The 57,671-nt window shown below is 72.7% G+C and carries 35 protein-coding genes (1 of these 35 only partly in view); 19 read left to right on the top strand and 16 right to left on the bottom strand.

Going from position 1 to position 57,671, the window contains the following annotated elements; translation table 11 throughout:
- The 6 genes from QHG49_RS00930 to QHG49_RS00905 form a co-directional block, all read left to right on the top strand.
- Window positions 1-6,174, top strand: the 3' portion of a protein-coding gene (locus QHG49_RS00930) for a type I polyketide synthase (protein ID WP_301486854.1). The gene continues 12,450 nt to the left of window position 1, outside the view; 6,174 of the gene's 18,624 nt are visible here — the last part of the coding sequence; the start codon falls outside the window, past its left edge; the stop codon is at window positions 6,172-6,174.
- 46 nt (window positions 6,175-6,220) lie between these two features.
- Window positions 6,221-16,318: a type I polyketide synthase gene (locus QHG49_RS00925; protein ID WP_301486852.1), complete on the top strand. Its 10,098-nt coding sequence runs from the start codon at window positions 6,221-6,223 to the stop codon at window positions 16,316-16,318.
- Between the two features lie 59 nt (window positions 16,319-16,377).
- Window positions 16,378-17,634, top strand: a complete 1,257-nt coding sequence (ccrA, locus tag QHG49_RS00920; protein ID WP_145489298.1) for a crotonyl-CoA carboxylase/reductase — start codon at window positions 16,378-16,380, stop codon at window positions 17,632-17,634.
- 46 nt (window positions 17,635-17,680) lie between these two features.
- Window positions 17,681-18,880, top strand: a complete 1,200-nt coding sequence (locus tag QHG49_RS00915; protein WP_145489300.1) for a cytochrome P450 — start codon at window positions 17,681-17,683, stop codon at window positions 18,878-18,880.
- A gap of 85 nt (window positions 18,881-18,965) precedes the next feature.
- Window positions 18,966-20,180, top strand: a complete 1,215-nt coding sequence (locus tag QHG49_RS00910) for a cytochrome P450 (protein ID WP_301486848.1) — start codon at window positions 18,966-18,968, stop codon at window positions 20,178-20,180.
- A gap of 44 nt (window positions 20,181-20,224) precedes the next feature.
- Window positions 20,225-20,419, top strand: a complete 195-nt coding sequence (locus QHG49_RS00905) for a ferredoxin (protein WP_145489303.1) — start codon at window positions 20,225-20,227, stop codon at window positions 20,417-20,419.
- Between the two features lie 21 nt (window positions 20,420-20,440).
- Here the strand turns inward: QHG49_RS00905 and QHG49_RS00900 are convergent, their stop codons facing one another.
- Window positions 20,441-23,959, bottom strand: a complete 3,519-nt coding sequence (locus tag QHG49_RS00900) for an AfsR/SARP family transcriptional regulator (protein WP_301486845.1) — start codon at window positions 23,957-23,959, stop codon at window positions 20,441-20,443.
- 399 nt (window positions 23,960-24,358) lie between these two features.
- Between QHG49_RS00900 and QHG49_RS00895 the strand changes: the two genes are divergently transcribed.
- The 6 genes from QHG49_RS00895 to QHG49_RS00870 all read left to right on the top strand — a co-directional run bounded on the left by QHG49_RS00895 (window position 24,359) and on the right by QHG49_RS00870 (window position 31,049).
- Entirely contained in the window at window positions 24,359-24,937 is a 579-nt protein-coding gene (locus QHG49_RS00895) for a LuxR C-terminal-related transcriptional regulator (RefSeq protein WP_145489444.1), read from the top strand.
- 285 nt (window positions 24,938-25,222) lie between these two features.
- Window positions 25,223-26,833, top strand: a complete 1,611-nt coding sequence (locus QHG49_RS00890) for a GMC oxidoreductase (RefSeq protein WP_145489446.1) — start codon at window positions 25,223-25,225, stop codon at window positions 26,831-26,833.
- 188 nt (window positions 26,834-27,021) lie between these two features.
- Window positions 27,022-27,789, top strand: coding sequence for a thioesterase II family protein (locus QHG49_RS00885; protein ID WP_301486840.1), 768 nt, complete (start codon window positions 27,022-27,024; stop codon window positions 27,787-27,789).
- A 92-nt stretch (window positions 27,790-27,881) separates the two neighbouring features.
- Complete coding sequence (locus QHG49_RS00880; RefSeq protein ID WP_301486838.1) at window positions 27,882-28,445, top strand: PadR family transcriptional regulator; 564 nt, start codon at window positions 27,882-27,884, stop codon at window positions 28,443-28,445.
- Window positions 28,446-28,522: 77 nt separating this feature from the next.
- Window positions 28,523-30,247, top strand: a complete 1,725-nt coding sequence (locus QHG49_RS00875) for an acyl-CoA dehydrogenase family protein (protein WP_145489310.1) — start codon at window positions 28,523-28,525, stop codon at window positions 30,245-30,247.
- A 136-nt stretch (window positions 30,248-30,383) separates the two neighbouring features.
- Window positions 30,384-31,049, top strand: coding sequence for a bifunctional 2-polyprenyl-6-hydroxyphenol methylase/3-demethylubiquinol 3-O-methyltransferase UbiG (locus tag QHG49_RS00870; RefSeq protein WP_301486834.1), 666 nt, complete (start codon window positions 30,384-30,386; stop codon window positions 31,047-31,049).
- Here the strand turns inward: QHG49_RS00870 and QHG49_RS00865 are convergent, their stop codons facing one another.
- Window positions 31,050-31,655, bottom strand: a complete 606-nt coding sequence (locus tag QHG49_RS00865) for a TetR/AcrR family transcriptional regulator (protein WP_301486832.1) — start codon at window positions 31,653-31,655, stop codon at window positions 31,050-31,052. It lies immediately after the preceding gene.
- A gap of 69 nt (window positions 31,656-31,724) precedes the next feature.
- Here QHG49_RS00865 and QHG49_RS00860 point away from each other — a divergent pair, with 69 nt between their 5' ends.
- Entirely contained in the window at window positions 31,725-32,618 is an 894-nt protein-coding gene (locus tag QHG49_RS00860) for an NADP-dependent oxidoreductase (protein WP_145489316.1), read from the top strand.
- A gap of 70 nt (window positions 32,619-32,688) precedes the next feature.
- On the opposite strand, the gene QHG49_RS00855 is transcribed toward QHG49_RS00860, so the two are convergent.
- From QHG49_RS00855 to QHG49_RS00815, 9 genes are all read right to left on the bottom strand, one after another.
- Window positions 32,689-33,720 (bottom strand): hypothetical protein, encoded by a 1,032-nt coding sequence (locus tag QHG49_RS00855; protein WP_301486829.1) that lies wholly within the window; start codon window positions 33,718-33,720, stop codon window positions 32,689-32,691.
- Window positions 33,717-35,183, bottom strand: a complete 1,467-nt coding sequence (locus QHG49_RS00850; protein ID WP_301486827.1) for a phenylacetate--CoA ligase family protein — start codon at window positions 35,181-35,183, stop codon at window positions 33,717-33,719. Before QHG49_RS00850 ends, QHG49_RS00855 begins: the two co-directional genes overlap by 4 nt.
- 59 nt (window positions 35,184-35,242) lie before the next feature.
- The gene (locus QHG49_RS00845; protein ID WP_268982557.1) at window positions 35,243-35,368 is read right to left on the bottom strand and encodes a hypothetical protein; all 126 of its coding nucleotides are present in this window, start codon (window positions 35,366-35,368) and stop codon (window positions 35,243-35,245) included.
- 141 nt (window positions 35,369-35,509) lie between these two features.
- Window positions 35,510-38,533, bottom strand: a complete 3,024-nt coding sequence (locus QHG49_RS00840; RefSeq protein ID WP_301486822.1) for a glycoside hydrolase family 38 C-terminal domain-containing protein — start codon at window positions 38,531-38,533, stop codon at window positions 35,510-35,512.
- Window positions 38,534-38,599: 66 nt separating this feature from the next.
- Window positions 38,600-40,618: an endo-beta-N-acetylglucosaminidase gene (locus QHG49_RS00835; protein WP_301486819.1), complete on the bottom strand. Its 2,019-nt coding sequence runs from the start codon at window positions 40,616-40,618 to the stop codon at window positions 38,600-38,602.
- Window positions 40,615-41,871: a glycosyl hydrolase gene (locus QHG49_RS00830; protein WP_301486817.1), complete on the bottom strand. Its 1,257-nt coding sequence runs from the start codon at window positions 41,869-41,871 to the stop codon at window positions 40,615-40,617. Before QHG49_RS00830 ends, QHG49_RS00835 begins: the two co-directional genes overlap by 4 nt.
- A gap of 42 nt (window positions 41,872-41,913) precedes the next feature.
- Window positions 41,914-42,822 (bottom strand): carbohydrate ABC transporter permease, encoded by a 909-nt coding sequence (locus QHG49_RS00825; RefSeq protein ID WP_301486815.1) that lies wholly within the window; start codon window positions 42,820-42,822, stop codon window positions 41,914-41,916.
- Window positions 42,819-43,763, bottom strand: a complete 945-nt coding sequence (locus QHG49_RS00820; RefSeq protein WP_301486813.1) for a carbohydrate ABC transporter permease — start codon at window positions 43,761-43,763, stop codon at window positions 42,819-42,821. The genes QHG49_RS00825 and QHG49_RS00820 overlap by 4 nt, the downstream gene beginning before the upstream one ends.
- A 6-nt stretch (window positions 43,764-43,769) precedes the next feature.
- Window positions 43,770-45,059: a sugar ABC transporter substrate-binding protein gene (locus tag QHG49_RS00815; RefSeq protein WP_301486811.1), complete on the bottom strand. Its 1,290-nt coding sequence runs from the start codon at window positions 45,057-45,059 to the stop codon at window positions 43,770-43,772.
- Between the two features lie 227 nt (window positions 45,060-45,286).
- Here QHG49_RS00815 and QHG49_RS00810 point away from each other — a divergent pair, with 227 nt between their 5' ends.
- The 3 genes from QHG49_RS00810 (at window position 45,287) to QHG49_RS00800 (ending at window position 47,451) form a co-directional block, all read left to right on the top strand.
- Window positions 45,287-46,333, top strand: a complete 1,047-nt coding sequence (locus tag QHG49_RS00810) for a LacI family DNA-binding transcriptional regulator (RefSeq protein ID WP_301486809.1) — start codon at window positions 45,287-45,289, stop codon at window positions 46,331-46,333.
- Between the two features lie 161 nt (window positions 46,334-46,494).
- Window positions 46,495-46,992, top strand: coding sequence for a hemerythrin domain-containing protein (locus QHG49_RS00805; protein ID WP_301486807.1), 498 nt, complete (start codon window positions 46,495-46,497; stop codon window positions 46,990-46,992).
- Window positions 46,993-47,058: 66 nt separating this feature from the next.
- Entirely contained in the window at window positions 47,059-47,451 is a 393-nt protein-coding gene (locus QHG49_RS00800) for a DUF2267 domain-containing protein (protein ID WP_159697668.1), read from the top strand.
- Between the two features lie 52 nt (window positions 47,452-47,503).
- Here QHG49_RS00800 and QHG49_RS00795 read toward each other — a convergent pair whose 3' ends face one another.
- Both QHG49_RS00795 and QHG49_RS00790 read right to left on the bottom strand, forming a co-directional pair.
- On the bottom strand, window positions 47,504-47,929 hold the full coding sequence (locus tag QHG49_RS00795; RefSeq protein WP_159697666.1) for a DUF6003 family protein: 426 nt from the start codon (window positions 47,927-47,929) through the stop codon (window positions 47,504-47,506).
- A gap of 175 nt (window positions 47,930-48,104) precedes the next feature.
- Window positions 48,105-49,853, bottom strand: coding sequence for a SpoIIE family protein phosphatase (locus QHG49_RS00790; protein ID WP_370530403.1), 1,749 nt, complete (start codon window positions 49,851-49,853; stop codon window positions 48,105-48,107).
- Between the two features lie 369 nt (window positions 49,854-50,222).
- Here QHG49_RS00790 and QHG49_RS00785 point away from each other — a divergent pair, with 369 nt between their 5' ends.
- On the top strand, window positions 50,223-51,092 hold the full coding sequence (locus tag QHG49_RS00785; protein WP_301486803.1) for an alpha/beta fold hydrolase: 870 nt from the start codon (window positions 50,223-50,225) through the stop codon (window positions 51,090-51,092).
- A 69-nt stretch (window positions 51,093-51,161) separates the two neighbouring features.
- On the opposite strand, the gene QHG49_RS00780 is transcribed toward QHG49_RS00785, so the two are convergent.
- Entirely contained in the window at window positions 51,162-51,425 is a 264-nt protein-coding gene (locus QHG49_RS00780) for a GlsB/YeaQ/YmgE family stress response membrane protein (protein ID WP_145489344.1), read from the bottom strand.
- Between the two features lie 199 nt (window positions 51,426-51,624).
- Here QHG49_RS00780 and QHG49_RS00775 point away from each other — a divergent pair, with 199 nt between their 5' ends.
- Complete coding sequence (locus QHG49_RS00775) at window positions 51,625-52,719, top strand: YihY/virulence factor BrkB family protein (RefSeq protein ID WP_301486800.1); 1,095 nt, start codon at window positions 51,625-51,627, stop codon at window positions 52,717-52,719.
- 62 nt (window positions 52,720-52,781) lie between these two features.
- Here QHG49_RS00775 and QHG49_RS00770 read toward each other — a convergent pair whose 3' ends face one another.
- Window positions 52,782-53,273 (bottom strand): hemerythrin domain-containing protein, encoded by a 492-nt coding sequence (locus QHG49_RS00770; protein ID WP_159697660.1) that lies wholly within the window; start codon window positions 53,271-53,273, stop codon window positions 52,782-52,784.
- Window positions 53,274-53,380: 107 nt separating this feature from the next.
- Window positions 53,381-54,310 (bottom strand): CapA family protein, encoded by a 930-nt coding sequence (locus QHG49_RS00765; protein WP_301486797.1) that lies wholly within the window; start codon window positions 54,308-54,310, stop codon window positions 53,381-53,383.
- A gap of 1,717 nt (window positions 54,311-56,027) precedes the next feature.
- Here QHG49_RS00765 and QHG49_RS00760 point away from each other — a divergent pair.
- Window positions 56,028-57,659, top strand: coding sequence for a molybdopterin-dependent oxidoreductase (locus QHG49_RS00760; RefSeq protein WP_301486795.1), 1,632 nt, complete (start codon window positions 56,028-56,030; stop codon window positions 57,657-57,659).
- Window positions 57,660-57,671 lie beyond the last annotated feature (12 nt).

Raw genomic sequence — 57,671 nt, 5'->3', positions numbered from 1 at the left:
GCCGGGATCGGCGCCCCGCTGTGGGCGCTGACCAGGTCCGCCATGTCCACCGGCCGCGCCGACCCGGTGCCGAGCGCATCCCAGCACGCCGTCTGGGGGCTGGGCCGGGTCGCCGCGCTGGAGCACGCGCGGCGCTGGGGCGGCCTGATCGACCTCCCGGACACGATCGACGACCGGGTCACCGGCCGTCTCGCCGCGACCCTCACCCAGTCCGCCGAGGACCAGGTCGCCATCCGCGCCCGAGGCGTCTTCGGCCGCAGGCTCACCCAGAGCCGCAGGCTCCCCCAGGCCACCGCCCGCCGCGACACCGGCGCCGCCCACGGGTGGTCGCCGCGCGGCACCGTGCTGATCACGGGCGGTACGGGTGCGCTGGGCGGGCATGTGGCCCGGTGGCTCGCCGGTGCGGGTGCGGAACACCTGGTGCTGACCAGCCGTCGTGGTCTCGGCGCGCCCGGTGCCGCCGCCCTGCAAGCGGAGTTGGCGGAGTCGGGCGTACGGGTGACGGTCGCCGCGTGTGACGTCGCCGACCGCGAGGCGCTGGCCGCGCTGCTCGCCGAGCACCCGGTGAACGCCGTCGTCCACACGGCGGGCGTGGATCACCTGGACCCGCTGGAGACCATGACGCCGGACGCCTTCGCCGACGTACTCTCCGCGAAGGCGGCGGGCGCCCTGCACCTCGACGCGCTCCTCGACGGCCGGCCGCTGGACGCCTTCGTCCTCTTCTCCTCCATCGCCGGTGTGTGGGGCAGCGGCCACCAGGCCGCCTACGCGGCGGCCAACGCCCTGCTCGACGGACTCGCCGAACACCGCCGTGCCCGGGGACTGCCGGCGACCGCCGTGGCCTGGGGCCCGTGGGCGGGCGGCGGCATGGCCGAGGGCGACGGCGCGGACGAACGGCTGCGCAGGCGCGGCCTGCTCCCGATGCCCGCCCCGCTCGCCGTGGCCGCACTCGGACGGGCACTGGAATCCGGCGCGGCGACCACCACGGTGGCCGACATCGACTGGGACCGGTTCCTGCCCCCGTTCACCATGAGCCGCCCGAGCGCCCTGCTCGGCGACCTCCCGCAGGCCGAGCGCATCCGCACCGCGGACAACACCCCGGACGAGCCCGGCGCGGCCACCGCCTCGCCCCTGGCCGACCGCCTCACCAAGGTGCCCGAGGCCGAACAGCACACCCTGCTGGTCGACCTCGTCCGCACCCACGCGGCTGCCGTCCTCGGCCACAGCGGCATCGGTGAGGTGGAGGCCGACCGGGCCTTCAAGGATCTCGGCTTCGACTCCCTGACCGCCGTCGAACTGCGCAACAGGCTCAACGCCGAGACCGGCCTCAACCTGCCCGCCACACTGGTCTTCGACCACCCCAACGCCCAAGCGCTCGCACGCCAGTTGCGCACCGAGATCACCGGCCGCACCCCATCGGCCGTAGACGAAGCGACCCTCGCGACCGCCCCCGACGACGAACCCATCGCGATCGTCGGCATGGCCTGCCGCTACCCGGGCGGGGTGCGTTCGCCCGAGGACCTGTGGCGGCTGGTGGCCTCCGGTGGTGACGCGGTCGGCGAGTTCCCCGGGGACCGTGGCTGGGACGTCGACGGTATATACGACCCGGACCCGCAGGCGGCCGGGAAGACGTACGCGCGCCACGGTGGATTCCTGTACGACGCGGGGGAGTTCGACCCCGGGTTCTTCGGGATCTCTCCGCGTGAGGCGGTGGCGATGGATCCGCAGCAGCGGCTGCTGCTGGAGACGACGTGGGAGACGTTCGAGCGGGCCGGTATCGACGCGGAGTCGGTGCGCGGCAGCCGTACCGGAGTGTTCGTCGGCTCCGGTTACCAGGACTACGCCGCCACGGCCTTCCACGCGATCGACGACTCCGAGGGCTTCTTCGGCACGGGCAACTCGGCCAGCATCATGTCCGGCCGTATCGCCTACACCCTCGGCCTGGAAGGGCCGGCCGTCACCGTCGACACGGCCTGCTCCTCCTCGCTGGTCGCCCTGCACTGGGCGGTCCAGGCGCTGCGCGGCGGCGAGTGCTCCATGGCACTGGCCGGCGGTGTGATGGTCATGTCCACCCCGCGCGCCTTCGTGGAGTTCAGCCGGCAGCGCGGGCTGTCACCCGACGGCCGCTGCAAGGCGTTCGGGGCCGGGGCGGACGGCACCGGCTGGGCCGAGGGCGTCGGGATGCTGCTGGTGGAGCGGCTGTCCGACGCCCGCCGCAACGGGCACCAGGTGCTGGCCGTCGTCCGGGGGAGCGCGGTCAACCAGGACGGCGCCTCCAACGGCCTGACCGCGCCCAACGGCCCCGCGCAGCAGCGTGTCATCCGCCAGGCGCTCACCTCCGCCGGGCTCACCTCCGCCGACATCGACGCGGTCGAGGCGCACGGTACGGGCACCACGCTCGGCGACCCGATCGAGGCGCAGGCGCTCCTCGCCACCTACGGCCGCGAGCGCCCGGAGGGCCGGCCGCTGTGGCTGGGCTCGCTGAAGTCCAACATCGGCCACGCGCAGGCCGCCGCGGGTGTCGGCGGCATCATCAAGATGGTCATGGCGATGCGCCACGGTGTCCTGCCCCGGACCCTGCACGCCGACGAGCCGACGCCGCATGTGGACTGGTCGGCGGGTGCGGTACGGCTGTTGACGGAGCCCGTGGACTGGCCGGAGGCGGACCGCCCGCGCCGGGCCGCGATCTCGTCCTTCGGCGTCAGCGGCACCAACGCCCACACCATCATCGAACAGGCCCCGCCCGCCGAGGCCGAGGAGTCGATTTCCGCCTCGGGCCTCCTGCCCTGGGTGCTCTCCGCCAAGAGCGCCGCCGCGCTGCGCGACCAGGCGCGACGGCTGCTGGCCCAGGTACGGGACGACACCTCACCGGCCGACGTCGGCTTCTCCCTGGCCACCACCCGCACCGCCCTGCGCCACCGGGCGGCCGTCATCGGCGAGACCGGCGCCGAACTCCGCCACGAACTGGGCCTTTTGGCCGCCGGTACGCCGTCCCCGGGAGTCGTCCAGGGCCGGCCGGGAGGCAAGGTCGGCTTCCTGTTCTCGGGCCAGGGCTCGCAACGCCTCGGTATGGGGCGCGAGTTGTACGAGGCGTTCCCCGTGTTCGCCGATGCGTACGACGCGGTGTGCGCGCGTCTGGAGACGCCGTTCGACATCGACGCCGAGTCCCTGCACCAGACGGGATGCACACAACCGGCATTGTTCGCGGTCGAGGTGGCGTTGTTCCGCCTGCTGGAGTCGTGGGGTGTGCGCCCGGACTACGTCGCCGGTCACTCGGTCGGCGAGATCGCTGCCGCGCATGTGGCCGGGGTGCTGTCGCTGGACGACGCGGTGAAGCTGGTGTCGGCGCGTGCCGCGCTGATGCAGGCGTTGCCGGGTGGCGGCGCGATGGTCGCCGTACAGGCCACCGAGGACGAGGTGCTGCCGCATCTGACCGATGGCGTCGGCATCGCGGCGATCAACGGACCTCGGTCGGTCGTGGTTTCCGGTACCGAGGACGCGGTCCTCACGGTCGCCGAGGCGTTCGCCGCTCAGGGCCGTAAGACCTCCCGGCTGAAGGTCAGCCACGCGTTCCACTCGCCACTGATGGAGCCGATGCTGGACGAGTTCGCGCAGGCCGTCCACGGCCTGACCTTCAACGAGCCGCGCGTCCCGGTGGTTTCGAACCTGACCGGACGACTGGCCGAGCCCTACACCGCGGAGTACTGGGTACGACACGTCCGTGAGGCGGTGCGCTTCGCCGACGGTGTCCGGACACTCCACGACCTGGGTGTCACCACGTTCGTGGAGGTCGGTCCGGGCGGTGTCCTGAGCGGTATGGCGCAGGGCTGCCTGGACGAGGCCGTGACCGTGCCGGTGCTGCGCGGCGAGCGTTCCGAGCGGCGGGCGCTCGTGACCGCGCTGGCCCAACTGCACACGTACGGCGTGGCGGTGGACTGGAGTGTGTTCTTCGCGGGTGCGCGGAAGATTGATCTGCCGACGTACGCGTTCCAGCACGAGCGGTACTGGGTCGAAGCACCGGAAGCCGTGGCCGATGCGGTGGTGGACCCGGTGGACGCCGAGTTCTGGGACACGGTGGAACGCGAGGATCTGCGAGCCCTCGCCGACACCCTGGACATCGACGCGGCCGACACCTTCGGGGACGTACTGCCGAGGCTGTCGTCATGGCGGCGGCAGCGCAAGGAACAGTCCGCCGTGGACAGTTGGCGCTACGGCATCACCTGGAAGGCGATACCGGACCCCGCCCCGCAAAGCCCTGCCCACAACGGCGGTGTATGGCTGGTTCCGGTGAGCGCCGCGCACCTCGGCGACGACTGGGTCACCGCCTGCCTGCGCGGGCTGGCCGAACGGGGCCTGACCACGCTGCCGGTCCCGGTCGAGCCGGCCACGGACCGGGCGGCCCTGACCGCTCAACTCGCTGCGGTCGTCGGCGAGGAGACCGTGGCGGGCGTCCTGTCGCTGCTCGCCGTCGACGGCGAGGCCGCCCCGGTGGCCGCCGCCCTGACCGTCGGTGTCGCGCTGTCCGTCCTGCTCGTCCAGGCCCTGGGCGACGCCGGGATCGGTGCCCCGCTGTGGTGCGTGACCCGCAACGCGGTGGGCGTGAGCCCCGCCGAGACGGTGGCGGACCCCCACCAGTCCCAGATCTGGGGGCTCGGCCGGGTGGCGGCGCTGGAGCACGCGGAGCGCTGGGGCGGTCTCGTGGACCTTCCCGGCACGGTCGACGACCGGATCGCGGGCCGACTCGTCGCGGTCCTCGGACAGTCGGCCGAGGACCAGGTCGCGATCCGTGAGCGTGGGGTGTTCGCACGGCGCCTGTCGCGGCTGCCCGCGGCGCGGAGCGAGCGTTCGTGGTCGCCGCGCGGCACGGTGCTGATCACGGGCGGTACGGGTGCGCTGGGCGGGCATGTGGCCCGGTGGCTCGCCGGTGCGGGTGCGGAACACCTGGTGCTGACCAGCCGTCGTGGTCTCGACGCGCCCGGTGCCGCCGCCCTGCAAGCGGAGTTGGCGGAGTCGGGCGTACGGGTGACGGTCGCCGCGTGTGACGTCGCCGACCGCGAGGCGCTGGCCGCGCTGCTCGCCGAGCACCCCGTCGACGCCGTGGTCCACGCGGCCGGCACCGCCGAGGCGGGCATGCTCGCCGAGACGAGCCTCGACGACTTCGCGGCGACGGTCGCCGCGAAGGCCCTCGGCGCCCTGCACCTCCACGAGCTGCTCGGCGAACGGGAGCTGGACGCCTTCGTGCTCTTCTCCTCCATCTCCGGCGTGTGGGGAGGCGGCGGCCAGGCCGCGTACTCGGCCGCCAACGCCTTCCTCGACGGCCTGGCGCAGCACCGGCGGTCCCTGGGCCGCACCGCGACCGCCATCGCCTGGGGCCCCTGGGCCGAGGGCGGCATGGTCGCCGACGCCGGGGACGAGGAACGGCTGCGCCGGCGCGGCCTGACCACCCTGCGGCCGGACCGGGCGATCGCCGCGCTGCACGGCGCGCTGAGCGGCACGGACGGCACGGTCACCGTGGCCGACGTGGACTGGGCGCGGTTCGTCGTCCCGTTCACCGTCAGCAGGCCCAGCGCGCTCCTGGGCGACCTGCCCGAGGTCCGAAACGCCCTCGCGGAGCGGCGTCCGCCCACCGGGCAGGGCGCGGAGCCGTCCGCGCTGCGGGAGAAGCTGGCCACTCTGTCCGAGGACGAGCGGCGACGCCTGCTCGTGGACACGGTGTGCGCGCACGCGGCGGCCGTACTCGGCCACAGCGGCGCCACGGCGGTGGAACCGGACCTGGCCTTCCGGGACCTCGGCTTCGACTCCCTGACCGCGGTGGAGCTGCGCAACCTGCTCACCGCCGACACCGGTCTCACCCTCCCCGCGACCCTGGTCTTCGACCACCCGACCCCCGAGGCGATCGCCCGCCACCTGGATGGCGAACTCACCGGCGGGACAAGCCCGGACGAGGTCTCGGTCTTCGGCGAACTCGACCGGCTGGAGTCGGTGATCGGAACGGCCGCCACCGCGGAGGAGACGGTCCGCTCGGGGGTGCGCAGGCGGCTCCAGGAGCTGCTGGCCCTGGTGAACTCCGCCGGCGAACAGCACACCGGATCGGCCGACGCACAGCGGCAGCTCCAGGACGCGACGGTCGACGACATCTTCGATCTGATCGATCAAGATCTAGAAAATTCCTAGTTCTTGGCGCCCTACCTTTGACGACAGCCGAGGACGGATGAGGCGGATGAGCAGCAACGAAGACAGGCTTCTCGAATATCTCAAGCGCGTCACCGCAGACCTTCGCCAGGTCCGGGAGCGTCTGCGCGAGGTCGAGGAGAAGAACCAGGAACCCATCGCGATCGTCGGCATGGCCTGCCGCTACCCGGGCGGGGTGCGTTCGCCCGAGGACCTGTGGCGGCTGGTGGCCTCCGGTGGTGACGCGGTCGGCGAGTTCCCCGGGGACCGTGGCTGGGACGTCGACGGTATATACGACCCGGACCCGCAGGCGGCCGGGAAGACGTACGCGCGCCACGGTGGATTCCTGTACGACGCGGGGGAGTTCGACCCCGGGTTCTTCGGGATCTCTCCGCGTGAGGCGGTGGCGATGGATCCGCAGCAGCGGCTGCTGCTGGAGACGACGTGGGAGACGTTCGAGCGGGCCGGTATCGACGCGGAGTCGGTGCGTGGCAGCCGTACCGGGGTCTTCGTCGGCTCCGGTTACCAGGACTACGTCAACCTCCTCGTCGGAGTGGGCGGCGAGTCCGACGGCCACCTCGGGACCGGCAACTCCGCCAGCGTGATGTCCGGCCGCATCTCCTACACCTTCGGCCTGGAGGGCCCGGCGGTCACCGTCGACACGGCGTGCTCGTCGTCGCTGGTCGCCCTGCACTGGGCGATCCAGGCACTGCGGGGCGGCGAGTGCTCCATGGCGCTGGCCGGCGGTGTGCAGGTCATGACCACCCCCACTCCGTTCGTGGAGTTCAGCCGTCAGCGCGGACTGTCCCCCGACGGCCGCTGCAAGGCGTTCGGCGCCGGGGCGGACGGCACCGGGTGGGCCGAGGGCGTCGGGATGCTGCTGGTGGAGCGGCTGTCCGACGCCCGCCGCAACGGGCACCAGGTGCTGGCCGTCGTCCGGGGGAGCGCGGTCAACCAGGACGGCGCCTCCAACGGCCTGACCGCGCCCAACGGCCCCGCGCAGCAGCGTGTCATCCGCCAGGCCCTGGCGTCGGCCGGACTGTCTCCCGCCCAGATCGACGCCGTGGAGGCGCACGGTACGGGGACCACGCTCGGCGACCCGATCGAGGCGCAGGCGCTCCTCGCCACCTACGGCCGCGAGCGCCCGGAGGACCGGCCGCTGTGGCTGGGCTCGCTGAAGTCCAACATCGGCCACGCGCAGGCCGCCGCGGGTGTCGGCGGCATCATCAAGATGGTCATGGCGATGCGCCACGGTGTCCTGCCCCGGACCCTGCACGTGGACGAGCCGACACCGCACGTGGACTGGTCGGCCGGTGACGTCCGGCTGCTGACCGAATCCGTCGACTGGCCCCGGACCGATCACCCGCGCCGGGCCGCCGTGTCCTCCTTCGGCGTCAGCGGCACCAACGCCCACACCATCATCGAACAGGCACCGGCCGAGGACGCGGAGCCCACCGCCGAACCCTCCGCCGACGGCCCCCTGGCATGGGTGCTCTCGGCCAAGAGCGACGCGGCTCTGCGGGACCAGGCCGCCCGGCTGCTTCCCCTCGTACGCGAGGAGGCCCGGCCCCACGACATCGGGCTCTCGCTGGCCACCACCCGCACGGCCATGCGCCACCGGGCCGCCGTCGTGGGGGAGAACCACGCCGAACTCCTCCTCGCACTGGCGGATTTGGCGTCCGGGACCCCTTCGTCCCGGGTCCTGCTGGGCCGCCCGGCCGGCGGCAGAACCGGCTTCCTCTTCTCCGGCCAGGGTTCCCAACGCCTGGGTATGGGACGCGAGTTGTACGAGGCGTTCCCCGTGTTCGCCGTCGCCTACGACGAGGTGTGCGCACGCCTTGACGCGCCGTTGGACGTCGACTCCGAGTCCCTGCACCGGACCGGGTGCACACAGCCCGCGCTCTTCGCGGTCGAGGTGGCGCTGTTCCGGCTCCTCGAATCCCTGGGAGTGCGGCCCGACTTCGTGATGGGGCACTCCGTGGGCGAGATCGCCGCCGCGCACGTGGCCGGCGCGCTCTCCCTGGACGACGCGGCGAAACTGGTCTCCGCCCGCGCCGCACTGATGCAGGCCCTGCCCACGGGCGGCGCGATGGTCGCCGTACAGGCCACCGAAGAGGAAGTCCTGCCCCACCTCACCGACGCCGTGAGCATCGCCGCCGTCAACGGCCCCTCCTCGGTGGTCGTCTCCGGTGACGAGCAGGCGGCCCTGGCGATCGCCGCCGCCTTCGCCGAACAGGGCCGCAAGACGTCCCGCCTCAAGGTCAGCCACGCCTTCCACTCGCCGCTGATGGAGCCGATGCTGGAGGAGTTCGCCCGCGTCGTCCGCGGCCTGACCTTCGAGCAGCCCCGACTCCCCGTCGTCTCCAACCTCACGGGCCAACCCGTGGAGACCTACACCGCGGAGTACTGGGTACGACACGTCCGTGAGGCGGTGCGCTTCGCCGACGGTGTCCGGACACTCCACGACCTGGGTGTCACCACGTTCGTGGAGGTCGGTCCGGGCGGTGTCCTGAGCGGTATGGCGCAGGGCTGTCTGGACGAGGCTGTCACCGTGCCGGTGCTGCGCGGCGAGCGTTCCGAGCGGCGGGCGCTCGTGACCGCGCTGGCCCAACTGCACACGTACGGCGTGGCGGTGGACTGGAGTGTGTTCTTCGCGGGTGCGCGGAAGATTGATCTGCCGACGTACGCGTTCCAGCACGAGCGGTACTGGGTCGAAGTACCGGAGGCCGTGGCCGATGCGGCGGTGGACCCGGTGGACGCCGAGTTCTGGGACACGGTGGAACGCGAGGATCTGCGAGCCCTCGCCGACACCCTGGACATCGACGCGGGCGACACCTTCGGGGATGTACTGCCGAGGCTGTCGTCATGGCGGCGGCAGCGCAAGGAACAGTCCGCCGCGGACAGTCGGTGCTATCGCGAGTCCTGGCAGCGCCTGAGCGAACCCGCCCCGGCCGGAACCGGCGGCACCTGGCTGCTGGCCGTCCCCGAGGAGGAGGACGAGCGGGCCGAGGCGATCCGTGCCGCGCTCGCCGCCCGTGGGGCCACGCTGAGGACGCTGGTCGTCGGCTCGGCGGACGACCGGGCCGCGCTGGCCGGGGAACTGGCCGGGACCGGGCCGGTCGACGGCGTGCTCTCCCTGCTCCTCACCGGCGACCCGGTGCTCCCCACCCTGCGGCTCCTCCAAGCCCTGGGCGACGCGGGCCTCGACGCCCCGCTGTGGTGCCTCACCTCGGGCGCGGTGGCCGCGACCGGTTCCGACGCCGTACGCGACCCCCGGCACGCCCGGGTCTGGGGGCTCGGCCGCACCGCCGCCCTCGAACTGTCCCGGCGCTGGGGCGGCCTGATCGACCTGCCGGAGACCCTCGACGACCGGACCGCCGCCCGCCTGGCCGACGTGCTGGGGCAGGCGCTCACGGGCCGGTCGGCGGAGGACCAGCTCGCGGTCCGCGCTTCCGGCGTCTTCGCCCGGCGGCTCGTCCACGCACCGGCACGCCCCGCCACCCGCCACTGGCAGCCGCGCGGCACCGTCCTCGTCACCGGCGGGACCGGCGCCCTCGGCGGTCACGTCGCCCGCTGGCTGGCCCGAGGCGGCGCCGAACACCTCGTCCTGACCAGCCGCCGGGGCGCCGACGCGCCGGGCGCCGCCGCACTGCGGGACGAACTGGTGGAACTCGGCGCCCGCGTCACGCTCGCCGCCTGCGACATCGCCGACCGGGACGCCGTCGCGGCCCTGCTCGCCGAGCACACCTTCACCGCCGTCGTACACGCCGCCGGGGTCGCCGACCCCGGCATGCTGGACGCCACCACCCCGGACGCCTTCGCCGCCGCGCTCGCCGCCAAGGCCGACGGCGCGGCACACCTGGACGAACTGCTCGGCGACCAGGAACTGGACGCCTTCGTCCTGTTCTCCTCCATCTCCGGCGTCTGGGGCAGCGGCGGCCAGGCCGCCTACGCCGCCGGCAACGCCTCCCTCGACGCCCTCGCACAGCACCGGAGGGCCCGGGGCCGCACCGCGACCGCCGTGTCCTGGGGCCCGTGGGCCGACGGCGGCATGGTGGAGGACGGTGACGACGAGGAGCGGCTGCGCCGCCGCGGCCTGTGCGCGATGCCTCCCGCCTCGGCGATCGGCGCCCTCCAGCGCGCGCTCGACCGGGACGAGACCCTGGTGACCGTGGCCGACGTGGACTGGGCGCGCTTCATCGTGCCGTTCACCCTCGGCCGCCCCAGCCCGCTGCTCGGCGACCTCCCCGAGGTCCGCGCGGCACTCACCGAGGAGGCCCCCGAGGCGGCTTCCGGCACCGGCGCGCTCGCCCAGAGCCTCGCCGGGCTGTCACCGGAGGACCGGGCACGCGCCGTCGTGGACCTCGTGCGCACGCACGCCGCCGCCGTGCTCGGCCACCGCACGGCGGGCGCCGTCGAGGCGGACCGGCCCTTCCGGGACCTCGGCTTCGACTCCCTGACCGCGGTGGAACTGCGCAACCGGATCAACGAGGCCACCGGTCTCACCCTGCCCACCACCCTGGTCTTCGACCACCCCACGGCCGCCGACCTCGCCGACCGCCTGCTCGCCGAACTCACCGGCGAACAGGAGGACATGAGCACCACGGGGGCGGCCGCCGCCGTACTGGACGAGCCGATCGCCATCATCGGCATGGCCTGCCGCTACCCCGGCGGCGTCCGCTCGCCCGAGGACCTGTGGGAGCTGGTCGCCGACGGCCGCGACGCGATCACCGGCTTCCCCGGCAACCGAGGCTGGGACATCGAGGCCCTCTACCACCCGGACCCCGACCACTCCGGTACGACGTACACCACCCAGGGCGGATTCCTGCACGACGCGGACGAGTTCGACCCCGCGCTGTTCGGGATCAGCCCCCGCGAGGCCGTCGCCATGGACCCGCAGCAGCGCCTGCTGCTGGAGACCACCTGGGAGGTCTTCGAACGCGCCGGGATCGCCCCCGACACGATGCGCGCCACCGCCACGGGCGTCTTCGTCGGCTCCGGCTACCAGGACTACACCGGCCGCCCGCTCAAGGTCCCCGACGGCGTCGAGGGCTACCTGCCCAGCGGCAACGCGGCCAGCGTGATCTCCGGGCGGCTCTCCTACACCTTCGGCCTCCAGGGCCCCTCGGTCACCGTCGACACCGCCTGCTCGTCCTCGCTGACCGCCCTCCACCTCGCCGTACAGGCGTTGCGGGGCGGTGAGTGCGCCATGGCACTGGCCGGCGGTGTGATGGTGATGACCGGCCCGTCCGCGTTCACGATGTCGAGCCGGCAGCGCGCCCTGTCCGCCGACGGCCGCTGCAAGGCGTTCTCCGCGTCCGCCGACGGCACCGGCTTCGCCGAGGGCGTGGGCCTGGTCCTGGTGGAGCGGCTGTCCGACGCCCGCCGCAACGGACACCAGGTGCTGGCCGTCGTCCGCGGCAGCGCCGTCAACCAGGACGGCGCCTCCAACGGCCTGACCGCGCCCAGCGGCAGGGCCCAGCGGCAGGTCATCCGGCAGGCCCTGGCCAACGCCCGGCTCACCCCGGACGAGGTGGACGCCGTGGAGGGCCACGGCACCGGCACCCGGCTCGGCGACCCGATCGAGGCACAGGCGCTGCTGGCCACCTACGGCAAGGAGCGCGACGAGGACCGGCCGCTGTGGCTGGGCTCCCTGAAGTCCAACATCGGCCACACGCAGGCCGCCGCGGGCGTCGGCGGTGTCATCAAGATGGTGATGGCCATCCGCAACGGCGTCCTCCCGCGCACGCTGCACATCGACGCGCCGACCCCGGACGTCGACTGGTCCGGCGGACACGTACGCCTGCTCACCGAGCAGACCGCCTGGCCCGAGCGGGACAGGCCCCGGCGCGCGGCCGTCTCCTCCTTCGGGATGAGCGGCACCAACGTGCATACGATCATCGAACAGGCCCCCCGGCCCGCGCCCGCCGCGGCCGACGACCAGCCGCCCGTACCGCGCGCCGCGTCCGGGCCGCCTCGCGAGGAGCAGGCCGAGCCCGTCGGCGCCGTCCCGCCCGCCGAGGTCTACCCCTGGCCGCTGTCCGCCAAGACCGCCGGATCCCTGCGCGAGCAGGCCCGCCGGCTCCTCGCCCACCTCGACCGCGACGAAGGGCTCTCCCTGCCCGACGTCGGCCGCGCCCTCGTCACCACCCGGACCCGGCTGGAGCAGCGCGCCGTGATCGTCGGCCGCGACCGGCACGACATGCGCGCCGGACTCACCGCGCTCGCCGCCGGCACCCCCGCCGACCACGTGATCCAGGGCACCGCAGCGGCCGGCGGCAAGGTCGCCTTCGTCTTCCCCGGCCACGGCTCGCAGTGGACCGAGATGGCCCGCGAACTCCTCGACACCGCACCGGTGTTCGCCGCACAGGCCACCGCCTGCGCCGAGGCGTTCGCCCCCTACCTCGACTGGTCCCTGCTCGACGTGCTGCGCGCCGAACCGGGCGCGCCCGGCATGGCCGAGGTGGAGGTCGCCCAGCCCGCGCTGTTCACCGTGATGGTGTCGCTGGCCGCGCTGTGGCGGTCGTACGGCATCACCCCCGCAGCCGTCGTCGGCCACTCGCAGGGCGAGGTCGCCGCCGCGTACGTCGCGGGCGCGCTCACCCTGGACGACGCCGCCCGGATCGTCGCCCTGCGCAGCCGCACCCTGACCAAGCTCATCGGCAAGGGCGCGATGCTCGCCGTGGCCCTGCCCGCCGACCGGGTGCGCGCACGCCTGGAGAAGTACGGCGACCGGCTGTCGGTCGCCGCCGTGAACGGGCCCGCCGCCCTGACCGTCTCCGGAGCGCCCGACGCCGTCGACGACCTCCTTGCGGAACTCCAGGCCGAGGGCGTGCGCGTGCGCAAGGTCCGCGGTGCCACCGGCGCCGGGCACTCCGCCCAGGTCGAGAGCCTGCGCGAGGAGATGCTCGAACTGCTGGCCCCGGTCACCCCGGCCACCGCCGGCATCCCCTTCTACTCCACGCTGACCTGCGCCCCGCAGGACACCGCCGCCCTGGACGCCGACTACTGGTACCGCAACGCGCGCCACACGGTGGAGTTCGAAGGGACCGTACGCGCGCTGCTGGCCGACGGGCACGGGGTGTTCGTCGAGTGCAGCCCGCACCCGCTGCTCGCCGACGCCGTGCAGGAGATCGCGGAGGACGCCGAGACGGAGGCCGTGACCGGCGGCTCGCTGCGCCGGGACCAGGGCGGCATGGACCGCTTCCTGCGCTCCGTGTCCGAACTGCACGTCAGCGGCGTGCCCGTGGACCTGGCGGTCCCCTTCGCCGGGCATCCGGTACGGCGCGTGGACCTGCCGACGTACGCGTTCCAGCGGCGCCGGTACTGGCTGGAGAGCGCCGACCCGGTCCCCGCGGGCGTCGACCCGGTCGAGGCCGGGTTCTGGGAACTGGTGGAGAACGCGGACCTCACCGCACTCGCCGACCGGCTCGGGGCGGAGGACGCCGCCCTCGTCGGCCCGGCGCTGCCGGTGCTGTCCGCGTGGCGCCGCACGAACCGCGAGAAGTCCACGGTGGACGGCTGGCGTTACCGCGTCTCCTTCCGGCGGCTGACCGACGACCCGGCACCCGGCCTGGACGGCCTGTGGCTCGCCGTCCTCCCCGCCGGTCTGGCGGACGGACAGTGGCCGCCCTGCGTCGTCGGCGTGCTCGGCGCCCACGGCGCCAAGGTGCGCGTCGTGGAGATCCCCGTCGACGGCGACCGCGCGCGGACGGCGCGGCTGCTCGCCGAGGAACTCGGCGGCGAACAGCCCACCGGAGTCCTCTCCCTGCTCGGACTCGCCCCCGGCACCCACCCGGACCACCCGGCGCTGTCCGCGAGCCTCGCCGCCACCGTCACCCTGATCCAGGCGCTGGGCGACCTGGACGTCCAGGCACCCCTGTGGTGCGCGACCCGCGGCGCCGTGTCCACCGGGACCGCCGACCCGCTGCACGACGTCGGCCAGGCACAGCTGTGGGGCCTGGGCATCGTCGCCGCCCTCGAACTGCCCCGCCGCTGGGGCGGCCTGGTCGACCTGCCCGAGACCGTCGACCGGCACACGCTGCGCCGACTGGCCGCGGTGCTGGCCCAGCACGACGAGGACCAGCTCGCCGTACGCGCCGACGGCGTCTACGGCCGCCGCCTGGTCCGGGCCCGGCCCGCCGACACCGAGCCGGCCACACCGTGGCAGCCGCGCGGCACCGTCCTCGTCACCGGCGGAACCGGCGGTGTGGGCCGCCATCTCGCCCGCCATCTCGCCGGTGCGGGCGCCCAACACCTGGTGCTCACCAGCAGGCGCGGACCCGACGCCCCCGGCGCGCGCGAACTGCACGCCGAGCTGACCGCCCTGGGCGTCGACGTCACCATCGCCGCCTGCGACATCGCCGACCGAGACGCGCTCGCCCGGCTGCTCGACGGCATCGAGTCCCGGCACCCCCTCACCGCGGTCCTGCACGCGGCCGGTACGGCACGGTCGTCCCTGCTGGCCGACGCCGACCTCCAGGAGTTCGCGGACGCCGCGGCCGCCAAGGTCACCGGCGCCCGCCACCTGGACGACCTCCTCGACGGCCGTGAGCTGGACGCCTTCGTCCTCTTCGCCTCCGGCGCGGGCGTCTGGGGCAGCGGCGGGCAGGCCTCCTACGCCAGTGCCAACGCCTTCCTCGACGCCCTCGCCCTGCGGCGGCGGGCCCGCGGCCTGACCGCGACCTCGGTCGCCTGGGGCGGCTGGGCCGACGGCGGCATGGTCGACGACACGGTGCGGGAACGCGGTGAGCGGCGGGGCCTCGGCGTGATGCCCCCCGAACTCGCGATCTCCGCGCTCCGCCAGGCCGTCGACCACGACGAGGCCGCCCTCACCGTCGCCCCGATCGACTGGGAGAAGTTCCTGCCCGCCTTCACCGTGGGCCGGCCCAGCCCGCTGCTGGCCGAACTGCCCGACGTACAAAGGCTCCTGGCGGCGGAACGGGACGAGCAGGCCGCGGGCGAGGAGAGCGGTGCCGGAGCGGCCCTGGCCACCGAACTGGCCCGGCTCGACCCGGCCGAGCGGGAGGAGCGGCTGCTGGAGCACATCCGCTCCCAGAGCGCCGTGGTCCTCGGGCACGCGTCCGCCGAGGACGTCCTGCCCACCGCGCACTTCCTGGAACTCGGCTTCGACTCGCTCACCGCGATCGACCTGCGCCGCCGCCTGTCGGCCGCGACCGGTCTGCGGCTGCCCGCCGGACTGGCCTTCGACCACCCCACGCCCGCCAAACTGGCCCGGCACCTGCTGACCCTCCTTCAGGGAGCGGGCGGCGGCGCGGCGCAGGAGCGGCCCGCCGACATGCTGGTCCAGCTCTACCGGCACGCGAGCGAGACCGGCACGGCCGCCGAGGCCATGGGGATGCTGATGGAGGCGGCCCGCTTCCGGCCCTCCTTCGACAAGCCCGAGGACCTCACCCGGCTCCCGGCCCCCGTACGGCTGTCCCGGGGCGACGACCTCCCGTACGCGGTGATGTGCTTCTCGCCGTACGTCGTACCGGCCGGGGCGCACCAGTACGCGCGGTTCGCCGCGCCCTTCCGCGACCGGCTGGACATGTGGGCGCTGGTCAACCCCGGCTACGAGAAGGACGAGCCGGTTCCCGCCGACCCGGACGCGGTGCTCCGGCTGCACGCCCGGACCGTACGCGAGTGCGCGGGCGGCAAGCCGGTCGTCCTGCTCGGCTACTCCTCGGGCGGCTGGATCGCCCACGGCGTCGCCGCACACCTGGAGGCGACGGGGGAGCGGCCCGCGGCCGTGGTGATGGTCGACAGCTTCAGCCGCGCCATCCCCTTCGACCACCAGGTGCTCAACGCCATGGCGCAGGCGCAGTCCGAGCGGCTGGACTTCATGAGGTCCGGCGGCGAGCAACTCACCGCGATGGGCCGCTACATGCGCCTGTTCGACGACTGGGCCGCGCCGGAGATCACCGCCCCGACCCTCCTGGTGCGGGCGGGCGAGCCCGTACCGGACGGCGGCGGGCGCGCGGCACCGCCCGAGCACGTGGACACGACCGTCGAGGTCACCGGAAACCACTACTCGATGCTGGAGGACCACGCCGGCACCACCGCCGCGGCCGTGGACTCCTGGCTGGCGGACGTCGTCACCGGCGCGATCCGCCCCGCCGCATCCGAGGACACCACCACCGCATGACCGCCCGCGGCCACCGCGGGCACCCCAGACACGGACCGAGCAGACGTGGGAGAACAACCATGACCAAGGCCCTTTACGAGATCGGCGAGACCCCGCCGCTCGGCGAGGTACCGGAGCGGATGTACGCCTCCGTGATCCGCCAGAACCGCTTCGGCGAACCCAAGCAGGCGTTCCGCACCGAGGTCGTCGACACCCCGGCGGTCGGCCGGGGACAGGTGCTCGTCTATGTGATGGCCGCCGGCATCAACTACAACAACGTGTGGTCCTCGCTGGGCAAGCCGGTCGACGTCATCGGGATGCGGCAGCGCCAGGGCGAGCCCGAGGACTTCCACATCGGCGGCTCCGAGGCATCCGGCGTGGTGTGGGCCGTCGGCGAGGGCGTCCGCCACGTCAAGGTCGGCGACCACGTGCTGCTCACCAGCGGCCAGTGGGACGAGGCCGCGAAGGACATCCGGCTCGGCACCGACCCGCTGGTCTCGGACAGCATCAAGGCCTGGGGCTACGAGACCAACTATGGCTCCTTCGCCCAGTTCTGCCGCGTCGACGAGTACCAGTGCCACCCCAAGCCCGCCCGGCTGACCTGGGAGGAGTCGGCGGCCTTCCTGCTCACCGGGCCCACCGCCTACCGGCAGCTGTTCGGCTGGCAGGGCAACACGGTCCGCCCCGGCGACCCCGTGCTGATCTGGGGCGGCGCGGGCGGCCTCGGCTCCATGGCCATCCAGCTCGTCCGGCTGGCCGGCGGCATCCCGATCGCCATGGTCTCCAGCGAGGACCGCTCGGAGTACTGCCGCCGCCTCGGCGCCGCGGGCACCATCAACCGCCGCGACTTCGACCACTGGGGGCGGCTGCCCGACGTCGGGGACGCGGAGGCCTCGGCACGGTTCCTGCGCGGGGCCCGCGGCATCGGCAAGAAGATCTGGGAGATCCTCGGCGAGCGCAGGTCACCGCGGATCGTCCTGGAGCACAGCGGCCAGGACACCCTGCCCACCTCGATGTACCTGTGCGACAACGCGGGCATGGTGGTGATCTGCGGCGGCACCTCCGGCTACAACGGGGACGTCGACCTGCGCCACCTGTGGATGCGCTCCAAGCGCCTCCAGGGCTCGCACTACGCCGACACCCGCGAGTGCCGCGAGGTCATCGAACTCGTCGGCAGCGGCATGCTCGACCCCTGCCTGGCCGCCTGCGAGACCTTCCAGGACATCGGGCGCATGCACCAGATGATGCACGACAACGTGCACCCCTCCGGGAACATGGCCGTCCTCGTGAACGCGCCCCGGCGCGGCGAGAGCACGCTCCAACTCCCCGCCGCCTGACCGCCCGTCGTACGGCCCACCCCCACACCCCAGCGCAAGGAGAGTCATGCCCGAGCCCACCGCCGCCGCACCCGCCGTACCCAAGGCCCGCAGCTGCCCGTTCCTGCCCCCGGACGGCATCGCCGAGGTCCGGGCGGCCGCCCCGGTGACCCGGGCCACCTTCACCAGCGGCCACGAGGCCTGGCTGGTGACCGGCTACGAGGAGGTGCGCACCCTGCTGCGGGACCCCTCCTTCAGCGTCCAGGTGCCGCACGCCCTGCACACCCAGGACGGCGTCGTCACCCAGAAGCCCGGCCGCGGCAGCCTGCTGTGGCAGGACGAGCCGGAACACACCGCCGACCGCAAGCTGCTCGCCAAGGAGTTCACCGTCCGCCGCATGCAGGCGCTGCGGCCGAACATCCAGCGCATCGTCGACGAACGCCTCGACGCCATCGCGGCCCAGGGCGGCACCGTCGACCTGGTGAAGGCCTTCGCCAACCCGGTGCCCGCCATGGTCATCTCCGACCTGTTCGGCGTCCCCGTCGAGCGCCGGCCAGAGTTCCAGGAGATCGCCGAGGCGATGATGCGCGTCGACCAGGACGCCGCCGCCACCGAGGCCGCCGGCATGCGCCTGGGCGGCCTGCTCTACCAGCTCGTCCAGGAACGCCGGGCCAGCCCCGGCGACGACCTGATCTCGGCGCTCACCACCACCGAGGACCCCGACGGCGTCCTCGACGACATGTTCCTCATGAACGCGGCCGGCACCCTGCTGATCGCCGCCCACGACACCACCGCCTGCATGATCGGCCTCGGCGCGGCACTCCTCCTGGACCGCCCCGACCAGCTGGCCCTGCTGCGCGAGGACCCGTCGCTGATCGGCAACGCGGTCGAGGAACTGCTGCGCTACCTCACCATCGGCCAGTTCGGCGGCGAGCGCGTCGCCACCCGGGACGTGGAGCTGGGCGGCGTACGCATCGCCGAGGGCGAGCAGGTCGTCGCGCACGTCCTCGCCGCCGACTTCGACCCCGCCTTCGTCGAGGACCCGGAGCGCTTCGACATCACCCGCCGCCCCGCACCGCACCTCGCCTTCGGGTTCGGCGCGCACCAGTGCATCGGCCAGCAACTCGCCCGGATCGAGCTGCAGATCGCCTTCGAGTCGCTGTTCCGCCGCTTCCCGACCCTGCGCCTGGCCAAGCCCGTCGAGGAACTCCGCTTCCGCGACGACATGGTCTTCTACGGCGTGCACGAGCTGCCCGTCACCTGGTGACGCCCCCGGCTCCCGGGGCAGTTCCCGCACCGCCGAACCATCGCCTCGCCGAACCACCGCACGCCGATCGCCCGAAAGGCACGACATGACCGAGACCGACATCCGCCACACCGGGTCAGAGGCCCCGGCCTTCCCCCAGGACCGGACCTGCCCGTACCAGCCGCCGCAGGCGTACACGGAATGGCGGGGCGAGAGCCCGCTGACACGGGTCACGCTGTTCGACGGCCGGCCGGCGTGGCTGATCACCGGGCACGCCGAGGGACGGGCGCTGCTCGCCGACCCCCGGCTGTCCTCCGACTGGGGCCACCCGGTCTTCCCCGTCGTCGTCCAGCGCACCGAGGACCGCGGGGGACTCGCCTTCCCGCTGATCGGCGTGGACGACCCGCTGCACGCCCGGCAGCGGCGCATGCTGATCCCGAGCTTCGGCGTCAAGCGCATGAACGCCATCCGGCCCAGCCTGCAGAGCCTGGTCGACCGGCTCCTGGACGACATGCTGGCCAAGGGACCGGTCGTGGACCTGGTGTCGGCCTTCGCCCTGCCGGTGCCCTCCATGGCGATCTGCGAACTCCTCGGCGTGCCCTACGGCGACCACGACTTCTTCGAGGAGTGCTCCCGCGACTTCGTGGGCGCCGCCACGTCCGGGGAGGCCGACGCGGCCTTCGCCAAGCTGCACCAGTACCTGCACGGCCTGGTCGCCAAGAAGCAGGCCGAGCCCGGTGACGGCCTCCTGGACGAGCTGATCGCCCGCCAGCTGGAGGAGGGCGAACTGGACCACAACGAGGTGGTCATGATCGCGCTCGTCCTGCTGGTGGCCGGCCACGAGACCACCGTCAACGCCATCGCCCTCGGCGCCCTCACCCTCATGCAGCACCCCGAGCAGATCGAGGTGCTGCTGAACGACCCCGCCGCGGTGCCGGGCGTGGTCGAGGAGCTGCTGCGCTTCACCTCCGTCTCCGACTACATGGTCCGGATGGCCAAGGAGGACATCGAGGTCGGCGGCACGACGGTCAAGGCCGGGGACGCCGTGCTGGTCTCCATCACGCTGATGAACCGCGACGCCAAGGCGTACGACGACCCCGACGTCTTCGACGCCCGCCGCAACGCACGGCACCATGTCGGCTTCGGCCACGGCATCCACCAGTGCCTGGGGCAGAACCTCGCCCGCGCCGAACTGGAGATCGCCCTCGGCACGCTCTTCACCCGCATCCCCGGCCTGCGGCTGGCCGTACCCCTGGACGAGGTGCCGCTCAAGGCCGGCCACGACGCCCAGGGTCCGATCGAACTGCCCGTCACCTGGTGACGTCGCGCACGACAGCAACCGAACGAAGGGGGGCGGGCCACGCCTTGCGCATCACCATCGACCGCGACCGGTGCATCGGCTCCGGCCAGTGCGTCATGACCGCACCCGGCGTCTTCACCCAGGACGACGAGGCACTGGTCGCCCTGGTCCCGGGACAGGAGGACGGCGCGGGGGACCCCCGCGTCCGTGACGTGCCCATGGCCTGTCCGGTCCAGGCGGTCGCGATCACCGAGGACTGAGCGGCGGCGGCGTGCGCGGCACTACGGGGCCGTCCGACCGTACGCGTCGAGCACGTCGTCGTCACCGAGGTCCAGCAGTTCCCGCAGCAGCGGGGTCGCCGGCAGCGCCGGATGGAGGTACACCCGCTCACGGCGCTGCTCCACGGCGGCCAGCAGCGCCCGGAAGGTGCCCCGCGCCTCCTCGGTCCGCCCGCCGTGCCGCTGCGCCTGACCCAGCAGACCCAGGTGCAGCGGATGGCGCAGGCACGTCCGGGACCGGCCCAGCTCGGCCAGCGAGGCGTGCATCAGGGCCAGACCGTCGTCCCGGTCCCCCGAGTGGGCCAGGCCCCACCCCTGGACGACGCCCAGCATCGCCTTCCAGTAGAGCAGTCCGTGCTCGCCCGCGACCCGCACGCCCTCCTCGCTCGACGCGAGCGCGGTCCGCGTGTCGCCCTCCCAGGCCGCCACCACCCCGTCCACGTACAGCGCGAACGAGCGGTCGGACGGCCTGCTGTCGAACTCCGTGAGGCACAGCAGCTCACGCCGCCGCTCCCCGGCGGTCTCCCGGTTCCCGAGGAGCCAGTGGGTGAAGGTGTCGTAGGAGCGGCAGGAGACCCGGGGGTCGTGCTGGAAGGTGCGCGCCAGCGCGTGCGCCTCGTCGGCCAGCCGGTCCGCCAGGCCGACGCCGCGCTCCAGTTCGGCGAGCGCCTGCGGCAGCATGCCGCGCACATGCAGCACGATGCCCTCGCCGTACGCCGCGCCGAGCGCCGCCACGGGTTCTCTGGTTTGGCGCGCGATGTCCCGCAGCAGTCCGGAGAGCTGCCGTGAGGCGTCGTAGCGGCCGGTGACCAGGCGCGACGCGCACAGCGCCCACAGCACCGACGCGTCCTCGGGGGCCTGCGTGGCCGCGCTGAGGGCACGCCCGCGGGTCAGCGCCGTCTCCGCCTCCTGGTGGCCGTAGCCGCGTGTGGTGGCGAGGATCTGGCCGAGCTGGATGTGCAGCCGCTGCTCCAGCCGTGCCGTCGCGGCCTCGTCCGGCGGCAGGTAGCCGATCAGGTGCACCGCGCGGCGCAGCCAGATCTCCGCCTGCTCGTACGCCATGGACCGCTCGGCGTGCTCCGTGGCGAGCAGCAGCCGGGGCAGCACCTCGGCGGCGGGCAGCGCGCTCTTGGCGTGCCAGCTGTGGTGGGCCACCCGCTCGATCTCCTCGTCGCCCATCTGCCCCCGGTGGCGGGCGTGCAGCGCCTCGGCGATCCGCGCGTGCAGCCGGTGGCGGTCGGCGCGCGGGAGTTCCTCGACGAGCGCCTCCTGGACCAGGGCGTGCGCGAAGTGCAGCCGCCCCGGATGGTGCGGGTCCTCCCCGAGCAGTCCGGCGCGGATGGCCGACTCCAGGCCGGCGATGACCGGTTCGTCGGGCGCGGCGGTCCGGTGCAGCAGATCCGTGTCCACCTCGGCACCGATGACGGCGCACAGCCGCAGCACCCGCAGCACCGGCTCGGGCAGCGCGGCGAACCGCTGGCGCAGTGCCTCGCGTACCCCGGTGGGTATGTGTGCCAGCAACACGTCGACCGCGTCCGGGCGTTGGAGATCGCGGGCGTTGCTCACGAGGGACAGCAGCTGCATCACGAAGTACGGGTTGCCCTCGCTGCGCCGGTGCAGCACCTCGACCACCTGCGGGTCGACGCCGGGTCCCGCGTGCGCCTCGACCAGCGCGCCGACGGCCCGCGGGGACAGCCCGTGCAGCCGCAGCGTGTCCGTCCTGGGCCCGCGCAGCACGTCGGAGACCACCCGGCGCAGCGTCGCGTCCGATTCGGCCTCGAACTCCCGGGCCGTGAGCACGATGCCGAGCGGACGGCCCTGGCAGCGGGTGCTCAGCAGCCTGAGCAGATCGAGGGAGGCGGTGTCCGCCCACTGGAGGTCTTCGAGGAGCAGGACGAGCGGGCGGCGCGCGGCGAGGGTGAGCAGCACCTCGCACACCGCGTCATGGGCGAGGAAGCGGGCCTGGCACCAGTCGGCGGCCGGTTCCGGACCGTCGGTCCGGAGCGTCGACCGCTCGGGCATCAGCGGGGCGAGGAGGGCGCCGTAGGGACCCGTCGCCTCGCGGAAGGCGTCCGGCCGGGTCTTGGACAGCCGCCGCAGGATCTGTGTCCACAGCCAGTAGGCGGGGACGCCCTCACCGGGGAAGCAGTGGCTCCAGACCACTTCCAGCCGGGAGCCCTCCTCCTGCGCGTCCATGTTCTCCAGCCGCGCGGCGAGTTCGAGCAGCAGCCGGGTCTTGCCGACGCCCGGGGGACCGAGGACACCGGCCACATGCCCGTGCCCCACGATCGCGCTGGCGGCGCCGGTCGTCAGCCGGTCCAGTTCCTGGCAGCGACCGGTGAACGGCGAGGGTACGGCCGCCCACTCCGACGTGAACTCCTCGAACCCGACCGTCTCTTGGGCCGCCGGCCCGTCCTCCGGCCGGTCCTCGGGCCGACGTCCCGCCCTGTCCCGGGGCTCGGCGGCATCCGTCCGGCCGCCCGGGGACACATCGGCCCGTGCCTCCGGGCGCCCGCCGGTCGCCGCGCCCTCCTCGTGTACGGCGGCTGCGCCCGACTCGCCGCTGTCGGCGTGCTCGGATCCGGATAACCCCGATAACCCCGCTAAGACCCTGCCATCCGATGACGCGGGACCGCCCGCCTCCTCCCGCACGCGCGGAACAGCGGACACCACGGCGGGCGCAACCCGCTCCAGAGACGAATTCCCGGACGGAGTGCTCGCCCCCGGCTCCTGGCGCAGAATCGCGTTGCGGACCTCGCGCAGCTCGGCCGCGGTGTCCACCCCGAACTCCTCCACGAGATGACTGCGCGTCCGCTCGTACACCTCAAGCGCCTCGGCCTGCCGGCCGAGCCGGGACAGGGCGGTCATGAGATGGCCGACCAGCCGTTCGCGCGTGGGATGGCGGCGCGCCTCCCCGTCCAGGTCCGCGGCGACCTCCGCGGCGGCGCCGAGCGCCAGCCGCGCCTCCGCGCAGGACTCCACGGCGGTGAGCCGGATCTGTTCGAGCCGGGCGCATTCGTCGCTGAGCGGCGGATGGCCGTCGAACTCCGCGTAGGGTGAGTCGCGCCACAGTCCGAGGGCCTCGGTGAACCGGGCGTGCGCGGTACGCGGATCGTGCTGCTCCAGCAGCCGCCGCCCGTCGGTGACCAGACGCTCGAAGCGGCAGGCGTCGACGTGTTCCGGATCGAGTTCCAGGACATAACCGGGCGACCGATGGCGGAGCACCGAAAGTTGGCCCGTTTGCGCCGTGTCCAGAGTGCGGCGCAGATGGGAGACATGACTCTGGAGGGTCGCGACGGCATGCCGGGGCGCTCCGTCACCCCACAGCTCCTCCACGAGCAGTTCCGTGGGCACCACCCGGCCGAGCCGGATGAGCAGCAGGGCCAGCAGGGTGCGCCGACGTGGTGGGCCGAGTGGGAGGTCGTATCCGTCCAGCCGCGCCGACATGGGCCCCAGAACGCTCAGGAAGGGCTCGGCCCGGTTGGCCATGGGCGACGCGGTCACGGTCGGAGGTGCGGACATGACGGTCCCCGATCTGTTACGGGTACGGCTGGCTGGCGGACGGCTTCGCGCACGGGCTGATCGCAGGGCGTCCGCTACCGATCATGACATAGTGAAAGCGCGTGCTGAGCTGGGGTTCCGTCGATTGGCAAGAAAGCAGAAGGTGTTGGGCAAGGATTTCGACAAGGGGTCCGGAAAACGACGGCAGCGAACGGCAAGGGTCCGTCAGCGACTCGACCAGGACCCCGCAAGGTCGGTGACGCAGGATGTGCGGGTCCGGAGATACTGCTGGTCCAGGGCCGATGACGCCCCTGCCGGCCCCCACGGCCGCTCACCAGCCTCCGAATTGATTTCGCGCTCAAGTCTCTGACAGGGAGCCCATTCTTGCTGAGTCCAGCACCTGCTGCTCCGGGCCTGTGCGTGGCAAGCCTCGATAAAACACTGGCCATCCAGCAGGCGAACCAGGAGTTCTTCAGGCAGTTCAACGCCTCGTCCGAGGACATATGCGGCCGCAATTTTCGCGACGTGGTCCACCCGAGCGTGCAGCAGCCGTTGGTGCGCCAATTCTCCAATTTGTTGGAAGGCAGACACCAGCGGTTCGTCACGCCCGTCATCGCCGTGGGACCAGGCGAGGAGGCCGCTTTCACCGTCCCCCTCACCGCGGTCGCCGTGCGCGGGGGAGTACCCGACACGACCGCGATCCTGGTCATGATGCCCACCGCCGGGGACGGCGAAGGGGCACGCGTGGTGACCAGGCGCAAGAAGATCCTCTCCGCGATGGACGCCCGGATCCTCGAAGGCATCGCCGCCGGGGTCTCCACCGTCCCCCTCGCCGCGAGCCTCTACCTCAGCCGGCAGGGCGTCGAGTACCACGTGACCTGCCTGCTGCGGAAGCTGAAGGTCCCCAACCGCGCCGCACTGGTCTCCCGCGCCTACTCCATGGGCGTGCTCAAGGTCGGCGCCTGGCCGCCCGAGGTCGTCGAGGACTTCGTGAAGTGAGCGTGGGACGCGCCCACTTCGCGAGGTGAGCGGGCATCCCCGCCCGCACCCGGCACCCCGTCCGCTTCCACACCCCCCACGTCCGCTTCCGCACGCCGGGGCGACCCCACGCCCATGTCCGCTTCCGCACACCGGGTGACCCGACCCCTCTCGGCCCCGACGTCCGCCGATCTCCCCGACCGTCCCCAGGGCCGCCTCCCGACCGGCCCTCCGATACCTCTCAGTCCCCTCTCGAAGCTCAGGAGCAACAGCGTGAACGCACACCAGCCTCTGTCGCGCCGCCGCATGCTCGGCCTGGCCGCCTTGGGCGCCGCCGCACTCACCGGGCAGACCACGATCAGCGCGGCCCCCCGCGCGGCCGCCGCCACCGCCGACGGCGGTTCCGGCAGCACGTTCGTGCCCGCCGTCGTGGTCGGCACCGGGTACGGCGCGGCCGTCTCCGCCCTGCGGCTCGGCGAGGCCGGAGTCCCCACCCTGATGCTGGAGATGGGCCAGCTGTGGAACCAGCCCGGCCCGGACGGCAACATCTTCTGCGGCATGCTCAAGCCCGACAAGCGCTCCAGCTGGTTCAAGACCCGCACCGAGGCCCCGCTCGGCTCGTTCCTCTGGCTCGACCTCGCCAACCGGGACATCGACCCGTACGCGGGCGTCCTGGACCGGGTCAACTTCGACCAGATGTCCGTGTACGTGGGCCGCGGGGTCGGCGGCGGTTCCCTCGTCAACGGCGGCATGGCCGTCACGCCCCGGCGCTCCTACTTCCAGGAGGTGCTGCCCCAGGTCGACGCCGACGAGATGTACAGCACGTATTTCCCGCGCGCGAACTCCGGCCTGCGCGTCAACAACATCGACAAGGACTGGTTCGAGCAGACCGAGTGGTACCAGTTCGCGCGCGTCGCCCGCCAGCAGGCCCAGAACGCCGGCCTGAACACCACCTTCGTGCCCAACGTGTACGACTGGAACTACATGCGCGGGGAGGCGGACGGCACCGTACCCAAGTCCGCGCTGGCCGCCGAGGTCATCTACGGCAACAACCACGGCAAGGTCTCCCTCGACAAGAGCTACCTGGCGGCCGCCCTGGGCACCGGCAAGGTCACCATCGAGACGCTCCACCAGGTCAAGACGATCCGTCAGCAGAACGACGGCACCTACCTGCTGACCGTCGAGCAGAAGGACCCCGACGGCAAGCTGCTCGGGACCAAGGAGATCTCCTGCCGCCACCTCTTCCTCGGCGCCGGCAGCCTCGGCACCACCGAACTGCTGCTGCGCGCCCGGGAGACCGGCACCCTCCCCGGCCTCAGCTCCGCGATCGGCGGCGGCTGGGGCCCCAACGGCAACATCATGACCGCCCGCGCCAACCATGTGTGGAACCCCACGGGCAGCAAGCAGTCGTCGATCCCCGCCCTCGGCATCGACGACTGGGACAACCCCGACAACCCCGTCTTCGCCGAGATCGCCCCCATGCCGGCGGGCCTCGAGACCTGGGTCAGCCTCTACCTGGCCATCACCAAGAACCCGGAGCGCGGCACCTTCGTCTACGACGCCGCCAAGGACCGCGCGGACCTGCGCTGGACCCGGGACCAGAACGCGCCCGCGGTCGCCGCCGCCAAGTCGCTGTTCGACCGCGTCAACAAGGCCAACACCACCATCTACCGGTACGACCTCTTCGGCAAGCAGATCAAGGCCTTCGCCGACGACTTCTGCTACCACCCGCTCGGCGGCTGCGTCCTCGGCAAGGCCACCGACAACTACGGCCGCGTCTCCGGGTACAAGAACCTCTACGTCACCGACGGCTCGCTCATCCCCGGCAGCATCGGCGTCAACCCGTTCGTGACCATCACGGCGCTGGCCGAGCGGAACGTCGAGCGCGTCATCAAGGAGGACGTCGCGGGTTCCTGACGAGCGAAGGGGCGGGGCGCACCGGTGCCCCGCCCCTTCGCCCTGCCCTTCTCCCGCGACGCCCGCCCCTTCTCCCGCGACGCCCGCCCCTTCTCCCGCGACGCATGCCCCGCCCCGCGACGCATGCCCCGCGACGCACGCCCCGCCACGGTGGGCGGCCGATCCCCGACCCGAAAGGGAACGCTTCAGTGAACTCCCCGCTCACCGGGGCCGACAACCTGTGGATCCGCAGGTTCCACCCGCGCCCCGACGCCCGTGTCCGGCTGGTCTGCCTGCCCCACGCGGGCGGCTCCGCCAGCTTCTACTTCCCCGTCTCCCGGTCGATGCCCGAGGACGTGGACGTGCTGTGCGTGCAGTACCCCGGCCGCCAGGACCGCCGCGGCGAACCGCTCGTGGACTCCGTACCGGCGCTCGCCGAGAAGGTCCACGAGGCGCTGCTGCCCTGGACCGACCGGCCCCTCGCCCTGTTCGGCCACAGCATGGGCGCCTCCCTCGCCTACGAGGTCGCCCGGCGCCTGGAGCGGGACCAGGACATCGTGCTCGCCGCCCTCATCGCCTCCGGCCGCCGCGCCCCCTCCACGCACCGCACCGAGACCGTCCACCTGCGCGACGACGAGGGCCTGGTCGCCGAGATGCGCGCCCTCAGCGGCACCAACCCCCAACTGCTCGGCGACGAGGAGATCCTGCGCATGATCCTCCCGGCCATCCGGGCGGACTACCGCGCGGCCGAGACGTACACCTGGACACCCGGACCGTCCCTGCGCTGCCCGGTGACCAGCCTCGTCGGCGACGACGACCCGAAGGCCACGGTGGAGGAGGCCGCCGCCTGGTCCGAGCACACGGAGGGCCCCTTCGCCCTGAGGGTCTTCCCCGGCGGCCACTTCTTCCTGGCCGAGCACCAGCCGGAGATCATCCGCCTCATCACCTCCCGGCTGCGGGCGCCCGCACAGCCATGAGCACGGGGCGGGGGCCGGCCGGAGGGTGACCCGCGTCGCATCGGAGCGGGCAGGGCTTGCTATGCAACGAGTTGCATAGCAGGATCGACGGCATGGCGCTCGAACACGCGATCCTGGTGTCGCTCTTGGAGAAGCCGGGCTCCGGCTATGAGCTGGCCCGGCGTTTCGAGCGCTCCATCGGCTACTTCTGGACCGCGACCCACCAGCAGATCTACCGCGTGCTCAAGCGCATGGAGAACGACGGCTGGGTCGACGCCCGGGACGTCCCGCAACAAGGACGGCCGGACAAGAGGGAGTACCGCGTCGCCGACCTCGGCCGCGCCGCGCTGTCCTCCTGGCTGCACGACCCGATCGAACCGGAGAGCGTCCGCCACGACCTGGCCGTCAAGATCCGGGGCGCCGCCTTCGACGACCCGGCCGCCCTGATCCGCGAGGCGGAGCGGCACCGCCGGGCGCACCGGGACCGGCTGACGCACTATCTCGCGGGCCAGGCCCGGGACTTCACGGAGCCCGGCGCCGGTCCGCAGGAGCCGCCCGACGCGGAGCGCGAGCTTCAGCACGCCGTCCTGCGCGGCGGCATCGCGTACGAGCGGATGATGATCGGCTGGCTGGACGACGTGCTCGCCACCCTGTCCCGGTTCGGTCCGGACCGCTGATCCCCGCCGGCCCGGCCCCTCCTGCCGTCGGGCCACCCGACTCCCACAAGCCCACCAGCCGAAAGGCGCCCTCACCCATGGCTGACCAGCTGCTGCTCAACCCGCGCACGTACGACCCCGCGCACTTCGACCCCGAGACGCGCCGCCTGCTGCGGGCCACCGTCGACTGGTTCGAGGAGCGCGGGAAGCGGCGGCTGATCGAGGACTACCGCAGCCGCGCGTGGCTCGGCGACTTCCTCGCGTTCGCGGCGAAGGAGAACCTGTTCGCCACCTTCCTCACCCCGTCGTCCGCCGCGGGCGAGGGCGAGCCGGACAAGCGCTGGGACACCGCGCGGATCGCGGCGCTCAACGAGATCCTCGGCTTCTACGGCCTGGACTACTGGTACGCCTGGCAGGTCACGATCCTCGGCCTCGGCCCGGTGTGGCAGAGCGACAACGCCGCCGCCCGCGCCCGCGCCGCGCAACTCCTCGACCAGGGCGAGGTGTTCGCGTTCGGGCTCTCCGAGAAGGCCCACGGCGCCGACATCTACTCCACCGACATGCTGCTCGCACCCGACGGCGACGGCGGCTTCCGGGCCACCGGCTCCAAGTACTACATCGGCAACGGCAACGCCGCCGGACTCGTCTCCGTCTTCGGCCGCCGCAGCGACATCGACGGGCCCGACGGCTACGTCTTCTTCGCCGCCGACAGCCGCCACCCCGCCTACCACCTGGTCAAGAACGTCGTCGACTCCTCGAAGTTCGTCAGCGAGTTCCGCCTGGAGGACTACCCGGTCGCGGCCGAGGACGTCCTGCACACCGGCCGCGCCGCCTTCGACGCCGCCCTCAACACCGTCAACGTCGGCAAGTTCAACCTGTGCACCGCCTCCATCGGCATCTGCGAGCACGCGATGTACGAGGCCGTCACCCACGCCCACAACCGCGTCCTCTACGGCCGCCCCGTCACCGACTTCCCGCACGTACGGCGCGAGTTGACCGACGCGTACGTCCGGCTCGTCGGCATGAAGGCGTTCAGCGACCGCGCGGTCGACTACTTCCGCACCGCGGGCCCCGACGACCGCCGCTATCTGCTCTTCAACCCGATGACGAAGATGAAGGTGACCACGGAGGGCGAGAAGGTCATCGACCTGATGTGGGACGTCATCGCCGCCAAGGGCTTCGAGAGGGACAACTACTTCGCCCAGGCGGCCGTGGAGATCCGCAGCCTGCCGAAGCTGGAGGGCACGGTCCACGTCAACCTGGCGCTGATCCTGAAGTTCCTGCGCAGCCACCTCCTCGATCCGGCCGACTACCCCGCCGTGCCGACCCGCCACGAAGCGGCGGACGACGACTTCCTGTTCCGGCAGGGCCCGGCCCGCGGCCTGGGCGCGGTGCGCTTCCACGACTGGCGGCCCGCCTTCGACACCTACGCGCACCTGCCCAACGTGAGCCGGTTCCGCGAACAGGCCGACGCCCTCTGCGCGTTCGTCGCCACCGCCGCCCCCGACGCGGAGCAGAGCCGCGACCTCGACCTCGTCCTCGCGGTCGGCCAGCTCTTCGCCCTCGTCGTGCACGGCCAGCTCGTCCTGGAGCAGGCCGCGCTGACCGGCCTCGACACGGACGTGCTCGACGAACTCTTCGCCGTCCTCGTACGGGACTTCTCCGCACAGGCCGTCGAACTGCACGGCAAGGATTCGGCAACCGAGGAGCAGCGGACCTGGGCCCTCGGCGCGATCCGCCGCCCCGTCGCGGACCAGGCCCGCACGGACCGGGTCTGGCAGCAGGTGGCGGCGCTGTCCGGGTCGTACGAGATGGCTCCGTAGACCGGCCCACCCCGAAGCACCCCGGGGCGGTCGCACCGGCGCCCGGCACGCGCCCGCCCCAGGTCTTGAAAACGCCGTTTTGCCGGACCGGCAACAAGAGTGGTGCGACCGGTGCGCCCTGGGTGACGGTGGGCCCGTGACCGACAACATCGCACAAGGATCCCCCGCGCCCCTCGGCGGATACACCGGAGACCCCGCGCTGCGGGCCGAGTGGGACAAGAGGTACGCCGACCGGCCGCAGCTGTGGAGCGGCCGGCCCAATGGCGCGCTCGTCGCCGAGACCGCCGGACTCACCCCGGGACGGGTGCTCGACGTCGGCTGCGGCGAGGGCGCGGACGCCGTCTGGCTCGCGCGCGGCGGCTGGGACGTGACCGCGCTCGAAGTCTCGGGCGTGGCACTGGAGCGGGCGGCCGGGCACGCGCGGGACGCCGGCCTCACCGTCCACTGGGTCCACGCCGCGCTCACCGAGGCCGCGCTCCCGCCGGCCTCCTTCGACCTGGTCTCCGCGCAGTACCCGGCCCTGCTGCGCACCCCCGACGCGGCGGCCGAGCGAGCCCTGCTCGCGGCCGTCGCGCCCGGCGGTGTGCTGCTGCTCGTCCACCACGCGGGGATGGACAGCAGGCAGGCGCACGAGAGCGGCTTCGACCCGGCCGACTACGTCTGGCCCTCGATGGTCGCCGATCTGCTCGACGACGACTGGCGGACAGAGGTGGACGAGCAGCGGCCACGCGTGGCACCCGAAGGCGGCGCCGGCGCACACCACACCGACGACCTGGTGCTGCGCGTACGACGGCTGCGCTGACTACAGTCCGGCCCCGCCGACGAAGGCGCCCGAGGGGCGGGCGACGGCCCAGGCCGCTTCGATCATCCGGAAGATCTCGTCCAGCGCGGCGTCCGGATCGTCCGCCTCGCGCGCCAGCGAGTACGCGTCGATCACGAACCTCGCGAGCGCCCGGCTCGCCGTCGCCCCCTGCGACAGCTCGGGGTCGGCGGCGATGGCCGCGGCCAGCGACTCCGCGTGCCGCAGCCTCATCGACTCCTCGTACTCCCGCAGGGCGGGGGACCCGTCGATCATGCGCCAGACCGGGGCGGCGCCGTCCGCCGTGCAGTGCCGGACCATCGACCGGACCTCGCGGCGCAGCGCGGGGATGAGCGGCTCGTGCGGCGCCCGGTCGGTGACCGCCCCCGTGAGGCGTCGCTCGAAGTCGTCGTCCCGCTCGAACACCAGGGCCTCTTTCGAGGCGAAGTGGGAGAAGAGCGTGGTGACGGCCACGTCGGCCTCGGCGGCCACATCACGGATCCCCACCGCCTCGTACCCCCGCTCCAGAAAGAGCCGCAGAGCGGTGTCGGCGATCTTCTGACGGGTCGCGGCCTTCTTGCGTTCACGGCGTCCGAGCGGCACGGTCATGCCGTGACACTATCAAATACGAACCCGCACCAACTCCAAAACGCTAACCGTTAGTGCTACGGTCACCGCATGAAGAAAGTGAGCTTCGCCGAGTTCGGCGGTCCGAATGTCCTGCGCCTCCTGGACGCCGAGGAGCCCCACGCGGGCCCCGGCCGGATACGCGTCGCCGTGCGGGCGGCGGGTGTGAACCCCGTCGACTGGAGGATCCGCGAGGGCCAGAAGCTGGGGGCCCATCCGATCGAGCTGCCCTCCGGGGTCGGGCTGGACGCCGCCGGGGTGGTGGACGAGGTCGGCGAGGGCGTCGAAGGGGTCGAGGTCGGTGACCGTGTGTTCGGCGAAGGCATCAGCACCTACGCCGAGTTCGCCGTGCTGACGGCCTGGGCCCGGATGCCCGAGGGCCTGACGTTCGAGGAGGCGGCCGGATACCCCTCCGTGATGGAGACCGCGCTGCGCATCATCCGCGAGGTCGGGGTACGGCCCGGACAGACGCTGCTGGTCAGCGGCGCGTCCGGGGGAGTGGGATCGGCGGTGCTGCAGATCGCCCGGGACCGCGGCATCACGGTGATCGGCACGGCCGGCCGCGCGAACCAGGACTATCTGCGCGGCCTGGGCGCCCTCGCCACGACGTACGGCGCGGGCTGGGTCGAGCGGGTACGACGGCTCGGCAGGGTCGACGCGGCCCTCGATCTGGCCGGCTCGGGCGTGATCCGCGAACTCGTCGAACTGGTCGGCGACCCGCGGAAGGTCGTCTCCATCGCCGACCTCGGCGCGCCGGACCTCGGGGTCCGCTTCTCCGGCGTGGCCGGAAGCGTGCCGGACGCGCTCGCCGTGACCGCCGACCTCATCGCGCGGGGAAAGCTCCACATCCCGGTCGAGAAGGCGTACCCGCTCGCCGAGGCCGCCGCGGCCCACCTCGACAGCCAGGCGGGCCACACCCGTGGGCGCCGGGTCCTGATCGTCTGAGAGCCGTCCGGATCCGGCGGGCGTAGCGGGCCGGGCCCGGGACCGGTTTGTGCCGCTCCCGTACCGGCCGCTACGCCCGCCGGACCACGGGCACGGAGTCGCAGCCGCGCAGCCGGGCGTCCCTGCGGGCCCGGCCCGGGGACGCTCCCGCCCCCACCACCCGGCCGTCGGCGACGGCCAGCCACTCGCCCTGGGCGGGATCCGCCGTACCGGACGGCCGCAGCGCCCGGAGGATCGCGGGGTCGGGTTCCGCCGATGCCGCGGGCGGTGTCGGCCGTGGGCGGCCCGCCCGCCACTCGGCGGTGGTGCGCTCGCCGCCCCGCACCCGCGTCCACACCAGGTGCTGCACCACGATCAGCGGCCCCAGCACCGTCAGCAGCGGAAAGGCATCGGTCAGCACGCCCCGCGCGAACAGCGTGTCGACCGCGCAGGACACCGCGAGCCCGACGGCGGCCGCGAGGATTCCGGCGGCCCGGCCGAACGCCTTGACCGCCGTCAGCGGGAAGAGCACCAGGAGCAGCAGATCGCCCAGGCCCAGCGCCACCGGCGGCGCCCCGCGCGTCACCGCGAGCAGCGGGGCGAACGGCAGCCCCATGACCTGGTCGGCGAACCGGTCCATGACCGAGGTGAGCCCGGTGGCCACCAGGTCGTAGCAGGCGAGCGCGCCCGCGAACCACGCCGCCTGCGCGGACCGCATCCCGCTCTGCGCCCACATGGTGGCGACCCCCGCCACCGCCACGACGAGCAGCACGTCGGTGACCACCATCACGGCGAGCGGGCGGCCGAGGAGAGCCAGTACGGCGTCGGCGGCGATGGCGGCCACCGCGATCAGCCAGGCCCGGCCGGCGCCGGTCAGCGGGGCGAGGGTGAACTGGAGCGCCGTACACAGCACCAGGCCGAACACGGTCGCCACCGCGGCGCGCGGCAGGAACAGGTAGAGCAGCGGAGCCGCCGCCACCACGACACACATCACGGCGATGTCGGGCAGTTCGTACCGCCCCACCGGAGGGCGGGGCATCCGCACCCGGCCGAAGTAGGCGGCGCTCGCCACCATGGCCACGAGGACACAGCAGTTGAGGCCGACCAGAGCGGCGGTGTTCATGCCGGGCTCCCGAGGGGCGCGGTGGCCGGGCGCACCGATTCGAAGGTGTGCTCGCGCAGATCGGCGCGGACCGGACCGGTGGGCGGCATCCCGGCCGGGTCGTCGTGGAGCACGATGGCGTCCAGCGCCAGGCCCGCCGCGGTGGCCCGGTCCTCCAGCCTCCCGAGCAGACCGGCACCGGCCCGGCGGCGGGTGAGGACGTGGAGCAGCGGGCCCCCGGGCCCTTCCGTCAGGGCGTAGCGGGCGGGCAGCGGGATGTCGGGCTCGGCCTCCAGCAGGTCCAGCAGCGACCGGGTGGTCACCGCCCGGCTGGCCGGCCCCGACCAGCGGCCGAGGATGAGCGAGGTCGCCGGCATATGGGCGAGTTCGCACTCCGGCGCGGTCTCGGGCCGCCGGACCAGGTCGCCCGTGTCGTAGCGCAGCAGCAGGGTGCACTCCCGGTAGGGGACGTACGGCGTCTGCACGATGACGCCCATCCCGCCGGGCGGTGTCGGCTCCCATGTCTCGGGGTCGAGCACCTCCAGGTGCCCGAACTCGGTGGTGTGGTGCAGATGCCCCGCGCGGCAGACGCTGCCGCCGGACGGCACGGTCTCCGTCATCATGTACGAGCTGGTGACCCGGGCCCCGAAGACCGCCTCCGCCCGTTTGCGCAGCGGTTCGGAGAGCACCTCGCCGCCGACGCCGACCGACTCCAGGCCGAAGTCGGACGCCTGCCAGTCGTGCCGCTCGGCCTCCTCGACCAGGGCGGACAGATAGGACGCCGCGACCGTGAGGTGGGTGATCTGCGGGGCCTTGCCGCGCAGCCCGAGCGGTGCCGCGAGCCGGTCGAGCGTCACCGCCGGGTCCACGGTGCCGATCGGTACGAACGCCGCGCCGATCCGGGTGACCGACTCCGCCACGTTGAGCAGTGGCAGGGTCGCCCGGGAGCAGCCCGCGTAGGCCATGGCGTGCCGGGGCCGAAGTCCCATGCCGAGCACGGCGGACACGGTGCTCATCGCGACCATGATCTCCACCTCGGCCCGCGAGAACCAGACGCTGGTCGGGGTCCCGCTGGTCCCGGTGGTGAGCGCCATCAGCGAGGGGACCGAGGCGGCGGAGACGAAGGCGGCGGGCAGTCCGCGCAGGGCGGACTTGGGGGTGACCGGCACCTGTTCCCAGGTCTCCGGGGTGAGCGTGTCCGGGTCGAGGGCCAGATCCTCGAAGGCCCGGCGGTAGTAGGCGGTGTGCCGGACGGCGGCGCGGGCGGTGGCCCGCAGGCTGCGCGCGGTGACGGTGCGGCGCACCTCGGGGTCGACGGCCCCGGACTGTCCGGGCAGCAGTGCCGAGTCCTCGCCCGGCTCGCCGAACTCCGCCAGCGTCTCGATCAGATCGCGGGCGATCCGTTCGAGGTCCCCCGGCCGGATCCGGCGGTTGCGCAGGATCGCCGTGCTGTACCGCAGCTGTCTGAACGCCGTGCCGAACACGTACGCCTCCCTGTTCCTGGACCGGGAATCCGACTCCCGGTCCAGGCCGGGACCGATCGTCAGGCCATGCTGGCGAACATCGCCGCGGTGAGCGTGCTGAAGGCGTACTTGATGTAGTGCTTGACCATGATGGATCTCCCCTTTTTCAGGCCGCCGCGGGCACGGCTGGGCTCCCGGTGGTGCACTCACGGCTAGAGCAGCCGTTCGATGAACAAGAGGTTAGGCCAAGGCAGTTGAGTGCTCAATGGGAATGGTGCATCTGAACCTCGGTGTTCGTCGGCGCGACGGCCCCGTCGACCGGGAAGCCGCGGTTCCGGCAGGGAGGTTCACGAGGCCCGCCGCAGCCGCAGCGTCACCAGTTCGAACGGCCGCAGGCGCACCGCGATCCGGTCGCCGTCCCGCCGGGGTGCCGCCGCCTCGGGCAGGGGCCGCTCCAGCAGGTCGGTCACCGTGGCCCCGGTGACCTCGAACCCGGCGGTCAGCGTGGCCCGGGCCCGGCCGCCGTGGGCCTCGTGGAAGCGCACCACCACATCGCCGCTGCCGTCGTCGGCCAGCTTCACCGCCGTCACGACCACCGCGTCCTCGTCCACCGACACCAGCGGCGCGACCTCCCCGGCACCGGTCGCCCGCCGCTCGGGCACATTGATCCGCCAGCCCTCGCGCACCGCGTCGGCGATGCCCGCGCCCGGCACCAGCGCGTGCCGGAAGCGGTGCACGCCCTGGTCCGTCTCCGGGTCGGGGAAGCGCGGGGCGCGCAGCAGCGACACCCGGACCGTCGTGGTGGTGCCGTGGTCGCCGCCGGCGCGGACGGTGCGGGTCACATCGTGGCCGTACGTCGAGTCGTTGACGACCGCCACGCCCCAGCCCGGCTCCTCCAGCTGGACGAAGCGGTGGTTGCACGCCTCGAACCGGGCGGCCTCCCACGAGGTGTTGGTGTGGGTGGGCCGGTAGAAGTGCCCGAACTGGGTCTCGGACGCGTACCGTTCGGCGTGCACGTCCAGCGGGAAGGCCAGCTTGAGGAACTTCTCCGTCTCGTGCCAGTCCACCTCGGTGTCCAGCACCAGCCGCCGCTCACCCGCCGCCAGCGACAGCACCTGGGTGACCCGGGAGGAACCGAAGGACCGGACGATCCGCACCGACGCGCCGTCCTCGCCGGGCGCGACCGACTCGGCGTCGGTGAGGTCGGTGACGGTGTTGCGGTAGAACTCGTCCACGTCCCAGGCGTCCCACATGTTCGGGAAGTCGGGGTGCAGTTGGAGGAGGTTCGCGGCCCGGCCGGGCGCGACCGTCTCCCGGTCGGCCTCGATGTCGTACGCCGAGACGACCAGACCCCGGCCGTCGATCTCGACGCGCAGCAGCCCGTTGTCCAGGACGTGCCCGCCGCCCGCGCGGGCCGCGAGGCGGGTACGGCCCTCGGTCGCGGGGGTGGCCGCGGCGCCGGCCGGGACGCCCGCGCGGGCGTGCGGGGCCGCGTTGAAGACCAGCGGTGTGCCGCCCTCGCCCGCCAGCGCGCGCTGGGCGCCCTCGATGATCTCGTCCAGTTCCCGTGCGACGCGCCCGTAGGTCGCCCGTGCCTCACGGTGCACCCAGGCGATGGAGGAGCCGGGCAGGATGTCGTGGAACTGGTGGAGCAGCACCGTCTTCCAGATGCGGTCGAACTCCTCGTACGGATAGCGGAACCCGGTCCGTACGGCCGCCGTCGCCGCCCACAACTCGGCCTCGCGCAAAAGGTGTTCGCTGCGCCGGTTGCCCTGCTTGGTCCCGGCCTGACTGGTGAGGGTGGCCCGGTGCAGCTCCAGGTACAGCTCGCCGACCCACACCGGCGGCTCGGGGTACTCGGCCTCGGCCCTGTCGAAGAAGGCCCGCGGGGTCTCCCACACCACCCGCGCCGAGCCCTCCAGATCACGCAGCCGGGCCGCCTTGGCGACCATCTCGCGGGTGGTGCCGCCGCCCCCGTCGCCCCAGCCGGTGGGGGCGAGCGAGTGCCGGGCGACGCCCTTGTCCTTGAAGTTGCGGGCGGCGTGCGCGATCTCGCTGCCCTTCATGGAGCAGTTGTAGGTGTCGACGGGCGGGAAGTGCGTGAAGACGCGCGTGCCGTCGATGCCCTCCCACTGGAAGGTGTGGTGCGGGAACTTGTTCGTCTGCGACCAGGAGATCTTCTGCGTCAGCAGCCGGGTGGCGCCCGCCGCCCTGATGATCTGCGGCAGTCCGGCGGCGAAGCCGAAGGTGTCGGGCAGCCACGCCTCGTCGTTCTCGATGCCGAACTCGTCGAGGAAGAACCGCTTGCCGTGCACGAACTGCCGGGCCATCGCCTCCGAGCCGGGCATGTTGGTGTCCGACTCCACCCACATGCCGCCCGCCGGCACGAACCGCCCGTCCGCCACCGCCTTCTTCACCCGCGCCCACACCTCGGGCCGGTGCTCCTTGACCCATGCCCACTGCTGCGCCTGGGACATGGCGAAGACGAAGTCCGGTTCGTCCTCCAGCAGGGCGGTCATGTTGGACGTGGTCCGGGCCACCTTGCGCACGGTCTCGCGCAGCGGCCACAGCCAGGCGGAGTCGATGTGCGCGTGCCCGACGGCGCTGATCCGGTGCGCGGAGGGCACGGCGGGCGCGGACAGCACGTCGCCGAGCAGCGCGCGGGCGCGGCCGGCGGTGCCGCCCACATCCTGGAGGTCGACGGCGTCGAGCGCCCTGTCCACGGCACGCAGGATCTCGTAGCGGCGCGGGGAGTCCACCGGCAGCTCGGCCATCAGCTCGCCGAGCACCTCCAGGTCGATCACCAGCTGCCACACACCCTCGTCGAAGACCGCGAGATCCATACGGGTCAGCGTGTACTGCGGCTCGCTGCCCGCGGTCTCCTTGTCGCCCAACTGCGTGGGCAGGAAGGGGTGGTAGTCGAGGATGACGGGGTTGGACGCGGCCTCGATGTGCAGCCGTACCTCCTCGCCGCCCGCGACGGGCGCGCCGACGCGCACCCACTGGTTGCGCGGATTGAGGCCCTTCACCGGGGTGCCGTCGGGCCGGTAGACCAGGCCCTCGCACTGGAAACCGGGCATGTTCTCGTCGAAGCCGAGGTCCAGCAGCGCCTCCACGGTCCGCCCGGCCCACTCCTCGGGCACGGTGCCGGTCACCCGGAACCAGCTGGTGCCCCACGGAGCACCCCACCGGGCGCCCGTCCGGATCGGCTCCGGTTCGGCGGCCAGCCCCTCGGCGACCGGCACGGGCTCGCCGGGCGCGTGCCACACCGCGACATCGAGGGGGACGGACGCGGGGTACACGGCGGGGCGGATGCGCTCGTCGAGGACGCGCTTGAGCCGGGCTTCGACCAGACTGCGGTCGTCATGCATGCGGGATGCTCCGTAGGTCGTGGGTCAGCGGGGGATCAGCGGGTGGTCACCAGGGGGAGCGGGCGGTCATCGGAGGTGGGTGACGGTCGAGGGCGCGGACGAGGTGTACAGCTCTCCTACCGCACGCACCTCGATCCGCACCCCGCGCTCGCCCGGCGCGGGCGTCTGCCCCCCGGTGAAATACGCCCGCTGGCCGGTGCCGCCCAGGAAGCGGCGGGTGCCGTCGGGCAGCACACGGTGCACGGTGTAGTGGCGTACCGTGCCCGGGGCCGGGTGGTCCCAGGCCAGGCGCAGGTCGCCGCCGGACGCGGCGGTGATCCGCAGACCGCTGGGGGCGGCCGGGGTGTCGGTGCCGTCGTGGACGGCGAGTCCGCCGAGCCGCCAGCTCACCGGGCCCCCGCCGATGGCGCTGAGCCGGACGCCGAGGGCGTGCACGGTCCCGGACAGGCCGGTGAGCCGTACGGCCGAGGTGTGCCAGCCGTCGCCCGGCCCGGCGGGCACGGGCAGATAGGTGTACGGCGGCGCGGTCCCGGCCGTGCCCGGCTCGGCGGTCGCCACGGCCAGCTCGACACGGACGGCCCCCGCGTCCGTGCGATGGGTCAGCTCGACCACGGTGCCGGGGGAGACCGGCAGCCGGGTCGCGTACAGGTCCAGCTCGGCCGGGCGGTCGAGCGCGCCGGTCAGGAGGACGCTGCTGCCGCCGCGCCAGGCGTCCGCGAAGTCGAGGGCGACGGTGGGGCGTTGACCGTCGGTGCGCACCACCCAGCGCCGGGAGGGCAGCCGGTCCTGGAGGCCGAGGTGGTTCCAGGGGGTGTCCGAGGCGACCTCGCCGTCCTCGTACCAGCGCAGCCCGTGGCCGGTGTTGAAGACGCTCGCGAACGGCAGCGCGGCGACGGTCGACCGGTCGGCGACGGACACGGCGGGGGCCCGCCAGCCGTCGGTGGGGTCGGGACGGGACGGATCGAGGGAGCGGCCGGTCCAGAACCGGTCGTCGGCGGCGTGGAAGTCCTCCGGGGTGTGGCCGGCGGGCAGGTGGTTGCGGGTCCACTCGGGCCGGTACAGGCCGATCGAGGTGAGGTGCGCGCGGTCGGCGGGCACGATCGCGTCCCAGTCCACGGAGCTGTTCCAGCCGCCCGACTCCACGTCGACACCGGCCCACAACGCGTAGCGGCTGCGGCCCAGTTGTACGGCCTTCTGCCCGGAGGAGGCGAGCGAGGACGCGCTCCAGCGGAAGTCGAGGAACATGGCGTCGGCGGCCTGGAAGAGGGCCTGGTTCTGCCCGTTGAGCGCGCCCTGCCAGCTCACCGAGCCGTTCACGGTCATCGCGTCGTACCAGGTGATCCGCTGCCCCGCGGCCGTGGCGAGCCGCTTCAATTCCTTGACGAAGCCGAGCATGTCGGCGCCGAGGGCGCTGTCGCCGCCGTCCGTCTCGGCGTTGACGAACCACCCGTCGAAGCCGTGGGCCGAGGCGACCGCGACGAGCTGGGCGGCGAGCGGGTAGTGCCCGGAGCTGTCCTTGCGCACCAGGTCGCGGGTCCACCGGAGCTGTCCGCCGTACGCGGCGGGCGGCAGGAAGATGTTGCCGAGGACGGGAACGCCGTGCCGGTGGGCGGCGTCCACGACGGGCGCGTTCGGGGCGAGGATCAGGCCCTCCCCGGACGAGCCGCCCCAGAACACCAGCTCGTCCATGTACGCCCAGTGGGTGAGGGCGTAGTAGTCGGCGGTGGCCGAGCCCTGGGAGGGATTGGCGGAGGTGGGCCCGAAGGAGACCAGGGACTGGATCCGGGCCTGCCCGGCGCGGGCGGTGGTGTTCGCCGGGGTCGGGGTGAAGCGGGGCGCGAGCGGGACGGAGGCGGTGTTGAAGGGCAGATCGGCGTCGGTGGCGGCGCGCCAGCTCTTCAGACTGCGCCAGGTGATGCCGGGCCCGGGACTGCCGGAGGGCAGGGAGTCCGGGTACCAGTAGGAGGCGTACGGCTGGAGCGCGGCCGTCGCCTTCGGGGCGGCCTCGGCGGTGCCGGCGGACAGCGCGGGCAGGAACGCGGCGGCGGCGCCTGCGAGCAGGACGGTGCGTCTGGTGGGGTTCACGAGCGGATGCCTCCTCGGGATGTGCGCAGTACCTGGTCGGGTGTGACGACCTCCGTGACGGCGCGGGCGGTCAGATGGTCCTGGTCGGCCGCCCGGGTGTCGAGGACGGTGGTGGGACGGGCGCCGTCGGCGGTCAGCCGGAAGAACGCCTCGAAGACGTCGCCGCCCGGGGCGCAGCGGGAGCGGGCGCCCGGGTCGGCGGGGACGGTGAGGGCGAGGGTGCGCGGCGCCGGCACGGCGGCGTGGTCGCGGGCCGCGCGGGACAGGACGCGGGCGAGGTCCTTGGGACGGCGATCGTTCGTCAACAGGCCGAGACCGTATTCGAGTTCGGGGAAATCGGCGAGGTCGCGGGAGACGTCGTGGGAGCACCACCAGGTGATGCCCCACAGGTCGGGGCAGTCCAGCGCGTTCGCCACGGTGGCCTCGGTGAAGGCGGCGGCGTGCTCGGCGGGGACGAGGGGGGCCGGGGCGCCGACCTCCTGGAGCCACACGGGCCGGTGCGGGTCCTCGGCCCATGCCTTGCTCAGCTCGATCAGGTACGCGGCGTGGTGCTCGGTGGCCACGGAGGTACGGCCGTGCCGCTGGGCGGTGCCGTTGAAGACCCAGGAGTGCACGGCGGTGAGGGCGCCGCGCCGGGCCGCCTGGGCCGGGGTGAACGGCATGTCGTCCTGGTACCAGGTGGCGTCGTACTCGGCGTGCAGATGCAGCTTGCCGGGGGCGCCCCGCTCGCAGGCGGCGAGCATGCGTTCCAGCCAGGCGTCGATCTGGTCGGCGGTGGCCCGGTCGGGGTCGGGGTGGGGGCCGGCGGAGAACTGGTTGACCTCGTTGCCGAGGGTCATGCCGAGGAAGTTCGGCCGGTCGGCCAGGGCGGCGGCGAGGGTGCGCAGATAGGCGGCCTGGCCCTCCAGCACCTCGGGGTCGGTGAAGAGGTTGCGCCGGTGCCAGGTGCGGGTCCACGCGGGCAGGAAGTCGAAGCTGGACAGGTGCCCTTGCAGGCCGTCCACATTGACGTCGAGTCCGCGTTCGGCCGCGGCGTCGACCAGTCGCACCAGCTGCTCCACGGCGCGGGGGCGGATCAGCGCGCGGTCGGGCTGGAAGTACGGCCACAGCGGGAAGACCCGGATGTGGTCCAGGCCGAGCGCGGAGACGGAGTCCAGATCGGCGCGTACGGCGTCGAGGTCGAAGTCGAGCCAGTGGTGGAACCACCCCTGGCTCGGGGTGTAGTTGACGCCGAAGCGCACGGCAGCAGGCATACGGGGTCCTTGCGGAAGCGGGACAGGGGAGGGGGCCCGGGATCAGCCCTTGACCGCGCCCTCGCCGACCCCGCGGAAGAAGTAGCGCTGGAGGCAGGCGAAGAGGGCGATCAGCGGTGCCACGGCGATGATCGTGCCGGCGGCGACGAGGCGTTCGTCGTTGGCGAAGGTGCCGTGGAGGTAGTTGAGGCCGATGGTCAGGGTGAACCTGGACGGGTCGCTGAGCACGATCAGCGGCCACAGGAAGTCGTCCCAGGCACCCATGAAGGCGAAGATCGCCACCACGGCGAGGGTGCCCCTGACCGAGGGCAGCGCGATCCGCAGGAACCGCTGCCAGACGTTCGCGCCGTCGACGTAGGCGGCCTCCTCGATCTCGTAGGGCAGGTTGAGGAAGGCGTTGCGCATCAGCAGGACGTTCATCGCGCCGATCGAGCCGGGCAGGACGACGCCGATGAGCGTGTTGTTCAGGCCGAGTTCCCGCATGGTCGTGAACTGGGCGATGATGATGCCCTCCGCGGGCACGAGCATCGCGAGGACGAAGACCAGGGCGGCCACCCGGCGGCCCCGGTAGCGCAGCCGGGCCAGGGCGTAGCCGGCGAGGGCGGAGCCGACGCAGTTGGTGACCACGTTCGCGGCGGCGACCTTCAGGGAGTTGAGGGCGTAGTCCCAGACCGGGATGGTCTCGGACACCCGCTCGTAGTTGTGCAGGGTGGGGTGGCCCGGCAGGAACTTCGGCGGGGAGCTGAAGATGTCCTCGGTGGGCCCCTTGAACGAGGTGGACAGCTGCCACACGAACGGGCCGACGGTCAGCACGAGTACGGCGGTCAGCAGCACGTAGCGCAGGACCAGTTCCCACCCCGGGATACGGCGGCCGTTCTCGTCGGTGAAGCGGGGCGCGCGGGGGCGGGCCGGCCGGGTACCGGCCTCGGGTGCCTTCTCGGCGACGCTCACGAGTCCTCCTTCCGGTCGGCGCGCAGGACGAGCAGCATCAGGACGACGGTGACCGCGAAGACGACCAGCGAGATCGCGGAGGCATAGCCGACCCGGCCGGTCAGACCGGTGCCGGTGCGCTGGACGAGCATCACCAGGGTGGTGTCCTCGCCCGCCGGGCCACCGCTCGGCGAGGCCAGCAGATACACCTCGGAGAACACCTTGAAGGCGGAGACCGAGGAGAGCGCGGCGACCAGGACCATGGTGGAGCGGATGGCCGGCACGGTCACGGTGAAGAAGCGGCGGACCGGGCCCGCGCCGTCCACGGCGGCGGCCTCGTGCAGCTCACGCGGCACATTCGCCAGCGCCGCCAGATAGATGATCATGTAGTAGCCGAGGCCCTTCCAGACCGTGACGGCCATCGCGCTCAGCAGGAGCAGCCACTGGTCGCTGAGGAAGCCGACCTTGCCCACCCCGATCGTCTCCAGGAGCGAGTTCACCAGGCCGCGCTCGTCCAGCAGCCACACCCAGATCAGGCCCACCACGACGATCGAGGCGACGACCGGGGTGTAGAAGGCGGACCGGAAGAAGGTGATGCCGGGGATGTTCTTCTGCACCAGCAGGGCGAGCAGCAGCGGCAGGAGCACCAGCGCGGGGACGACGCCCACGACGTACAACGCACTGTTGCGCAGGCCGATCCAGAACATGTCGTCGTGCAGCAGCTCGCGGAAGTTGGCGAGGCCGACGTACTGTCCCGGGATCAGGGTGCGGCGGTCGGTGAAGGCGTTGAGCACCGTGGAGACGAACGGGTAGAGGATGAACGCGCCGGTGATCAGCAGCCCCGGGGCGGCGAACAGCCAGGGACTGGTGGGCAGTTGGCGCCGTATCCGGAGCGCCGGTCGCCGCTCCGGGCGCCGCGCCGGACGCGACGGGCGCGTCCGGGAGACGGTCGAGGTGGCCATGGTGCGCTATCCCTGCTGCTTCAGAAGCCGGTCGCACGCCGTGACAGCGTTGTCGAGAGCCGCCTTCGGGCTCTGCTTGCCCTGGAGCGCCTTGCCGACCTCGTTGCGCAGCGCGGTCTTCATCTGGTCGCTGAACAGCACGGGCGTGTAGTTGACCGCGTTCTTCAGCGACTTGGCGGCGGCGACGCGCACCCGGGTCTCGTCGGTGCCGTCCTCCTCGGTGAAGTACGGATCGTCGAGGGATCCGGCGGTGGACGGGAAGATGGCGACCTTCTTGGCGAAGGACATCTGGTGGGCGGCGTCGGTGACGTAGTGGGCGAAGGCGACGGCGGCGGGCGTGTTCCTGGTCCGGGAGTTCACCATCACGCCCATCACATACATGTTGACGTGGCCGGTGTTGGTGATCTGGTCGGTGATGCCGATGTTCTTGTACAGGCTCGGCGCCTGCTTCTTGAAGTTGTCCAGGTCCAGGGCGCTGCCGGGGTTCATGGCGACGGCCTGGGTCAGGAACTCCTTCCCGGCCGACTCCGGAGTGGCGTTCAGCGCCTGCGGATCCAGCCCCTTGGCGTCGTACAACTGCTTGTACTTGGTGAGGAGTTCCACCCCCTTGGCGTCGTTGAAGGTGAAGCCGGTGCCGTCCTTGTCCATCAGGGAGGCGCCGTAGCGGCCGAAGTCCTCGATGGTGGGGATGTTGGCGAGGGTGGCCACCTTGCCGCCCGACGTGTGCGCCATCCGCACCGCGTCGGCGAACAGCTCGTCGTACGTCTTCGGGGGCTTCGCCGGGTCCAGCCCGGCCTTCTCGAACAGGCCCTTGTTGTAGAACATCGGGCCGGTGTTCAGGTACCAGGGGAAGGCGTACGTGCCCGTCATGCCGGGGACCTGGTGGCTGGCCCAGGCACCGGGCAGGTACTCGCCCTTGTACTTCGCGGCGGCCTTGTCGAGGTCCATGGCCAGGCCCGCCTTGGCGAGCGGCGCGACCAGGTCGGGGGAGACGTTGACGACGTCCGGCAGGGTCCCCCCGGCCGCGTCGGCGCTGATCTTGTCGGCGTAGCCCTCGGCGGGCTGGTCGACCCACTTGACGTGGGTGCCCGGGTACTTCTTCTCGAAGTCGCCGATCAGGCCGTCGAAGTAGCCCTTGAAGTTGGCGCGCAGGTTCCAGGTCTGGAAGGTGATGTCGCCCTCGACCTTGCCGGAGGCGTCCGTCGAGCCGCCGCCCCCGCCACCGGAACCGCAGGCACTCAGCGGCAGGAGGAGGGCGGTGACGGCGGCGGCGAGTGCTCTGCGGGATATGGGCACGGTGACACGGCTCCCTTGCGGCGTCTGCGGCGTCTGCGGCGGGTGACGGAAAGGACCATGCACGCCGGGTTCGGAGAAAGTCAATGGATTCGTCATCGCTGAAGTCGAGAACGAGACATTAGTGCAGGTCAGAGGGAAATGAAGTGAGACTTGTCAGTCGGGCTAAAGCGCTTTAGGCTTCTTCCACTCAAGCGCTTTAGCGATCACTGCCGAGAAATGAGGCGAACATGCCGGCCAAGCGGTCCCCGGCGCGCCGGCCGACGATGAAGGACATCGCCCGCCGCGCCGGTGTCTCGGAGAGCGCCGTCTCCTTCGCCCTCAACGGCAGACCGGGCGTCTCCGACGTCACCCGCGAACGGGTGCGCCGGGTCGCCGAGCAACTGGGCTGGCTGCCCAGCACGGCGGCCCGCGCGCTGTCGGGCGAGGGCGCCGCCACGGTCGGCCTGGTGCTGGCCCGGCCCGCGCACACCCTCGGTGTCGACTCCTTCTTCCTCCAGCTCGTCTCCGGCATCCAGGAAGTGCTCGCGGAGCGCCACCTCGGGCTGCTGTTCCAGGTGGTGGAGGACGTGCCGGACGAGTGCGCGGTCTACCGCAGATGGTGGGCCGAGCACCGGGTGGACGGCGTCCTGGTGGTGGACCCGCGCACCGAGGACCCGCGCCCCGGCCTGCTCGACGAACTCGGCCTGCCCGCCGTGGTGATCGGGGGCGCGCCGGACGAGCGGCACCCCGGGCTGTCCACGGTGTGGGCCGACGACGCGGGCGCGATGGCCTCGGTGGTGGACGGGCTGTACGCCCTCGGCCACCGGCGGATCGTGCACATCGCCGGGCTGTCCGGCCTCGCCCACACCGAGCGGCGGATCCGCACGCTGCGGGCCGAGGCCGCGCGGCGTGGGCTGACCGGCGTGGAGTCGATCACCACGGACTACTCGGACGCGGAGGGCGCCGCCGTCACCCGCCGCGTCCTCGGCTCGGCCACACCTGCGACCGCCCTGATCTACGACAACGACGTCATGGCCCTCGCGGGCGTCGCCACCGCCACCGAACTCGGCTTCTCCGTACCGGCCGACGTCTCCGTGGTGGCCTGGGAGGACTCGGCCCTGTGCCGCATGGTCAAGCCGTGGCTCTCGGCCCTGTCCCGCGACACCATGGAGTTCGGCCGCACCGCCGCCCGCGAACTGACCGCACTGCTCGACGGCGGCCCGGCCGGAACGGTCAGGGTGCCGGTACCCCGGCTGATCGAACGGGAGAGCACGGGGGCGGCGCGCCGTACGTGATGATCCGTCATCTTCTTTTCTCAGCAAGCCTGTTGGGCGATGGGACGGCGCTGGACCTCGCTTGACCTGGGGGAACTGGGCAAACGGGTCATATCTGGGAATCTCTGGTATGGGTGCGGGTAGCGGGAGGTGAAAGCCACTCCAGTTGGGAGGCGCATCGCATGACACCGACCCGGGATGTCGTCGAGATGATCCTGGAGGATCACCGGACGATGGAGGACCTGCTCCGCCTCATGCGCAGCACGGAGGCCGATCGCCAGACCGCGCTCCACGACTTCGCGCACCTGATGATCGCCCACGGCGAGGCCGAAAGGGCCTCGGTCCACCCGGTCCTCGCCTCCTTCGAGGACACGGACACCGTCGAGCACATCGAGAACGCGCACCTGGAAGCCGTCAAGGTCCTCTACGCCCTGCTGCGGGTGCGGGAGATCGGCTCGGCCGAATGGGACTGGCGGCTCCAGCAGCTGGCCTCCGCCACCGCCCGCCACACCGACGAGGAGGAGCGCACGCTCGTCAACAAGGTGCGGGAGAGCCTCAGTCGGCACTGCCGGGAGGAACTCGGCGCCGGGTTCGCCCGGACGGAGGCCGACCTGCTGACGGCGCGCTGCGGCAGCCTCGCCAACGTGCACCGCGTGGTGCGGACCGCCGCCCCCGTGTGACACCGATGCGCACCGGCAGGACGAGCCGGACCGCCACGGGGGGACAGACCTACGACAGGAGCCACCATGGAATGGAACCTGGACACCTTCATCACCCAGGTCAACGAACGCGCACGCTACGACAGCCCGCAACAGGGAGCCAGGGCCGTACGGAACGTGCTGGAGGTCCTCGGCGCCCACCTGGTGGGCGACGACCGCACGGACCTGGCCGCCCTGCTCCCCGAGGGATGCGGGCCGCTGCTGACCGCGGCCGAGCCGGCCAGCGAACCGCTGTCACCCGCGTCGTTCGTCCGGGCCGTGGCCGAGCACAGCAACGAGGACGTGGCCGAGGCCAGGCGCGAGATCGACGCCGTACTGCCCACCCTGGCCGATGCCGCGGACCATGCGCTGCTGCGCCGGCTGCTCACCCAACTGCCGCCGGGGCACGCGGGTCTGTTCGGTTGCACCGACCCCGGATGACCGGCGGGACGGGCGGGACGAGGCCCGGGGCGCCGTCGGCGGGCGCCCCGGGTCACTCGCCGACGGCCTGGACGATGTCCTGCGGATCCAGGCCGGTGAGCTGGGCGATGCGCGGCTCGGGGATGCCGGCGGTGAGGGCGCGGTGCACCAGCGACTGCCAGTCCTGGGTGGTGTCCCGGAAGCTGAGCAGCTCGGACTCCATGTCCGTCAGGGACGCGGGCGCGCACGCGTGCTCGACCCGCAGCGTCTCCTCCTCGCCGAGGGGGACCGGCAGCCGCTCCGCGTCCTCGGGGATGAGCACTTCGGAGCCCGCCGGGACGATCCTGACGCGCTCGGAGGAAGCCGGCGTCCCGTGCGCGTGGAGCCAGCCACGGACCGCGGGACTCTCGGCGCACTCCAGGTCGCCGACCGCCGACAGGGCCGCCCCCAGACGCGGGTGACGCTCGGGCAGAAGGAACAACAAGGCATCGTCGGCCATGGCCGTGACACCCCTTTCGGAGAAGCAGCAGGGCGGGGACGTCATCACTGTCCCCTCAGAATGCGCTCTGCCCGCGCACGCCCCGCCCACTCGCCCGAATCACTCGTCCGGGTTCCACTCCACCGGACTCGCGGCCGGCCGCCGGCAAGGGCCCCTCACCGGGGACCGGACGCGGCTACCCGTCCCTCGGCGGGGCCGGGCGGCTGTGCGCTCGTGCGGGCGTGCGCAGGGTGAGGAGGGCGACGTCGTCGAGACCCGGTGGGTGGACGCGGTGCAGGAGTTGGTCCGTGAAGGAGGGCAGGGGGCGGTGGGCGAGGGCGGCGGCGTGCTGGCGCAGCCGGTCCAGGCCGTCGTCGAGGGTGTGGCCGGGTCTCTCGATGAGACCGTCGGTGTAGAGCACGAGGGTGGAACCCGCGGGCAGTCGGAGGGTGTCGTCGGGGCGCGACGTGGGCACGCCCGTGCCGAGCAGGAGCCCGTGACCGCCGGTGAGGAAGCGAGCCAGTCCGTCACGTGTGATGAGCAGGGGCGGTGGGTGACCGGCATTGGTCCAGGACAGCTCCCAGTGGCCGTCGTCGGTACGGGTCACCCGGGCGAGGATGAGGGTGGCCATGGGGACGTCGGTGATCGGCATGATCGCCTCGTCGAGGCGTTCGACGACCCGGCTGGGAGGACCCTCCTGCGACCAGGCGTACGCGCGGAGCATGTTGCGCAGCTGCGCCATACCGGCGGCGGCCTCCAGGTCGTGGCCGACGACATCGCCGACGGCCAGCGCGGTGGCACCGTCGGGCAGCGTGAAGGCGTCGTACCAGTCGCCGCCGACCTGCGAGGCGTCGGGGGCGGGCAGATAGCGGACGGTCATCTGCAGACCGGGCACGCGCGGCATCTGGGGCAGCAGATGGTTCTGCATGGTCTCGGCGACCTTGCGCTGGCGCTGGTAGAGCCGGGCGTTGTCCAGGGCGAGGCCGGCGCGGCGGGCGATGTCCTCCAGCAGGGGCAGGTCGGCGACGGTGAAGGCGCCGGACTCCTCGGTACGGCCGAGCGTGAGGGCCCCCAGCACGTCCCGGGGGCTGCGCAAGGGCGCCATCGCCGCGGAGTGGATGCCGGAGACCTCGAAGAGACGGTGCTGCTCGGCCGTGATGCCGGAATCCGGGGGATCGCGGTAGGTGTCGGGGCCGGCCACCGCGGAGGCGACGCCGCGCAGCGCCTTCGACAGGGGCATCAGCGACTCCTCCGGGACGGGCGGCATGGGCCCTTCGAGGTCCTCGTGGTGGACCAGGGCGTCGCCGTCGGCCTGGACCACCGCGGTGCGCCACACCTCGTCGCGCTCCGTGATCAGATCGATCACGGCCCAGTCCGCCAGGCGCGGCAGGACCAGGCCCACCAGCCGCCGCAGCGCCTCCTCGACGTCGAAGGTGGACGTCAGCTGGGTGGTGGTCTCGGCGAGGAGGGCGAGCCGCTCGAAGTCGCTCAGCGTTTTCGCCGCCCGCCCCGGACGGGAGCCCGCGCCAGGGTCCTGCCCGAGGGTGTAGAAGAGGACCAGCGTGTCGGCGCCTCGGCCACCGGTGTCGTACGGCGTGATGGTCCAGGAGACGGGGAGCAGGGAGCCGTCGCCGCGCGCGAAGTACTCCTCGCCGCCCTGGGCCGGGATCCTCGCGAGGAACGCCTGCCGCATGCCGCACTGTGTCGCGGGCAGCCGCTGGCCCTGCGGCCCGCGGTGCAGCAGATCGTGCGCGTCATGTCCGACCAGTTCCCCGGCAGGGCGGCCCAGAAGGTCCTCGGCCCGGTGGTTGGCGGCGACGATGAGACCTTGCGCGTCCGTGACGTAGGCGCCCGCCCCGATGGCCTCCAGCGCCGGCATGAGGCGCGGGGCGAAGCCTGCCGCGGGCCGCTCCGGCTCGGTCCGCGCGCTCTCCGCCTCCACCATGGCCGTTCACCTTCCCCTTCCTGAAGACCTCGCCTGAAACCCCGCCGCCCCCGGCACCGATTCTGCCTGCGTACGAGCGGTCACGCCCCCGATACCCGTGACTCCCGCCGGGGGAACGCGCACTCCGAGCGGCGCGCGAGGGTCAGGCCGTGCGGGTCGGCGTGGGGGGCTTCCCCTCCTTCCTGCCACGAGCTCCTTCCTGCCACGAGCCGCGCCACACCCGACGGCCGGGCCCGCCCGTGGCAGCGGACCGTCCGTGGCAGCGGACCGTCCGAGCGGGCGGGTTGTGTCCATGGCGCCTGCGGGGGCATGTGTCCTGGACCGATCGGCGCGGTGGACGGTGCGGTGACGAGCAGGGGAGGCCGGGGCGTGTTCGAGGATTTCGAGACCAGGCGGGTGCGGCTGGACGAAGCGTCGATCCTCGTCCGCCACGGCGGGGAAGGGCCGCCGGTGGTGCTGCTGCACGGCCACCCCCGGACCTCCGCGACCTGGCATCGTGTCGCCCCGCTCCTCGTCCGGAGCGGTTTCACCGTGGTCTGTCCCGACCTCCGGGGATACGGCCGGTCCACCGGCCCGACGCCCACGGCGGACCACGCCGGGTACTCCAAGCGGGCCGTCGCCGGTGACGTGGTCGAGGTGCTGCGCGCCCTCGGCCATACCCGGTTCGCACTCGCCGGACACGACCGCGGAGGCGCCGTCGCACTGCGTCTCGCGCTCGATCATCCCGACACGGTCTCCAGGGCGGCGTTCATCGACTGCCTGCCCGTCACCGAGCACCTCTCGCGCATCACGGCCCGGTTCGCCACCCAGTGGTGGCACTGGTTCTTCTTCGCCCAGCCGGACATCCCCGAGCGGGTCATCGACGCCGACCCGGACAGCTGGTACCGAGGCGACCCCCGGAGCATGGGACGGGAGAACTACGAGGAGTGGCGCTCGGCCACCAGGAACCCCGACGTGGTGCGCGCGATGCTGGAGGACTACCGGGCCGGCCTCACCGTCGACCGGCGGCACGAGGAGGCGGACCGTGCCGCCGGGACACTGATCCGGTGCCCCGCGCTGATCCTCTGGTCGCGCCGGGACGACCTCGAAGACCTCTACGGGGACCCGGTGAAGATCTGGCGCCGGTGGGCGCCGGATGCGCGCGGCCACGGCATCGACGCCGGACACCACGTGGCCGAAGAGGCTCCGGAAGCGCTCGCGGCCTCCCTCGCGGACTTCTTCACCGGACAGCCCGGCTGACCGGTACCCGGAACGTCCACGCACACGAAAGGGGCGGCTCCCCGAGGAAGCCGCCCCTTGCGTACGCCGTCAGCGCGAGCGCCCTGTCACCACCCGGTAGAGCAGCAGCACGATCACGGAACCCACGACCGCCGCGATCCAGGTCGAGAGGCTGAAGAAGCCGTTGATCGAGTGGACGCCGAAGATCACCTTGCCCAGCCAGCCGCCCAGCAGCCCGCCCACGATGCCGATCAGCATCGTCACCAGGCAGCCGCCCGGGTCCTTGCCGGGGGTCAGTGCCTTCGCGATGGCGCCCGCGATGAGGCCGATCAGGATCCAGGCGATGATGCCCACGAGATTGTTCCTTCCGTTCCGCTGTGCGACCCCGGTGCGGGGCCCTCACGTGCTTCCGCATATCCCGGATGGGTCGGCGTATGCGGGGCCAATGGTCCCTACTTCCCGTTTCGGGGCCGGGCGGCGGGAGACTCCTGACACTGCACCCGTGTGCGCAGACTTCCCCGAGCGCGGTGCGGACAACCGAGGAGTGGTTCCCATGCAGCCGCTGTCCGGATCCAGGCGGATACCGCCCGGAACCACCACGGCCCTCCGCCCCGGTGCGAACCGGGCACAGGGCAGGAAATTCCTCGAACGCGTCGACGGCTTCCAACGGCGCCACAAGTGGGTGGGCCTGCCGCTCGCCGTCGTGTACAAGTTCTACGACGATCAGGCCGCGTACCTCGCGGCGCTGCTCGCCTACTACGGCTTCCTCTCGCTCTTCCCGCTGCTCCTGATCCTGGTCGCCGTCCTGAGCACCATCCTCAGCGGCGATCCGGCGCTCCAGCAGCGGGTCATGGACTCCGCGCTGAGCGAGTTCCCGGTCATCGGCGACCAGCTCGGGCACAACATCCACTCCTTCCACGGCAGCGGAGTCGTCCTCGGCGCGGGCATCGTGGGCAGCGTCTACGGCTCGCTCGGTGTCGCCCAGGCCGCGCAGTACGCCCTCAACAAGATCTGGGCGGTCCCCCGGCACGCCCGCCCGGACCCGCTCCGCTCGCGGCTGAAGGGGCTGGTGTTCCTGCTGCTCCTCGCGGTCGGGCTGTGCGCGTCCACCCTGCTGTCGGCGGTGGCCGCGCAGAGCTACCTGTTCGGCGTGCGCCTGAGGGGCGGAAGCTGGATCGCCGCGAGCGCGGGGTCCGTGTGCCTGAACGCCTTTCTGCTGCTTCTGAGCTACCGGCTGCTGACCCAGCGGACCCTGCCGCTGCGCCGACTCGCGGGCGTGGCCCTGGGCGGCGCCCTCGCCTGGCAGGTGCTGCAGTGGGTGGGCTCCTACTACGTCAGCCATGTGCTGCGCGGCGCCACCGCCACCTACGGCATGTTCGGCATCGTCCTGGGCCTGCTCGCCTGGCTCTACGTCGGAGCCCTGATCTTCGTCGCGACGGCCGAGGCGGGCGCCGTACGGGTCATGCGACTGTGGCCCCGCAGCCTGCTCACGCCGTTCACCGACCGGGTGCGGCTGAGCGCGGCCGACCGCCGCGCCTACCGGTCGTACGCCGCCACCGAGGCGTTCAAGGGGTTCCAGAAGGTCAGCGTGCGTTTCGAGCGGCCACCCGAGCCCCGGCACGAGGAACCACCGGACGGCACACCCTGAAAACGGGCCCACCACGAGTGGTGGGCCCGAACCGGCGCGGGACCTCCCACGCCGGGGTGCGCTCAGGAGTGGACGACGCGGCGCACGTTGTCGACCGACCCGCAGTCGGCCTTCAGCCGGCGCCCGCGCTCCTCCCGGAACGCCGCTCCCAGCTCCTCGCGCCGCTCCATCGCCACGTTCTCGCGCGCGCCGTTGAGGATGGTGCGCTCCTCCTCGTCGGTGTGGTGGTTGACGGCTTCCACCAGCGCCTCCAGCTTGGAGTCCCACTCCTCGGAGCCGACCTCCGCCACCTCCAGGAGGTCCAGAAGAGCTTGGTTGCCCTCGTCGTGCTCGTGCTCGCCGTGCTCCACCTCTTCGTCGTCGATGTGCTTGTACCGCTTCAGCGCGGGATAGACCTCGGCCTCCTCGGCCTGCGCGTGGGCGATCAGCAGACCCGCGAACTCTTGGAGCGCGGCCGCCCGGTCGGCCTCGACGCTGCGCATCAGATGGAACAGATCCTCCATGCGCCGGTGGTCCTTGAGGATCAGCTCGACGACGTCCTGGGTCTCGGCCATGGCAGTGGCACCACTTTCGTTACGAACGACGGGGAGCCTTTCGCATACCCTCGCCGGCCGCGTTGATGACTCAGGTGAGGCAGGAGAGTGACGCGGGCCGTGCGGGGCTACGGCCGCCGGATCGTCCCCTCCGCCGAGATGCGGGCGGCGTGCGGGCCGAAGTCCTCCTCCGACACCCCGGAGACGAGGTCGATCGCCTCGCCGCCCGGCTCCGGTGTGCCGGGCGGCACGATCCGGGTCGGGCGCAGCTGCCCGGACACATAGGTGCCGTCGGCGCGGAGGTCGACCTGAAGGACGCCGCTGGTGGAGAGGTTGCCGCCGAGACCGAGCACCTTGTAGCCGGTGAAGTTGCCCAGGCTGTAGGCGATCAGCCGCCCCTTGTAGAACTCCATTCCGCGCATCACGTGCGGGCCGCTGCCCACGACGAGGTCCGCCCCGGCGTCGATCACGGCGTGGCTGAAGCGGTAGCTGTCGCCCCGGTTCTCGCCGAGGAAGTACTCGGTGCCGGGTTCTACGTGGGTGCGGTCCGAACCCTCCGCACCGGCGTGCATCGTGACGATCACGACGTCCGCCATCGCCGCGGCGCGGGCGGTGAGCCGCCGCGCGGCGGGGATGTCGGTCAGGTCGTTCGCCCCGCGGTCGGGGGCGAACCCGATCAGCGCGACCCTGATGCCGCGCACCCGCTGGACGGTGATCTGGCCGAGCCGCCCGGTGAACCGCACCCGCGCGGAACGCAGCGCCGCGAACGTCTCGCGCCGCCCCTCCGCCCCGAAGTCGTCGATGTGATTGTTCGCCGTGTTCATGACCGTGAACCCGGCCTGTGCGAGCCGGTGGCCGTAGGACGGCGGGGCGTGGAACGCGAAGCAGTTCGGGCCGTCGATGTACTCGCACTTGCTGGAGCCACCGGTGGTGAGCGTGCCTTCCAGGTTCCCGAGCACCACATCCCCGGTGAGCAGGTCGTCGACGGGGTCGAAGAACGAGGCGCCGTCGTCCGGCGGCAGGCTGTCCGGCAGCGTGCCCATGACGACGTCCCCCACGGCGGCGATGTGTACGACCCCTCGGGGGAGCGGCGCCGCCGGCGCACCGGACGCCGGGGTCCCGGCCGGCCGCGCGGGGGGCCGGGCCGTCCCGGTGGCAGCCGAATTCCCGGAGCCGCCACGGAACGCGCACGCCGCGAGAACCACCGCACCGGCCCCGAGCAGACAGAGGGCGAGCAGGTGACGACACGCCGACCTCTGCCGCGACCACCGCTGCTGACGACATTGCCCGCCGGACATGATCACCGGATCATGCTACGAAGCAGGCCTCCACCCTTCACGCAGGGCCACCGGCGTGTTTCACACCTTTCGGCGAGCAGCGCTTCCGCCGTCGACACCGGACCCCACTCGGGATCGAGTCCGGCCAGCCGCCCGGCCCCCCGGTGCCGGGCCACCGGGGTCCGTGCCGAGTTCGGAGCGCACGAGGTCCGCGAGGACGCTACGGGCCTCGGCGGCCTCCGGCGGTGCGTCCGTACGCCGTGCGGCGCTGCCCAGGCAGCCGAGCGGCAGCCCGGCCGGAGCCGCGAGGCGCACCAGGTCCGCGCCGCCGAGGAGCCCCGCCGTGAGCAGGCCGTCCAGCTGGGTGGACGGCGCTCAGCGGAACCGGCCGCCCAGAGCGTGCCGGGCCCGCTCCCGGGTGAGCCGCGTGCTGCCGGCCAGGCCGTCGGGGCCCGGTTCGGGCACCAGCGCCGCATGCCGCAGCCGTACCTCATCGGAGGCACCGTCCTAGCGGACGATGTCCTGCCGGTGGGGGAGTGGTTCCTGCGCGTGGGCGGCCCAGTCCACGGGCTCGCCGGGCGCCAGGGAGGCGACAAGATCACGTGCGTGCGAGCCGCTCCGGGCACTCCGCAGCTTCCGGACGAGCTTGTCCGGCGCCGTTTCACGGTCGAGCCGGGCACGGACGACCGCAGCGAGGTCGGCCGACGCCTGGACCCGTCGAGGCCGAGCCGGGGGAGTACGGCGTCGACCGCCTCGGTGTCCGCGAGGCAGAGCAGCGTGCCCGCAGGCCAGGCCCACAAATGGTCACCGCGCTCCAGAAGCTTGATCGCCTCCTCGGGGGCCCGGCCGGCGGTGCCGCTGATGGACGTCCCCGGGCTCGCCGCCGGGACGGCTCCAGACCGTGCGCTCCACCGACTCGGCCCAGGCCAGCCCCTCCGAGGCGGCTGTGGACGCCGGTCGACAACGGCGGTGAGGAGAGCGGCCCCCGGCAGCGGCCCACCGGCGAGCACGTCCGTCGTCATCCGCTCGGGCAGGGCGGTCGACGCGGCGGTGGCATGCTGCGGCCCGGCGTGCTCCAGGAGCGGGCCGAGCGCGCGGTGGACACTGCGGGGCGCGGGAGCCCGGAGCGTGTCGTCGGACACCGGCGGCACCGGCGGCGCGGCAAGCAACTCGGGCAGAGTGCCCCGGTGCCCGGCGAGCGCGTCGTGCAGCCCGCGCCAACGGCCCACGTCCGCTCCCAGGTGACGCTCCGTCAACCATCTCTCGCAGGAGCCTTTCGGCCGCTCCCACCTGCGTTTTCGTCATGGCCGCCATGGCAGGCACGGCTCCGACGGCCCCAGGGCGACACCGAGTCCACCCCCTGGGCCGGGACGGCGTACCCGTCGGCGCCCAGCCCACTGATCCGTTGCGGAACACGCGCCGGATTGGTCCGCGATCTTTTTTCACCCGATCAGGTCGCGGACCAATCCGGCGGGGCGGCCAGAACCGGATTCCCCGCGTGAGGGACGAAGAGAAGGATCAACGAGGCCGGCCGGGCCTGCCGCGTCTGGCGCTGGGCGCGCTGAGCGGGGCGCTGGCCGGCTTCAGCGCGCTGGCGGTGGCCGAACTGGTCGCGGCGGCGGTACGTCCGCAGTCCGGTCCGGTCGTCGTGGTGGGCGGCGCGTCCATCGACGCGACGCCCGCGCCGGTCAAGGACTGGACGATCCGCCACTTCGGCACCGACGACAAACTCGTGCTGCAACTCGGCATCCTGGCCGTGCTCGCGGTGTCGGCGCTGGCGTTGGGCGCGCTGGCGGTGCGGTTGCGGCGGGTCGGGTCCGCCGGGGTCCTTCTCTTCGGAGCCGTCGGTGCGGCCGCCGCCCTCAACCGTCCCGACTCCATCGGCATCGCCGACGCGCTGCCCTCCGTCGCGGGGGCCGTAGCCGGGGCTCTGCTCCTGTACGGCCTGGCGGGGCGCCTCACCGCGCCCGCTCGATCGACGTTGTCGGACTCCGGCGCCGTGAGCGAGGAGACGGCAGGTGGTGCGCCTGCGCCCGAGGCATGGGACCGGCGGGGGTTCGTCCTCGCGGCGGCGTCCGCAGCGGCCGCTTCCGCCGTGGTGGGCGCCGCCGGCCGGTCACTGAACGGCTCCAGCGGCCGGAACGCGGTCGCCTCGCGCGCGAGGGTCGTGCTCCCTCTCCCCGGCTCACCGGCGCCCCCGGTACCGAAGAGGGCCGGGCTGCGGGTCGCCGGGATCAGCCCCTTCGTCACCCCGAACCAGGACTTCTACCGGGTGGACACCGCACTGGTGGTGCCCAAGGTCGACGCGACCGCCTGGCGGATGCGCGTCCACGGCAAGGGCGTACGCCGTCCGGCCGCCTACTCCCTGGACGACCTGCTGCGCAGGGAACTGATCGAGCGGGACATCACCTTGACGTGCGTGTCGAACGAAGTGGGCGGCCCGTACGTGGGCAACGCCCGCTGGATCGGCGTCCGACTGGCCGACCTCCTCGCCGAGTGCGGGGTGGCACCCCCGTCCCGGGGCGGCCGCGCGGACCAGCTGGTGGCCCGCTCGGTGGACGGCATGACGATCGGCAGCCCCGTCGAGGACCTGATGGACGGCCGGGACGCGATGCTCGCCCTCGGCATGAACGGCGAGCCCCTGCCCTTCGCACACGGCTTCCCGGTCCGCATGGTCGTCCCCGGCCTGTACGGCTTCGTGTCCGCCTGCAAATGGATCGAGGACATCGAACTCACCACCTTCGATTCCTACGACCCCTACTGGGTCAGGCGCGGCTGGGCCCGCCGGGCCCCGATCAGGACCGAGTCCCGTATCGACACCCCCAAGCCGTTCGCCCGGCCCAAGACCGGCACGGTCATGATCGCCGGGGTCGCCTGGGCCCAGCACCGGGGCGTCGACAAGGTCGAGGTCCGCATCGACGACGGCCCCTGGCAGGAAGCCCACCTGGCCGCCGAGTACACCCGCGACACATGGCGCCAGTGGTCGCTGCCCTGGCAGGCGGCCAAAGGCGGCCACACCCTCACCGTCCGCGCCACCGACCGCACCGGCACCGTGCAGACCGACAGACGGACCCGCACGATCCCCGACGGCGCCAGCGGATGGCACTCCGTCGTCGTGACCGTCGACTGACCACTCGCCCCA

It is taken from the genome of Streptomyces sp. WP-1 (genome assembly GCF_030450125.1).
GTDB classification, from domain to species: Bacteria; Actinomycetota; Actinomycetes; order Streptomycetales; family Streptomycetaceae; genus Streptomyces; species Streptomyces incarnatus.
This window is presented reverse-complemented; position numbering and strand designations above follow the sequence as displayed.

Excerpts from the sequence above, each read along its gene's own strand:
- QHG49_RS00925 (WP_301486852.1), top strand. The coding sequence starts at position 6,221 with ATGAGCAGCAACGAAGACAGGCTTCTCGAATATCTCAAGCGCGTCACC.
- ccrA (WP_145489298.1), top strand. The coding sequence starts at position 16,378 with ATGACCAAGGCCCTTTACGAGATCGGCGAGACCCCGCCGCTCGGCGAG.
- QHG49_RS00915 (WP_145489300.1), top strand. The coding sequence starts at position 17,681 with ATGCCCGAGCCCACCGCCGCCGCACCCGCCGTACCCAAGGCCCGCAGC.
- QHG49_RS00910 (WP_301486848.1), top strand. The coding sequence starts at position 18,966 with ATGACCGAGACCGACATCCGCCACACCGGGTCAGAGGCCCCGGCCTTC.
- QHG49_RS00900 (WP_301486845.1), bottom strand. The coding sequence starts at position 23,959 with ATGTCCGCACCTCCGACCGTGACCGCGTCGCCCATGGCCAACCGGGCC.
- QHG49_RS00890 (WP_145489446.1), top strand. The coding sequence starts at position 25,223 with ATGCTCGGCCTGGCCGCCTTGGGCGCCGCCGCACTCACCGGGCAGACC.
- QHG49_RS00880 (WP_301486838.1), top strand. The coding sequence starts at position 27,882 with ATGGCGCTCGAACACGCGATCCTGGTGTCGCTCTTGGAGAAGCCGGGC.
- QHG49_RS00875 (WP_145489310.1), top strand. The coding sequence starts at position 28,523 with ATGGCTGACCAGCTGCTGCTCAACCCGCGCACGTACGACCCCGCGCAC.
- QHG49_RS00865 (WP_301486832.1), bottom strand. The coding sequence starts at position 31,655 with ATGACCGTGCCGCTCGGACGCCGTGAACGCAAGAAGGCCGCGACCCGT.
- QHG49_RS00860 (WP_145489316.1), top strand. The coding sequence starts at position 31,725 with ATGAAGAAAGTGAGCTTCGCCGAGTTCGGCGGTCCGAATGTCCTGCGC.
- QHG49_RS00855 (WP_301486829.1), bottom strand. The coding sequence starts at position 33,720 with ATGAACACCGCCGCTCTGGTCGGCCTCAACTGCTGTGTCCTCGTGGCC.
- QHG49_RS00840 (WP_301486822.1), bottom strand. The coding sequence starts at position 38,533 with ATGCATGACGACCGCAGTCTGGTCGAAGCCCGGCTCAAGCGCGTCCTC.
- QHG49_RS00830 (WP_301486817.1), bottom strand. The coding sequence starts at position 41,871 with ATGCCTGCTGCCGTGCGCTTCGGCGTCAACTACACCCCGAGCCAGGGG.
- QHG49_RS00820 (WP_301486813.1), bottom strand. The coding sequence starts at position 43,763 with ATGGCCACCTCGACCGTCTCCCGGACGCGCCCGTCGCGTCCGGCGCGG.
- QHG49_RS00810 (WP_301486809.1), top strand. The coding sequence starts at position 45,287 with ATGCCGGCCAAGCGGTCCCCGGCGCGCCGGCCGACGATGAAGGACATC.
- QHG49_RS00805 (WP_301486807.1), top strand. The coding sequence starts at position 46,495 with ATGACACCGACCCGGGATGTCGTCGAGATGATCCTGGAGGATCACCGG.
- QHG49_RS00800 (WP_159697668.1), top strand. The coding sequence starts at position 47,059 with ATGGAATGGAACCTGGACACCTTCATCACCCAGGTCAACGAACGCGCA.
- QHG49_RS00795 (WP_159697666.1), bottom strand. The coding sequence starts at position 47,929 with ATGGCCGACGATGCCTTGTTGTTCCTTCTGCCCGAGCGTCACCCGCGT.
- QHG49_RS00790 (WP_370530403.1), bottom strand. The coding sequence starts at position 49,853 with ATGGTGGAGGCGGAGAGCGCGCGGACCGAGCCGGAGCGGCCCGCGGCA.
- QHG49_RS00775 (WP_301486800.1), top strand. The coding sequence starts at position 51,625 with ATGCAGCCGCTGTCCGGATCCAGGCGGATACCGCCCGGAACCACCACG.
- QHG49_RS00770 (WP_159697660.1), bottom strand. The coding sequence starts at position 53,273 with ATGGCCGAGACCCAGGACGTCGTCGAGCTGATCCTCAAGGACCACCGG.